Below are 54,969 nucleotides of genomic sequence, written 5' to 3'. Positions count from 1 at the left end.
ATCTCCTACAGAAGAGCGCTCACACAAAATCTCTTACCGCATACCTTCGATTGGCACGATTTGAGCGCTCACGATCAGGCTTAATTTAATCCTATTGTATTCTATCAATCTATAATTTAGTAAGAGCGCGTTCAAAACAAAATTGAAATAATATCTGTCTTCTCAACTAGAAACATAACTGAATTTATATAAAATAAGTTATTTTATCCATATCGGCCATCCATGGTCGGCATTAAGTAGATCTCGTATCAGTTGAACACGATTACAGATCTATGTCGAGAGATTCCTCATCGTGATCTCCTCATCGTCCATTCAATCACTTCTCGATTGTCCATGTGTAGTGATTACTTATCTAGGTATCCTTCTATGTGGCATCCACATGCGACGCGGCTACAGCACACTGCTCGCCGTGGTATCTTTCGGAGTCGTATTGCTGTTTATCGTCTCCACCGGCGCAGTCGTTCTCGACGGCCCCACCGATCCCATCACCGACGACGTCGCCCTCCAACCCGGCGACAACCCCTACGCCTACCTCGACGAGGACGGCGAGCTCGCGATCGACATCAGCGAGGACAACCCCCGGACCGACGCCGAGGGGGTCAACCTGGACGCGTTCGCCACCCAGGACGCGCTCTTCTACATCACCTACGACGGGAACGCGTCCGCCGAGGCGTGGATCGAACACGAGGGGGTGGGCGTCACCTTCGTCGTCGACGGCGAGTCGGTCGAGAGCCCCGACGACGCCGCGCGGCTCGCGCCCGAGGACGACGCCGTCCCGGTCGGCGTCGAGATCGACACCCGCGTCGCCGAGATCGCGCCGGGCGACCGACTCATCGACGAGATTTCGGTCCACGCGCGGCCTGTCGAGCCGGAGGAGCCGGACGCTGTCGACGACGCTCCCAGCGCCACGGGCGGCCCCGTCGTGTCGATGGAGCGCCCGACTCCGGCCGTCCGCGAGATCGAGGTGCGGTCGATCGTCGGGGGCGCCGACACCGACCTCGACCTCGACGGCCTCCACGTCGGCGACCTCGGAGTCCGGCTCGACACGCTGACGTTCGTCCGGGCCGCGCCCGGCGACGCGAGCCTCGTGGTGCGCGGAACGACCGAAGCACCGACCGGATCCGCAGACACCGAATCACTCCGGTCGCTCCCGCCCGGCGTCGACCCGCTCGGCTACTACACGGTCACGTTCGCGGAGGGCGACCAACCGATCGAGGAGGCCACCGCGACGCTCGCGGTCGATCGCGAGCGCCTGGCGGCCGCGGGCGTCGCCCTGGGACGGCTCGCCGTCTACCGGGAGACCGACACCGGCTGGGAGCGGGCTGAGACGAGCGTCGTCGACGCGAGCGGGGACGCGGTGCGGATCGAGGCCGTTTCCGCGGGGTCATCCGCGTTCGCTGTCGCGGCGGAGCGCCCGGCGCTCGTCCCCGCGGAGATCGCACTCTCGACCGAGACCGTCGCGCCCGGCGAGGCGGCGACGCTCGATCTGACGCTGTCGAACGACGGACCCGCCTCCGCCGAGAACGCCGAGATCCGGATCGAGACCGCAGGCGACGCGCGAACCGTTTCCGAGGGGCCGGTCGTGATCGACGCGGCTCCGGGCGCGGAGGGGACGGCGACGGTCACCGTGCGGTTCGACGATCCGGGCACCTACGACCTCGTGCTCGCGGGCGACGCGCTCGCCGAGCCCGCGGCTGCGGGCACGATCACCGTGACGGAGCCGGAGAGATCCGGTGCGGTCGGTTCTGAGGGAGGCGCGGGCCGCGGCGACGGCTCGAGCTCCGGCGGCACGGCGGGCGGGGGGGAGCCACCGGGTGACGAAGCGGGCGACGGGACCAGTGAGACCGCGCCGACGGAGCCCGCTGAACTCGACCTCGCTGACCTCGCCGGACNNGTCCGGCGCGCACCGCGCTGACCGCTGGAACGACGAGCGAACGGGTACCGACGGACCGATCGCTGGGCGGACGAGCGAATGAGAGAGGAAGTAAACCGAAGAGAGATCCGTGGCGGCCGCCGAACAGCCGGGCCCTACGCCCCGCCGTCGGTGTACGCCCAGTCGTCGAGGACGCGCTCGGCGGTCGCATTCGCCTCGGCGGGGCTGGGGCAGTCCCCGCCGACGACCTCGTCGGCGAGGTCGCAGGCGAGCGCGTAGACGGCCGAGCCGTCGGCGCGCTCGGCGACGCGCTCGAACGTCGGGCGGTAGCCGGCGGCCGCGCGCTGTCCGGTCTCGTCGAGGGAGGCGTCGATGGCGTACTCGAGCTGGCGGACCGCTTCCTCTGGTTCCATACGCGTTCCTCTACTCCGGACCTACTTAAACATACTCGGATTCGGAATTGAGTTAATTATTCATCGCCTGCGCCGCTCGCGGAACCGTCGCCGGCGCCGGATCCGCGAGATCGACGTGTATACGCGTTTGGCGGTCGGAGCGTGCCCATGACCGACACAGACGACCGCGCCGCCGTCGCCGAGCGCGCGGCTCGAGCGGGCGCGCGGGTCGCGAACGACCGGTTCCGGAGCGACATCGCGGTCGAGACCAAAGGCGAGGACGACGTGGTGACGGAGGCGGACCGGGCGGCCCAGCGCACCGTGATCGAGGCGATCCGCGAGACGTACCCCGACGACGCGATCGTCGGCGAGGAGGAGGACGAGCGCAAGACGGTCCCCGACGAGGGCGCCGCGTGGGTGATCGACCCGATCGACGGCACCAACAACTACGTCCGGGACATCCAGGTGTGGGGGACCGCCGTCGCGGCCGTCGTCGACGGCGAGCCGGTCGCGGCGGCGACCGTCGCACCCGCGTTGGGCGACGTGTACACCGCCGACGCGGACGGCGCGTACCGCAACGGGACGCGGATGCGCGTCAGCGACGTGTCCGACCCGCGGCGGGGCGCGGTCGACCCGACGCTGTGGTGGGCGTTCGACTCCCGCGACGCGTACGCCGCCGCCTGCGAGGCGATCGTCCGCCGGTTCGGCGACCTCCGCCGCCTCGGCGCCGCGCAGGTCGTCCTCCCGACCGTCGCCGCGGGCGGGCTGGAGGGGACCATCTCGAACCTGCGGGCGAACCCGTGGGACTCCGTCGCGGGCGTGTTCATGGTCAGGCAGGTGGGCGGGAGAGCGACGGACCTCGAGGGGAACCGCTGGCGACACGACTCGACGGGGCTCGTCGTCTCGAACGGGGCGCTCCACGACGAGGTGCTCGACGCGGCGCGCGCGATCGAGGGCCTCGGCCCCGCGGGTCGCGGTCGCGAGTGAGCGCGACCGCTTCCTACCGACTCGCGTCGTCGTCGTGGTACCGGTCCGGGAGGTACGGCAACAGGGTCGCCGGGGCGTAGGGGGTGATCCGGGCCGCGAGTTCGGCGAGGTACCGCCGCGTGACCGTGTACACGGCCGCGACGAGGAGGGTGCCGAGCACGACCCGCCGAAGCGGCGTGTCGAGCAGGTAGAGGAGCGGGAGCGCCAACCCCACCGACAGCGCGAGGTCCTCGACCGCGCCGTCGTACCGCACGAGTCGCCGCGGGGGGATCCACGCCCCGTGATAGTGGTTGTACACGGCGCGGTCGGAGTTCCCCTCCCACGGGCGCAGCTCTAACCCCCCGCCGTACATGTCGGCGACGCTGTGCAGGGCCGCCCCGAGGAGGAAGAGGGCGGCGGCGACGGTCGCCGCCGACGGCACGGCCAGAGCCGCGACGAGGGCGATCGCCGCGAGCAGGCTGTAGTACACGGGGAAGTGGAGCGTTTTCCGGTGGCCGACGTACATGTCGAGGTCCGGAAAGAGCCCCCCGAGGAACCCGGCGACGAACCCGATCGGCGCCAGTTCCGGGGCCACACGCACCAACGGCGCGGCGAGCAACATCCCGCCGAGCACGTGGGTCGGAAGCATCATCGTCGTAACTGAAGCGACAGAAACGTATTAACGTATCGGCGAACGGAAACGCCCGCTTATCCGGTGATATCACACGTCTCGGCGCTCGAACAGGGCTTGTGAGAGCAGAAGCAGGCCGACGACGGCGACGAGGAGGATGGCCGAGTCGATCGGCTCGAACGACCCGTCGATCAGGATCGGCGTCGGGTCGTAGTACTGCGTCGGGCTCAGATACTGTATCCAGTCGTACCCCTCGGCCCCGCCGACGACGGACTCGACGAGATACAAGGCGAAGACGGTGCCGACGGCCCCCCGCTCGGCGATCGCCGCACGGTCGGCGGCGACCGAGAACGCGAGGCCGATCCCCGCACAGACGAGGAGGAACGGGACCGATAACAGATGCGTGAGGAGCAGGTGATCGAGGGGGATCGTCTCCCCGGCGGCGACGACGAACAGGTAGATGATCGGGCCGCCGAGGGCGTTGACGGCGACCATCGGAACGAGCAGCGCGGCGAACTTCTCGACCAGCAGCCGGGAGCGCGTGACGGGAAGCGACAACAGGAGGTCCATCCGCTCCGTCTCGACGTCTCGCGCGACGACGCCGCCGCCGACGTACGCGAAGTACAACCCCAGTCCGAGCAGCCAGACGAAGTTGAACACCTGCGCGCCGAGGAACCCCTCGATGGTCGACAGGCTCTCGATGCCGAACGCCTCCAACATCGCCGGCGGCAGCTCTTCGAAGATGTCCTCGTAGTCGACTTCCTCGAGCACGGTGAAGTACCAGACGATGAACCCGGTGTACGCCCCGATCCCCGCCGTGAGGATCGCAGCGCCGCGGATCCGTCGCTTCCCCTCGTACCGCGCGGTCTCAAACATCCGCCCGCCCCGTCGCCCGCGCCTTCGCGCTCCCCGTCCGCCGTCCCTTCGCTCCCGTAGTAGTGCGCGAACACGTCTTCGAGCGGGGGTTCGCCGATCTCCACGTCGCGGATGTCGTGCGCCGCGAGTTCGCGGAGCAGCGCGTTGACGTCGCCGGCGTAGATGAACTGGACGCCCTCTGCGAACCGCTCGGGGTCGATGACGCCGTCGAGGCCGGCTATCGTCTCGACCGCCGCGTCGTCGGCGTGAGCGCGCACGTGCTTCCCGCCGCGGTGGAGCAGGGCCTCGACGTCCTCGAGTTCGACGAGCGCCCCGGCGCGGAGGATGCCGACGCGGTCGCAGACCCGTCGCACCTCGCTCAGCACGTGCGAGGAGAAGAACACGGTCGTGCCGCGCTCGCGCTCGTCCCGGACGAACTCGTTGAACGCCTCCTGTTTGAGCGGGTCGAGCCCGGCGGTGGGCTCGTCCATGATCACGAGGTCGGGATCGTGCATGAACGCCTGCACCAGCCCCAGCATCCGTCTGTTCCCGGTCGAGTAGTCGCGGACCGGTCGCTCGATCGGCGGGGTGAACAGCTCCAACAGCTCCGCGCGGCGACTGCCGCCCTTCATCGCGGCGTGGTAGTCGAGCACGGCCTCGCCGGTCACGCCCTCGTCGAATGCGAGATTCGCCGGGAGGTACCCGATCCGACGCTTGGCCGCGGTCAGCGCGGCCTCGTCGCGGATGTCGGCACCGAGCACCCTCGCCGTCCCCGAAGTGGGCTTCAACAGCCCGAGCAGCAGCCGTATCGTCGTCGACTTCCCCGCGCCGTTGGGGCCGAGGAAGCCGAACACCTCACCCTCGCTCACGCTGAACGACACGTCGTCGTTCGCGACCACGCTCCCGAACGCCTTCGTCAGCCCCTCGACGACGAGGGGACGGTCGGTCTCACCGGACATAGAACCACCACGCGCCGGCGGCGACGAGGAGCAGGAGGACGACCAACACCACGGCCTCGATGGGGACCTCGCCGCCCGACGACGCGACGACCGAGGCGGCGACCGTCGCGGTGTCGCCGGTCACGCGGACCCCGTCGGGGTCGGTGTAGGCGATGTCGACGGTCGCCGGGTACCGGCTCTCCGGCGCGTCGCCGTCGACCGCGAGGTCGAACGCGGCCTCTCCCGTCTCTCCGGGGGCCAGCGACGGGATCACGGTCGTTCGGAACTCGCTGTCCAGCGGCGCGTCGACGGCGAGCCGCAGCTCGACATCCCGGAGTTCGACGTCGCGCCGGTTCGTCACGGTGAGCCGCAACACGCCGTCCTCGCCGGCGACGAACTGCGGGTCGACCGGGGAGACCGCCACCGCGTCCCGCCGCTCGGCGACGGGGACGCGGACCGCCTCGCGGGTCGTCCGCTCGGTGTCGGCGGCGCTCCGGTAGCTCGTCGCGAAGCTCACCTGCTGGGGGACCGAGTCGGCGCTCGCCGGGACCGCACCGCGGAACCGGAAGGCGGCGCTCTCGCCGGCGGCGAGGTCCCCGACGGCGTACCGCTGACTGCGGGGGACGAACGGCCCGTCGCCGACGGCGACGACGACCGCCCGAGCGTCGACCGGCCCGTCGTTGCGGATCGTCCCGCTCACGCTCCCGTTCTCGCCGACGCGAAGCGCGGAGTCGTCGACGGCGATCGAGAACGACTGCTCGGCGAGCGGTCGGACCCCGACCGGGAGTCCGTCCTGGGCGCCGCGGATCCCCTCGTCGTCGGTGTACCGCACGGTCCCGGTGAGGTCGAACGACTCCGCGGCGGCGTCCGCGCTGACGCTCGCCGGGAACCGGACCGTCGCGTTCTCCCCGGGGGCGAGTCGGTCGACGCGCGCGGTGTTCCGTTCCGTCTCGCCGAGGGTGAGATCGGGACCGTTCGCGGCGAGTTCGACCGACAGGTCGCGGGCGAGTTCGCCGCCGACGTTGGTGACGTTCGCCGCGATCGTTCCGGAGTCGCCGACCTGCACGTCGGCGTCGACGGTGCGCATCGCGAACCGGGGGCCGTCGTCGACCGTCACCGACACCGACTCGGTCCGCGTTCGCGATCGGTCCTGCACGACGCCGCTCCGCGGCGCCGAGAGGTGCGTGTACGAGTACTCGAGCCGCACGTCGAGCGTGTACGTCCCCGGCTCCGCGTCCGCCGGGACCCTGACCGAGACGGGCACCTCGCGGACCGCGCCGTCACCGATCGACCCGACGGCGAACCGGCCCGTTTCGACGACGAGCGGCGAGCCGTCGGTCCGCACGTCGACGACGACGCTCCGTGCGGTCGTGACGGTGTCCCGCCGGAGGTCGGACCCCGCGTCCACGTCGCCGTCGTTCGCGATCTGCACCGCGAGATCGGTCGCCTTCCCCGGCGACACGGTCGACTCCGGGAGGTACACGTCCAACTCGGGCTCGCCGCGCACGAACGGCGGTTCCTCCTGCGCGCCGGCGAGACCGGCGAACGCGCCGACGAGAAGGATCGCCGCCGCGAAGAGGGCGAGCGACCGTCGAGCCACTCACGCCTCCCGCCCCTCGGTCGGTTAGCACCCACCGGGGAAACTGGCCGACTGTGGCAGGTAGCGGCCTGTTCGTGTCATACATCGAACTCCATTCGCCGGCTTATATACTTACCCGTGGGCCGGGTGAGAGGCGGGCGCCGCCTTCGTCGCTGGCTTCGACGACGGCACCGACACCGGAGTCGGGCGGCGCGCTTATGCGGATGGAACGCCGTGACGGCGTATGCTCATGACCCCGGGACCCACCGCGGTCCCCGCTCCCGTCCGCGACGCGATGAGCCGCGAGCTGATCAACCCCGACGTGGACCCCGAGTTCCACCGGATCTACGACCGGCTGACCGACCGGCTGGCGACGGTGTACGGCGTCGATACTGACGGACCGGCCGGCGAGTCGACCCGCGACGTGGTCGTTCCCGGCGGCGAGGGGATCCTCGGGCTGGAGGCCGCGATCGCCTCGCTGGTCGAGCCGGGGACCGAGGTGCTCTGCCTCTCGAACGGGCTCTACGGCGACGGCTTCGCCGACTTCGTCGCGGACTACGGCGGCGAGGCGACGCTGGTTTCGACCGATTACGACGACTCCCTCCCGCTCGCGGAGCTGGAGTCGGTCCTCGACGACCACTCGTTCGACGTCGCGACGATGGTCCACTGCGAGACGCCGACCGGTACGCTCAACGACCTCGAGCCGGCGCTCGACCTGTTGGCGGAAGCCGACGGGGAGATCCTCACCGTCGTCGACGCCGTCTCGTCGCTCGGGGGCGTCCGGGTGCCGACCGAGCGGATCGACGTGTGTCTCGGCGCCTCCCAGAAGTGTTTCAGCGCGCCGCCGGGGCTCACCACCGCCGCGATCAGCGACCGCGCGTGGGCGGCGATGGAGGAGCGAGAGCCGCACTCGCTGTACACGAACTTCCTCCCGTGGCGGGACACCGACGAGGGGTTCCCGTACACCCACCTCACGACCGAGGTCGTCGCGCTCGACGCGGCGCTCGGACTGTGGCTCGACGAGGGGCTCGACGCGGTCCGCGAGCGACACCGCGCCGCCGCGGCCCGGTGTCGCGAGCGCGGCGCGGAGCTGGGGCTGGCGCCGTATTCCGACCCGGAGCGCAGCTCGCCGACCGTGACGGCCTTCGCGGTGCCCGGGCGGGCACAGGAGCTGCAGACGCGCCTCCGCGAGGAACACGACGTGCTCCTCGCGACGGGGCTCGCGTATCTGGCCGACGATATCCTGCGGATCGGGCACATGGGGCACAACGCGCGGGTCGAGCGGGTGGACGAGGTCATGGACGCGCTCGAAGACGTGTTGTAAGTAGTGGGGGATCGGTCGCGGATGCGTCCGGGTTTGGCGCATCCGTTCGTTTATAAGTGGTTGCTGACGGGAGATCGGCAGTGAACACCGCCAAAACCCCAGCCGGCGAGGCGGGCGCACGCTCGCTGCGCGCTTCGGTCGCTCGCGTTGCTCGCTCCTTCCAGTGCTTACGTCGCCTGCGACCGCCTCACCGGCTGCCCCTTCGAGTCCCGCCCCGCACAGCACCGCCCGCACCTCGGGCCTCCCCAGCCTCGTCAGTCGCCTGCGGCAACTGACTCCAGCGAGAATGACAGATTCTCCGGCAGCCGGCGCGTAGCGCCGGCGACCTCGCGCGGTGCTGTTCGCGCCCTCCGGGCGCTCACAGGCGCACGCCACCGCAGTTGTTTATAAGCGATCGGCGTGCTCGTTTCCGCGTGCTCTCACTCGCTCCCACGCGAGGTGCGCGACGATCCCGAGCAGGAACGCGACGCCGAGGTTCGTCGCGAGGGCGACGAGGCCGATGGCGACCGAGAGCGCGACGTTCTCGGAGTCGACGGCGTTGCGAGCGAGCGAGACGGCGACGATCGCGAGCAGCGCGCCCAGCATCGCCACCGGAAACGCGTCGAGGAGGGCGGGCGTCGCGAAGGGGACGGCGACGAGGTAGCCGACGCCGAGCACGACGTTCGCGCCGCCGGTCCGGGCGCCGAACGCGTGCTTGCCCGCGACGCCGTCGCAGCCGTGGCACATCGGGACCCCGCCGAGCGGCACCGCGACGAGGTTCGTCACGCCCATGCTCGCCGACAGCTCGTCGGGCGTGACGTCGGCGTCGAACAGGTCGGCGAACAGCAGGGAGGTCGCCAGCGCGGCGTTCCCGATCGTCATCGCGAGCTGCGCGGCGATCCCGTCGGCCGTGTTCCGGGTGATCGCCCCGGCGAGCACCTGCAGCGAGAGGCCCGGCGGCGCCCCGGGCCACTGCGGCGCCGGGAGCCCGGCGGTGACGAGCGCGAACGCGATCCCCACGACCGCGACCGCGAGGGCGCTGGCCTTCCCGTGCCCGGCCAGCGCGGCCGCCGCGGCTATCGCGACCCCCGCCGCGGCGAGGACCGGGTCGCTGAGCGCGAGGTCGACCCCGGTTTCGAGCAGGACCAGACCGACCGCGAACTGCACCCCGCGGATCACCGGCTCGCCGATCCAGCGCTCGACTCGCGCGAGCGCCCCCGTGACCCCGATCGCGAGGAGGAGCGCGCCGAGGACGAGCCCGGCGAGCGCGAGCTCCGCGTACGTCAGCGCGCCGGCGATCGCCAGCGCCGCGAGCGCCTTCATCGGCTCGACCGACACCGGGAGCCCGTACCGGACCCCCCAGACGATCTGGAAGATCCCGAACCCAACGAGCGCGTGCGGGAGCGACACGTCCGTCAGTAGCGCGAGCGCGACGACCAGCGGGATCACCGTAATCGAATCCCCTATCGCGCCGGTGAGCGATCCTGACCCGAAGGTGACGCCCTTCTCGCCCGGTTGTCGAACTGTTCCCACGAACGGAACGCTCTCGGAACCCGACTCCCTTGAGCGTGTCCAGAAACCGTCTTCGATCCCGCGACCGCGATACGTGCCTGATTCCGGTTACTCTCCTCGGCTCGCGTCGAACGTCGGATCGTCCTCGTCGACCATCGGGCAGTTCCGGACCCGGAACTCGTCGAACCCGACGGCCTCCAGAATCGTCGTTCCCTCGTGGTCGCAGGCGACCGTTGGCGGCGCCGAGAAGTGCGGGCACTGCTGGCAGTACGTCCGCTTCGAAATCACGCGCTCCACGTCGGCGTCGACGAACCCCTCTCTGAGGCCGGCGCCCGCCGCGTCCTCGTCGAGCGACTCCCAGACGTCCTCGTCCCCGACGCTACCGACGTCCATCTGCTCGAACATGTCGTCGAGGTCTGCGTCGGTCTCGCCGGTCGCCGGGCCGAGTTCGTCGAAGGGGTCGTCGGTCTCCCCTCGACCCGCGTCCGCGGCAGACCGTCCCCCGACCGCGCCGCGGTCGCCGTCGGCGTCCGCGTCGGGTTCGCGAGCGTCCGTTTTCGCTTCGCCGAAGAGCGGTCTCCCGGCGTCGGCGCTCTCCGGTTCGGCGCTCTCCGGGCCGGCCTCTGCCGGATCGGGGCCCTCCGCGTCGACGTCGATTTCGGAGGCGTTCTCCCCCGAGATGTCGTCGTCCAACTCGGCGAACGGGTCGTCCACCTCGCCGGCGTCCTCGATCGACTCGTCGCCGAACAGTTCGTCCGCGCTCTCGCTCTCGCCTTCGTCCGCGTCAGCGAACGGATCCGCTTCGTCGTCGGTCACGGCTCGTCGCCCCCGTCGGTCTGGCGAGTGCTCACGTTGCCGCCGGAGCCGGAGGCCGCTCGGCGGTCGCTATCGTCCGCGCCGCCGCCGGCGTCCCCGCCCACCTCGCCGTCGAGCGCCGGCTGGTCGCCGACGACCAGTCGCGAAGTGCCGAGGAAGCCCGGGCTCGGTTCCACCTCCTCGAACCGGCGGCCGCAGTGGGGACACTCGGGCGCCGTCAACAGGCCGATGTCGACGGTGTTCCCGCAGTTCGTGCATTTGGCCTTCCGGACCCCCGCGCGGTTCGCGGCGGCGGTGACGGCGTCGAGCCGCTCGCGGTCGGCCCGGTCGCGCTCGGCCGCCTCGAGCCGCCGGCGGACCCTCACGACCGCGCTCGCGACGCGCGAGAGCTTCTCCTCGATCTCGTCGAGGTCGTCGACGCGGTCGTCGAGCCCCTCCAGATCGGCTACTCGGGCTTCGAGGTCGTCGATCCCCTCGGTCCGGTCTCGCAGCTCGTCGAGGTCGTCGAGGTCGTCGAGCCGGGACTCGACGCTGGCGAGCCGGTCGTCGAGGGCGTCGATCGTCTCCTCGACCGCCTCGCCGACGGTCGCCGTCGCGGCCGCCTCGGCCTCGACTTCGTCGACGCGGTCGGCGACCGAATCGAGGTCGGCCGCGATCGCGTCCAACCGGTCGCCCATCTCCTCGTGGGTGTGGTCGGCGGGGGCCTTCGCCTCCAGATCGTGGTACAGATCCACGAACCGCTCCCGGAGGTCCCCGATCTTCTCGTCGACCTCGGCGTCGAGGTCGTCGAGCCGCGTCCGGATCGCCGCCACCTCCTCCGCGTCCGGAACGTCGACGCCCTCCGAATCTGCGAGCGCGACGATGGCGCGCTTCAGCAGCTCCTCGCGGCCGACGTCGGTCTCGTCGGCGGCGCTCTCGATCGCGGCGTCGACCGTCTCGTCGGTCGGATCGAGATCGCTCATCGCGGATCCTCCGTCATCTACGCTCCGTTTAGCGGGGAGACTTAAGTAATCTGTCGCGCCGTTCTCCGGATCGATACTCGGGGACGGACTCCGGGCGTCGCTGGCACGGGTTAGGGGTCACCGGATCTTGCGCACGTCGCTGATGTCGAAGCCGCCGTCGTGGATCTCGGTCTCGAACCGGACGATGTTCTCCGACTCCAGCCGGGAGAGCACCCCGCGGAACTCGTGGACGAACATCGTTCTGGCGCGCTGCGAGCCGCCGCTCTCCCAGGTGAACTGGAGGGTCCCGCCCGCGGCGTCCATCAGCGCGCCGAACTCGCGGTCGGAGATCGAGTCGGTGTTCACCAGCACGAGGATGAGCCCGCCCCACTCGTAGGCGGCCTTCTTGAGCCCCTTCATCACCATCGCCACGTCGCTCCACTCGAGGTCGTCGTCCACCATCGAGATGAGGTCCGTCACGGAGTCGATACAGACGAGGCTGCCGTCGGCGTGCGCCGACAGGTAATCGCCGAACGCGGTGAGCACGTCCTCGTACTCGCCGCGCTCGCCCAGCTCCGTGATCGAGGTGGTCTCGTCTTCGTACCAGTCACGCGGGATCGGGCTGAGCTGGAAGTACTCGGGCGAGAGGTCCCGGAAGTTGATCCCGTCGATCGCGGCGTCGACGATCTCGTCGGCCATCGTGTACCCCATCTCCCGGGTGATCGCGTCGGTGTCGGCGGTGAAGGAGAGGTAGTGCACCTCGTCGGGGAGCGCCGCGCTGGCGTGGAGATCGCCGTAGTAGAGGTCGAACAGCTCCGCGTCGGCTCGCCCGAGGGCGTTCATCGCGGCGCTGGTGTACAGGAACTCGCGCGCGCCGGCGCCGGACTCGCCCGCGAGCAACACGACGTTCCCCGGCGGCGCCCCGCCATCGAGGATCGAGTCGAGCCGGGCGACGCCGAACGGAAGACTCGGCATGTTCCGTATGGGGAGGGCGCTCCGCTTAGTGTTGTTGCTCGTTCGCCGACCGCGCTCGCCTCACTCCCGCTCTGTCACCCGCGCCCCGTCGGCGGCCGCCGCCGCGACGGAGACCGTCCCGTCGACGCCCGCCTCGGCGAGCGCCCGCTCGCCGGCGGTCGCGGCCGCGCTCGCGTTCGCGGCGTCCGTGACCCCGTACACGGTCGGCCCCCACGACGACTGCCCGGCGCCGAACACGGCCGCGGCGTCCGACAGCGACGCCACCACGTCGCCGACCGGCGGGCGGTAGACGCCCCCCTGCTCGTCGGCGTACCACGCGCCGTTCAGGCGACCGATCTCCGCGACCGCGGCGCCGAAGCGCTCCGCGTTCCCCTCCGCGATCGCCGGGAGCGCGCGCCGGGTGACGACCCCGCCGATCCGGTCGGCGAGCCCGGGCTCCGCCCGCTCGACCGCGGTCCGCATCGCGTCGTCCTCGGCGTCGCCGTTCCGACCGGGCGCGGCGTTCGGGCGCACGAGCAGGAACCGCCACTCGTCCGGGACGGCGTGGCGGGCGGCCACCGGCGGCACGGTCCACTCGCCGTCGGCCGGCCGGTCGGTGGTGAACCGCGCGGTGGGGTGGCCGGCGTCGAGCACGAACCCGCCGGCCTCGAACGTCGCGACGCCGACGCCAGAGCGCCCGCCGCGACCGAGCGCCGGCGCGCGCTCCCGGACTCGGGGGTCCCGTCCGTGGGCGGCCGCGACCCCTGCGAGCGTCGCCGCGGCCAGTTGCGTGCCGCTCCCGAGGCCGGCGTGGCGCGGAAGGGTCCGGCGGACCGCGATTCGAGCGCCGCCGACACCGAGGAGGTCGGCGGCGAGAGCGGCGTACTCGCGCACCTCGTCGCGGACGGCCGGATCGGCGCCCGAGGCCTCGACGTCGACGGTCACCGCTTCCGCCCGCTCCGCGTCGACGACGACCCGCGGCTCAGCGAGCCCGAGCCCGAGGGCGCCGTACAGCCGCTCGTGCGAGAGGCTGAGGTTACAGAAGCCGAAGTGAAGCCGCGCCCCGGCGCTCACCCGTGGCATGGATGCCCCCCGCTTCGGGACGGACTGATAAAGGGTGCGTGACAGTGGCGGGCGTTGCCTCGGTACGTGGACCGTGGATAGACGCGTCGCGATTGACGCGGCCGCGTATACGCGGTTGCTGGCGGATCGTCGATGAACTCCTCCAAAGCCCCAGCCGCGAGGACTCGATGGGCTCGCTGCGCGCTTCGGTCGCTCACGTTGTTCGCTCCCTGCAGTGCTTGCGTCGCCCGTCTTCGCCCTCGCGGCTGCCCCTTTGAGTCCCACCCGCACAGCGACCGCACCTCACGCCTCCCCAGCCTCGCGGTTCGCGCTCTCCGAGCGCTCACCGCTCCCTCGCGCGTGCGATTCGCAGCCTGACGGCTGCTCACCGGCACGCGCCACCGCAAGATCTGCCACCGCCGGCCCGGACGATTACTCCTGCCAGTCCGGGTTCGTCCGCGGCGGCGAGAAGATGTCGTAGCCGACGACCGGCTCGTCGCCGTCGTTGCGCGCCGCGTGCGGCTCGCCGCCCGGGATCACGTACGTGTCGTCCGCCTCGACGACGCGCTCCTCGCCGTCGACGACGAAGGTGATCGTCCCCTCGGTGATCACGCCGACCTGCTCGTGCGGGTGGTCGTGCTCGGGGACCTCGGCGCCGGGATCGATGGCGAACCGCTGGATGCTCGTCTCCTCGCCGGCGGCGCCCTGCGTGAGAAACACGCCGTCGACCGCCTCGACAGCCTCCACGTCCGCGTCCGGAAGTACGTCCATGCGCGAGTGAGCGGCCGGGAGCGGCTTAAACCGGCGGGATGTGGCAAGCGGAAACGGCGAGGAGCGCCCGGCCCCCCGACGGGTCACGGGAACGGGTGGTACTCCTTCTCGAGATCGGGCTCGAACCCCATCGACCGCGGCACGTCGCCGGCGCGGTCGCCGAAGAACGGGTCGCCCGTGAACAGCGGCTGCGCGCCGGGGACGAGCACGCGGACCGCCTCGAAGCCGAGCGCGGCGAGGTCTCGGGTCGTCGTCCGCGCGACGTACGGCTCCAGCCCGACCGTCTCCACGCGCTCGACGACGGCGGCCAACTCGTTGGCGCCCGAGCGGTCGGGCTCGCCGAGCGACGCGGCGGGCACGGTCGCCTCCGGATCGAAGAACGCCCGCGTCTCCGTCGGGAAGTCGGCGTGGCGACCGATCGCCGCGCCCTGCTCGGCGGCCGCGTCGGCCCCCATCGACCGGAGTTCGACCCAGTTCTGCAGCGCCTCCGCGAGCGCGCTCCGGGCCGCGGCGGTGGGATCGAGGTCGGCGCCGGAGCCCGCCGCGAAGCGGGGCCAGTCGCCCTCGCGGTGGACGCCGACCGCGACGACGGGCACGTCGATGTCGGTCGTGACGAGGAGGGGGGTCACCGACAGCGACTCGGCGCGGGCGCGCTTCTCGAGCTCCGCGAACCCCTCGTCGTCGACCTCGATCCCGAGCGGGTCGGCCGTCGAGTACCAGCTGGTCATCGTCGCGTCGCGCTCGATGACCTCGTAGAGCCCCGACAGCGCCGCGTGCGGCCCGGAGTTGCCGAGGCCGAGCCCGGTCGTGATCGCGGGTCGATACCGGTTCTCCGGCGGCGGGAAGCCGACGAACTCCGCGGGTAGGCTCGCGGCTTCGCCCGTGCCGAGGTGTTCGCCGGTCACCCACGGGAGCCGGTCCTCGCGGGCGTACGACTCCGCGCTCTCGGGGCGGACGAACGCGTCGGGAGTGACTGGGTTCGGGACGTTCGCCGCCGGCGCGCGCGTGAACGACGCCTCCCGGTACACTCCGGCGGCGTACCGCTCCAACCCCTCGCCGAGCGCCTTCATGAACGCGGCGTCCCAGCCGGCGTCGACGCCGCCGCCGAACTCGGCCGCCCGCGCGTCCGAGAACGGCGTCGTGTCGGCGACGCGCGCGACGTAGTAGGGCACGGGGAACGACTCCTGCTCGCCGACCTCCGAGAGCGGGCCGACTCGGGGGTCGACCGCCCGCTCCGCGCGGTCGACCGCGTCAGACAGCGACCGCTCTTCGCCCTCGCGGGGCAGCGCTTCGCCCGGATCGTCCCCGCAGCCGCACCCCGGGACCGGGAGGAGGGTCCGCTCGGCGCCCGGCACCTCCGCGACCGTGTCGCCGACCGGGTCGCCGGCGAGCAGCCGGATGACGCGGCGTCCGGCCACCGCGCCGGCGTAGCGCACGGCCGATCGCCGGCCGGTCGGCGCGTCGGCCGCCTCGGCCCCGCCGCTCGCGACGCGTCGGCGGAGGCAGTCGTAGCAGGTCTCGTCGAAGGCGGTCACCGCGGCGTCGACCGCCGAGACGGCGACGCCGCCGAGCCCGCCGACCTCGATCGCGACCCAGCGGTCGAGGTGCTCGTCGGCGGTCGCGAACGTCTCCGAGCCGGCGGTGTCGATCACGACCGCGAGGTCGAACCCGTCGAGCAGCCCCGCCTCGACGGGCATCACGTTCACGTCGACGTCGCCGAGCGCGGCCGAGACGGCCTCGGCCGCGGGGCCGTCGCCGACAAGTCCGATGTCCATGTCCCTGCCGAGGCGAAGGAGCGAAAAAAAGCCGCGGGTGACGGTGTCGCGACGGGCGGTGCCCGCCCCTCGATCGTCGGTCGGCTACGCCAGCATCTCCGCGACTTCGTCGGCGAGCGCGGCGGCGTCGAGGCCCTGGAGGCGCTCGTCGCCGACCTTGAGCCGGAGACGGGGACGACCGACGTCGATCGGGACCTTCTCCGTGTCGATGATCCCGAGGTCCTCGAGTCGGGTCTTCGTCCGGGAGAACGTCGCCTTCGAAGCGATCCCGACGTCCTCGCCCCACTTCGAGATGTCGTACAAGAGCACGTCGTTCTTCGCGGCGACGAGCAGGGAGACGGTCACCTCGTCCAGCCCGCCGTCGTCGCCTCGGGCGGAGTTTATCGAGGCGAGCACGGCGTCGAAGTCCTCGCGGGTCGCCTCGCCGATCTCGGCCGCCATCGTCTCCCGGACCCGGCTGATCGCGGGGGTGCGGAGGCCGTACGTCTCGGCGTCGTCGAAGGCGTCGCTGTGGGTCTCGAACACCTCGTCGACGAACTCCTCGTCGTTCGAGGCGAGCGCGGCCACGTGGTCGTCGGTGCTCACGAGCACGACGACCCGCGACGGGGAGACGAACAGCGCGTTGTCGACGGCGTCGTCGAGGACGCGGAGGTGGAGCGCGCCGTCGGCGACGAGGTCTGCCGCCTTCGACGCCACGAGGAAGTCCTCCATGACGCTCTTCAGCGTCCGTTCGTCGACGAGCATCGACATCTCCGGCAGGTCGTCACGACCGATCGCCGCCTCGACCAGCGATACGATCGTCTCCGGAGAGGGGTCGACGACGAACAGCTCCTCGTCGTCCCCCTCGAACGCCGCGTCGAGGACGTTCTCGACGTCCGCCTCCAGTAAATTTGACACCATCTATCTCTCCGGATAAAAGCCAGTTGCGTATTTAATATTAACGGGGTTAGGAGGGTGAACAACGGGTTATCAGCCGCCGAAACCCTCGAAAATGGGGAATACGATGTTTTCACCGATCGCCCCCGTTCCGCCCGGGTGAGACCGTGTCGGGCGGCTCGGCCGGGGGCGTCGCGCGACCACCGACGTGACGCAAGGATTAATGCGTGATCGAACGGGGGTTTCTACATGGACCACGAGCACGTCCGGGAGGTCGATCCCGCGGTCGCCGACGCGCTGGACGGCGAGCGCGACAGGCAGGAGCAGACGCTTGCGATGATCGCCAGCGAGAACCACGTCAGCGAGGCGGTACTGGAGGCGCAGGGGAGCGTCCTCACCAACAAGTACGCCGAGGGCTACCCGGGCGGGCGGTACTACGCCGGCTGCGAGTACGCCGATGAGGTCGAGGAGCTCGCGATCGAGCGCGCGAAGGAGCTGTGGGGCGCAGAGCACGTCAACGTCCAGCCGCACTCCGGGACGCAGGCGAACCAGGCCGTCTACTACGCCGTCTTGGACCCCGGCGACAAGATCCTCTCGCTGGATCTGAACCACGGCGGGCACCTCTCGCACGGGCACCCCGCGAACTTCACCGGGCAGATCTACGAGGTCGAGCAGTACGAGGTCGACGCCGACACCGGCTACATCGACTACGAGGGGCTCCGCGAGGCCGCCGAGGAGTTCGAGCCGGACATCATCGTCTCCGGCTACTCCGCGTACCCGCGCACGGTCGACTGGGAGGAGATTCAGGCGGCCGCCGACGCCGTCGACGCCTACCACCTCGCCGACATCGCTCACATCACCGGGCTCGTCGCCGCGGGCGTCCACCCCTCGCCCGTCGGCGTCGCCGACTTCGTCACCGGCTCGACGCACAAGACGATCCGCGCCGGCCGTGGCGGGATCGTGCTGTGCGACGAGCAGTTCGCCGACGACATCGACAAGGCCGTGTTCCCCGGCGGGCAGGGCGGCCCGCTGATGCACAACGTCGCCGGCAAGGCGGTCGGGTTCAAGGAGGCGCTCGACCCCTCGTTCGACGAGTACGCGCAGAACGTGGTCGACAACGCCGACGTGCTCGCCGAGACGCTTCAGGACCACGGCTTCACCCTCGTCTCCGGCGGCACCGACAACCACCTCGTGCTGGTCGACCTCCGCGACTCGCACCCGGACCTGCCGGGCGGCGACGCCGCCGACGCGCTCGCGGCCGCGAACATCGTCCTCAACGGGAACACGGTCCCCAGCGAGACGCGCTCGCCGTTCAACCCGTCGGGGATCCGCGCTGGCACCGCCGGGCTCACGACCCGCGGCTTCGACGCCGCGGCGATCGAGGAGGTCGGCGACCTCATCCACCGCGTCGTCGACAACGTCGACAGCGACGACGTGATCTACGAGGTCGGCGAGCGCGTCGTCGAACTCTGCGAAGAGCACCCGCTGTACGAGTAGCGCCGCGCCGGCCGGCGGCGCCCCGACTGCCCGACCGAATCCGTACGTACAAAGTAGGGGGGGCTCCGACGGGTCGACATGGACGACTCGTCGTTCCTCGCAACACGACTCGACCGCGACGCCGCACCCCTCGCGGTCGGTGACCTGATCGCGCTGATCGTCTTATTGACGGTCGGCGCGCTCAACCACAGCACCGTCGAGTTCCTGTCTTCGAACCCCCTGTACCTGCTGGAGGTGTTCGCGCCGTTCCTGATCGGCTGGGCCATCGTCGCACCCCTGATCGGCGCGTACTCGGCCGGGGCGGTCGAGACCGCGAAGTCGTCGATCCCGCTCGTGATCCGGTCGTGGATCCCGGCCGCGGTCGTCGGCTTGGCCCTTCGCCACTTCGTCTTCCGCGGGAGCGCCGCGCCCGCGTTCGCGGTGGTCATGCTCGTTCTCGGATCGGTCGCGCTCGGCGGCTGGCGCGCGCTGTACTTCAAGCTCCGATAGGAGGTCACGTTTTTTCGAGCGGCGGTCGCGGTTACGCTTTGAGGGCCGAGCCGACACGCCGTTATTCCTCGCCTGCACCGACCTCGCTCGCATAAGTTATAGAAACGTTTGACGTGGCCTCCTTGAGAGCCACACAGAACCCCGAACAAGATTTAATAGCGATTTTGCCGTACTGTCGTATGGAGCATGACTGGGTACTACGACTACGTTCTCGGGCTCATTCCGGCGGCGTTGATCGGCGTGACAGCCGCTCTGAACCTGGTCGGACTGTCGTTGACGGCCGCGCTCCTCGGGGGCGCACTCGCCGCGGGAGCCGTCATGGCCCACGCGGTGTTCGTCAAGGCCCCAGTCACGGGCGACCCCCGCGTCCGGACCGATCGCCCCGCGGAGCGCTCTGGCGGTCGATCACGAATCGGGGGATTGCGGACCGGCCGATCACGGACTGATAGATCGCGGACTGATAGATCGCGGACTGATAGATCGCGGACCGGCGGCGCCGACTGACGGCGGCCGGTCGTCGAGACGGACCGACTGACGACGGCCGCCCGCGAGTTCCGGTTCCCTATGGGATTTAGTTCCTCGCGCCCGACCGGCCCGATATGACCGACGCCCTGTTCCTGACGAGCGCCGAGGTCGACGACCTCGCCGAGCCGGCCGACTACGTCGCGGTCGTCCGCGACGCCTACCGCCAGATCGGCGAGGGCGCGCCCGCGGAGCCCCGGACGAAGCTGTTCAACCGCGATCCGCCCGGGATGTTCACCACCTACGCCGCGCTGCTGCCCGAGACCGGCGCGATGGGGGGGTACACCTACTCCGCCGGCTTCGGCGCGGGCGACGCCTGGTTCATGACGCCGCTGTTCGACGCCGAGTCTGGCGAGCCGCTGGCGCTCCTCGACGGCGCCTCGATGAACCCCTTCAAGACCGGCGCCGCGGGGGCGGTCGCGGTGGACGCGCTCGCCCGCGCCGACGCGACCGAGATTGCCGTGATCGGGAGCGGCGCGCAGGCCCGCGGTCAGCTCGCCACGACCGCGACCGTCCGCGAGTTCGAGGCGGTGCGCGTCTTCTCTCCGACCGCGGAGCACCGCGAGGCGTTCGCCGAGTCGTTCGACGACCGACTCGACGCCGACGTGTCGGCGGTCGGGAGCGCGAGCGAGGCCCTCGCCGGCGCCGACGTGGTCATCACCGCGACCACCGCGAGCGAGCCCGTGATCGACGACGGCGACGTCGAGCCCGGCACCCACGTCACCGCGATGGGGCAGTACCACCCAAAGAAGAACGAGCTCCCGCCCGAGCTCGTCGCGCGGGCGACGTACGTCCCCGACCTCCGGGCGCGGGCGGCGCAGGACGCCGGCTCGTTCCTCGCGGCGGTCGAGGCGGGGCTGATCGACGAGGATCACGTCGCCGCCGACCTCGGGGAGGTCGTCGCCGGCGATCACCCCGGTCGAACGAGCGACGACGAGGTGACCGTCTTCGACTCGGGCGGGAGCGGCGTCGAGACGGTCGCTGCCGCGCACATGCTCTACGAGCGAGCGAGCGAGGCGGGCCGGGGACAGACGATCGCCTTCGCGCCCGCGAGCGAGGCGTTGACCGGCGAGTAGCACCGCCTTCTCGCCCGATCCGCGATCTGACGGGGGTGTGGACCCCTCACCGCCGCGTCAGCGTTCCCGACGAATCGATGTCGAACGACAGCGTGTCGCTCTCGTTCCCGTCGTCCGGGTAGTAGTGGACGTGGTCCTGATCCGTCAGATCGCTGTTCTCCTCGTAGAGGCCGTACTCGACGAGGTACGGCCGTCGCTCGGCGACCGCGTCACGGACCGCTTGGCCGCCCGGGTCGACGTCGATCGCGCCCGAGAACGCTCTGGCATCGCTTCTGGAGTCGGATCCGTCCGCCCGCAACAGCGTCACCTCGACCGTGTACGGGACCTCGGAGTGGTTGAACACCGTCAGGGAGAGCATCGACGAATCGGAGCCCGACCCCGAACAGCCGGCAAGCCCCACGCAGAGGGGGACCGCTCCTTGGAGGAGGGTACGCCGTCGCATGGGTGGTGTGCCGCCGCGACCGGTAAGTGTTTTCCGGCGCAACGGGACGCGGCCCGGTCGCCGCCAGCGTCCCTCACTGCAGTCGGTAGCGCAGGATCGCGGCGATCCCGCCGAGGTTGGAGAGCTGCTGGCCGGGGTCGAACTCCGAGGAGAAGACGACCACGTCGCCGCCCTGCTGTTCGACCGACTCGATCACCTCGTTGACGTCGATCTCCCAGTCGCCCTCGTTCTGCCGCTCCTGCCGGAGCCGGTCGTCGACCACGAGGAGGGTCTCGATCGCGCCGAACTCGGCGGCTTCGGCCACGTCTTCGGGGCCGTAGGTCGCCTTCGCGCCCTGCGCGATCTCGGCGGTGAGGTCGTCGATGAGCGTCGCCTCCCTGGCGATCCGGGTCTCCTTCTGGACCTCGTCGACCGCGCCGCGCTTGAGCACCTCGTGGACTCCGCGGTCGCCGGCGGCCGAGGTGTCGACCGTGGTGATCCGGTCGGCCAGGTCGCGGTACTCCTCTGTGATGTAGTCGAGCGCGTCCTGCTTCGTGAACCCCGGTCCCGCGAGGATCACGGCGTCGGCGTCGAGGTGCGCGAGGGCCTCGCCCAGCTCGGCGAACAGCTCCTCGCGCGGCCGCGAGTAGTCGCCCTTCCCGGTCGGCTTCGTGAACGAGGCGTACTCCTCGGTGCCGTACTGCTGGACGGTGTGGACGTAGGCGGCGCCCTCCTCCACGGTCGCGATGGCCACGTCGGGGTTCTCGGCGGCCTCGGTCGCCTCCTCCAGCCGCTCGGTCTGGTCCGGCTTGAAGTGTTTCTCCACCGTGATCTCGTCGTGTTCCTCGACGTTGATCGTGTGATGGGCGTTGAGCTGGTCCTCGCGCGAGCAGCCGACGATCACGCCCGACACGCGGAGCCGGTTGGCGAACCGGGCGAACTCCACGTCGTCGACTTCGAGCGTGACGAACAGGTGTTCGCGCTGGCCGCCGGTGTCCCGCATCTGATCGTCGTTCCGCTGTATCCGACGGGTGGTGTCGCCCTCGACGAGGTCGCCCGGTTCGAGGACGTGCGCGAGGTGCCAGAGGTCGTCGACGTTCTCGGGGACGAGCGTGAGCCGCTCTCGGCCCTCCTCGCCGTACCCCCGTTCGGAGATGCGCATACCCGACCGTCGCCCCGGCCGCGTATCAACTCTTGTCTTCTGGCTCGGCGACCTCGACGCTCCACTCGAACGCCTCGTCGGTGGCGGGCGCGTTGTCGTCGCCGGGCGCCTCGTCGGCGGCGGGCGTGTCGGCGGCGACCGCGCCGCGGGCTCGATCCCCGTCGTCGGCCGCCCCGTCGCTGGCGCGCTCGTTCGACTCTCCCCCCGCCGCATACCAGTCGAACCCGCCGTCGGCCCCGAGGGCGCCACCGGAGCCGTCTGGCACGGTGCCGCCTGATACGGCGCCGTCTGGCACAGAACCGTCGACGCCGGCCCTGCCGGCTTGCCGCTCACCGATCGAGACCGACCGCCCGATCTGGACCGGCGGCGGCACTTCTGGCGTCGAATGACGCCCCCGATCGAGCGACCGATCGGCCGCTTCCGTCCGGGTCGACTCGCTCGTCTCGCTCGCCTCGCCTTCGGCTCCCGGGTCGGCGACCGACAGCGTCGCCCCCGCGCCCCGACCGTACAGTCCGTACGCGACGACGCGGACGACGAAGACGAGCCCGAGGCCGACCACGAGCGGGACGAACGGCCCCGCCAGCGCGTAGCCCGCCCCCAGCGTCGCGGCCGCGACGACCCACGCGGTGGCGTACGATCCCGACCCGGCGACGCCGGCGACCCGACTCGGACGGAAGCCGTCGCGAAGGCGCCCGGAGGCGGCGAACGCCGCGAGCGCCGCCGGCCTGACGTACGCGAACGCGAGGAGGTACGCCATCGCGACCGTCCCGACGAGTCCGCCGGCCACACCGCCGACGGCGGCTACTCCGCCCTCACCGAGGGCACCTCGGACCGCGGTGACGGCGGGAGCGGGGTCGACGGCGCCGCTCCCGAGGACCCCGGCGGCGAGCGCCGCGAGCGCGAGTCCCAGCGCCAGCGGCGCGAGCAGGACGGCGCTCACGAGCGCGGATTTGATGCCGTCCCGGTAGAGGACGTTCCACGCGACGACGGGCGGTGCGCCGTCGGCGTTCCCGCTCTCGATGGCGGCCGCGAGGACGCGGACGAAGTAGCCGCGGGCGACGAACGCGGGCGCGAGCGCCAGCGGCGCGAGCAGGACGAGGGGCGGGAAAAACAGCGTGCCGGCGATCCACGCCGGAGTGAGGACCCACGTCAGCAGCGTCAGCACCCCGCCGACGACGAAGACGCCGCTCGTGTCCGTCGAGCGCGTCAGCGCGGTCACCGTCCCCCGAAGCATATCAGATCCTGTGACGCGACACTGATAAAGAGTAGCCGAAATCGGAGAGTCGACCGCGGACCGGAGGTCGGTTTTGGCCCGACCGATCACCGATTTCGGCCCCTCCCGAGAGTTTATATAATATCGTGGAATACTACCGAGTGGCCGCGCGGGACAATCGTGTGCCTCTGACAAAACCGATCCTGGCCGTCTCCCACGACGGCTTTCCCCCCGTCCGCGGCTCTTCGAACGAATCGTTTCTCACGCGTTGAGCGACTGCGCCGCTCGGACGCCGGTACCGATTTATCTCGCCCGGACGTGGGTCGCGTATGACCGGCGACGAGCGGACGACCGAGGTGGAGCCGACGCTCCGCAGCTACGGGATCAGCGTCGAGGCCGTCGAGGGGGGCGATCCGCTGGATCTCACGTACATGACGGCCTTTCCCGGCCGCGAGGTGCACCACGGCGAGATCGGGCGCGCGCTCAACGCGCTCCTCGACCGCGCCGAGGCCGACGCGTGGGACCCCGTCCGCGTCGAGGCGACCGTGGTCCGCTCGCCGGGCGACGTGCTCGGGACGTGGCACGCGAAGGCGACGTGGTTCGAGGCGCTCCTCTCCTACGAGATCAGCGAGACCGAGTTCTCGACGCGCGTGTTGGAGACGCTGACCCACGCGGACGAGCCCGCCGACGGCTCGGTCGGGGACAGATCGGTCGCGGACGGCGAGCCCGCCGACGCCGGGGACGAAGCGTGACCCGTCGGGACCCGGTGAACCGGGCGCAGCGACGGCTCAGCCGACCGCCGCGCGAGCGGTTCGCCACCCGCGAGCTCGCGTTCGACGCCGACGGCGACACCTGCCGCGGCACGCTGTACCTGCCGGGCGGCGACGGCGAGGACCCGCCGGTCGTCGTGATGGCGCCGGGGCTCGGCGCGGAGCGGAGCTTCGGCTACCCGGCGGTCGCGGAGCGGTTCGCGGACGCCGGCTACGCGGCGTTCCTCTTCGACTACCGCGGGTTCGGCGCGTCGGACGGGGACTCGCAGCTCGTCGATCCCGAGGGGCAGCGCGCGGACTACGCCGCCGCGATCGACCGCGTTCGTCGGGTCGACGCGGTCGGGCGCGGGCTGGTGCTGTGGGGCGCGTCGCTGTCGGCCGCGCACGTCCTCACGCTCGCGGCGGAGCGGCGCGACCCCGACGCCGTGATCGGCGCGGTCCCGATGCTCGACGGGCGAGCGATCGCCCGGCGGCGCGGCGGGCGCTACCTCGCGCGCTCCGGGGCGGCGGGCGTCCGCGACCTGCTCGGTCACCGATTCGGTCGCGGTCGAACGGTCCCGATCGTCGGCACCGCCGAGGAGCTCGCCGCGATCACGGAGCCGGGGACGAAGCGGAAGTACCTCGATCTGGTCGACCGCGAGTCGGCGTGGCGCAACGAGACGCCCGCGCGGTCGCTGCTGGGGCTCGTCGGCTACCGCCCGGTGACGCAGCTCGACGAGATCCGAGCGCCGACGCTGCTCCTGGCCGGCACCGACGACGCGATCGTCGACAGCGAGGCCGTCGTCGACGCGGGCGAGGCGTTATCGCGCGGGACCGTCGTTACCATGCCCGCGGACCACTTCTCCCCGTTCGGCGACGACTTCGAGCCGGCGATCGGCCATCAGCTCTCGTTCCTCCGGGACGCGCTCGACTGAGGGAGCCGCCGGGGCGACTCCCGCCGCGTCGCGGTCCGATTTTAAGTGCTCCCGGCGCGGACGATCGGGCATGACCGTCATCGCGCTGTTGAGCGTCGCGCCGGTGATCGAGGAGAGCATGGCCGGCGAGGTCGCGAAGGCCGTCGCCGCGCTCGACGAGTTCGACGTGAGCTACGAGACGAACCCGATGGGAACCGTGATCGAGGCCGACGACGCCGAGACACTGTTCGCGGCGGCCGCAGCCGCCCACGACGCCATCGACGGCGACCGCGTTTCGACGGTGTTGAAGGTCGACGACAAGCGGACGAGCGACGGGACCGCCGCGGAGAAGGTGACTGCGGTCGAGGAGCGTCTCGGTCGGGAAGCGAAGCGGGAGCGCTGACCGGCCGCTCCAACCGATCTACCCCTTGATGTTGCACACCGGGAACGTCCGCGCGACCTTGTCGCCGATGCCGAGGTCGTCGCTGACGCGGATCACCTCGTCGATGTCCTTGTAGACGCCGGGCGCCTCCTCGGCGATGGTGGCACCGGACTGCGCCTTCACGTAGATCTGTTGGCCGGCTTCGAGGTCGTCCTGCACGTCGCCGCCCCAGAACTCCTGTTTCGCCTGCGTCCGGCTCATCAGCCGCCCGGCGCCGTGGGCGGTGGAGCCGAACGAGACCGACATCGACTCGTCGCCGCCGCGGAGCACGTACGAGCCGGCGCCCATGCTTCCGGGAATGATGACGGGCTGGCCGGCGTCGCGATACACCTCGGGCACGTCGTCGTGGCCCGCGGGGAACGCGCGGGTCGCGCCCTTGCGGTGGACGTACAGCTCCCGTTCCGTCCGGTCGACCGCCTCGTCGCCCACCGCGGGGCGGCCGTCGGCGTCGACGCCGACCTCGTGGGTCTCCTTCTTGGCGATGTTGTGCGCCACGTCGTACAGCAGTTCCATCCCGAGATCGTCGATGGGATCGGCGTCGAACACCTCGCCGAACGTCTCGCGGGCCTGGTGGGTGATCAGCTGGCGGTTCACCCACGCGAAGTTGATGCACGCGCCCATCGCGCCGTAGTACTCCTCGGCCAGCTCGGAGCCGGCGGGCGCGGCCGCGAGTTCCTTGTCGGGCAGGTCGGCGAGCAGGTCGCCGTGCTCCTTCTCGATCCGCCGGAGGTAGTCGTTGCAGGTCTGGTGGCCCAGCCCGCGGCTCCCGCAGTGGATCAGGACGACGATGCCGTCCTCGCGGAGGCCGTACTCCTCGGCGACCCCCTCGCGGAACACGTCGGTGACGCGCTGGACCTCAAGGAAGTGGTTCCCGGAGCCGAGCGACCCCATCTGGTTGCGTCCGCGGTCCATCGCCTTCTGCGAGACGTACTCCGGCCGCGCGTCGGGCCGTCGCCCCTCGTCCTCGCAGCGCGCGAGGTCGCTCTCGATCCCGTACCCCGCCTCGACCGCCCACTCGACGCCGCGTTCGAGGGCGCCCTCGATCGCGTCGGCGTCGCCGCCGATGACGCCGCCACCGCCGAGTCCGGACGGGACCGCCTCGAAGAGCGCGTCGACGAGCTCGGACTCGCGGCCGCGCACGTCGTCGTAGGTGAGGTTCGTCCGGACCATCCTGACGCCGCAGTTGATGTCGTAGCCGACCGCGCCGGGCGAGATACAGCCGGTCCGGGCGTCGATCGCGCCGACGCCGCCGACGGGGAAGCCGTACCCCTGATGGCCGTCGGGCATACACAGGGCTGGCTCGGCCATCCCGGGCAGGTGCGTGGCGTTTTTCAGCTGTTGGAGCGAGTCGTCCTCACCGATCTCCTCCAGCAGGCTCTCGCTGGCGAGCACCCGCGCGGGGACGTTCATGTCGCCCTCGCGGGGGATCTCCCAGACGTGCTCGCGCACTTTCTCCAGCCGGATCCCGTCGAACTCGCGCGTGGTCATACCCCGGCGTTTGGCGCGGGGGGAGAAGGGCGTTGCGTCAGCGGGCGCGAGTCGGCCGGTCCCCCGCCGTCACCCGGTTCGCTCGCCGGCGGCCGTCACACGTCGAACACGACGTACGCGTACCACTCGTCGCCGCGGCGTTCGAGGGTCATCTCGGAGTACGTGACCGCCTTGATCTCTCGGGCCGCGACGGCGTCGAGGGGGACGCCGCGAGCCGTCGCCTCGGCGGTCCACGCCGCGCTGTCACCTCCCGCAGCGTCGCCCGACCGCGACACCGTACACCGGTGGTCGTCGGGGAGGACGAGCCGCACGTCGCGCTCGTAGATCAGCTGATCGAGGTAGTCGAACAGCAGCGCCTCGCGGCTCTCGGCGGTCACGGTGAACTCGAAGCGGTCTCCCTGCTCGGGGACCGCCTCGCAGCTCGCGGCGGTGAGCCCGTCGGCGACGGCCTCGAACAGCGCCGGGAGTGTCGGCGCGATCGCCTCGACCGCCACGTCGGCCGTGTGTTCTCGGAGCGTGTGACTCATGACTCGTTCCCCCCGTCTCGGCTCGAGTGTTCGGCCTCGGTTCCGGTATCCGTCTCGGTCTCAGTTTCGGTGTCCGTCCCGGTGTCGGTCCTGGTCTCGGTCCCGGTCTGCGTGTCGTACTCGGACCGGAACTCCGAGCCGATCCGATTCTGCGCGCCGATCCGCTTGAGCTCCTCGGGCGAGAGCCCGCCCGCGTCTGCGTCCGCTCCCTCGCCGCTGAGCGCGACGCCGCTCGTCACGATCGCCCGGATCCCCTCGTCGACCGTGAGGTCCACGTCGACGATCCGGTGTTCGGGGACGAACACGACGTGGCCGCCCATCACCGGATTCGGCGCCATGGGCATGAACAGCGACCGCATCTCGCCCCCGTCAGCCCGGTCGGCGATCGACGCCGGCGTCTCGCTCGTGACGAACGCGAGCGTGTAGCTCCCCCCGGTGGGGAACTCGACGAGGACGACGTCCCGGAAGTTGCCGGTGTCCGATTCCAGCATGGCGTCGCTCATCTGTCTGAACCCCTGGTACACCGACCCGACGCCCGGGATCTGCTCGATACCGTAGTGGGCGTACTCGACCGCGAGCTCCCCGTACCGCGTCGATTCGACGAGGATCCCGAGCACGAGGATCGACGCGACGAACACGATCGGCGTCGCGATCTCGATGGCCACCTCCCTGCTGATCGGGAGCGTCGCCGGAGGCAACACCGGCACGATCGTCGACGAGAACGCGTCCAGATAGTTGTAGATCGCGTTGAACACCACGCTGAGCACCACCAGCGTGATGACGGAGGGGACGATGACGGCGACGCCGGTGAGGAACGCGCGGCGGAGTCGCTTCCGGCCCGCCGGTGACGGGTCGATCATTACCGCATCGACGGCCGAGCGCGACAAAACGTTTCCGTCGCCGTGCGGACGGGCGCGATCGGAACGGTCACGGGAGTTGCGTCCCGGCCACGCGGGCCGCGTCCGACTGCAACCGTGCCCGGTGGCGGTGGAGTTATATCCTGTTGGCGTGTTAGCCTTCTGCAGTGAGCGTCAACGTGGAAAAGCGGACGGAACCGCCCGGCGAGGCCGACCACGCCACAGAGGCGTGGGAGCTCAAAGAGCGGATCCGGTCCGAAGAGGGCGTCCTCCGACAGCGGCGGGGGTTCTTCGTCGACGCCTACCGCCGCTCCACGACACACCTGCTCGTCGAGAACGACGCGGTCGTCGCGTTCGCCTCCGTGCGGCGCGACGGCTACGTCCTCTTTCTCGCGGTCCACCCCGATCACCGCGGACGCGGCCACGCCGAACGCCTCATCGCCGACGTGGCCGAGGAGAACCGGTCGGTCACCTGCCACGCCCGCACGACCAACACCGGAGCGCTCGGCTTCTACGAACACCTCGGCTTCGAGGTCGTCCGCCGGATCGACAACTACTACGAGGACGGGGGCGACGCCTACTACCTCAAACTCGGCGGCGAGTCGCTCCGCGATCGGCTCTCCGGGTTCGTCGGCCGGTAGGTCGCGTCGGTTTCATCGGTCTCGCCGGTCTCGTTGGCCGCGTCGCTCTTGTCGCTCTCGTCAGTAGGGTCGCTCCCGCCGATCGCCTGCTCTGCCACACACGCCGGTCGTGCCGAGTCGCAGACCCCCTCTAGCGCCGCCGGAACCGATAGCCATTAGCACGCGCCGGGAGGACTCCCGGTCATGACCGAACCAACTCCCGCGTCGCTCGCCGACCGCGTTCGCGAGGGCGACGTGCGCTTCCACGAGCTCGAAGAGCACGCCGACGCCGACACCGCCGCGGCGGCCCGACGCCGTCTCGTCGGCGAGACGGCCGACGCGGACGTCGACGCCCTCGGGGAGTACGCGTTCGACGCCGCCGACGCCCACGGGTCGAACATCGAGAACATGGTCGGCGCCGTGCAGGTGCCGATGGGCGTCGCGGGCCCGGTCGCGGTCGACGGCGGCGCGCTCTCGGGCGAGCGCTACCTCCCGATGGCGACCACGGAGGGCGCGCTGGTCGCCTCGATCAACCGGGGGTGCTCGGTCGTCAACGACGCCGGCGGGGCGACCGCGCGCGTGACGAAGAGCGGGATGACCCGCGCGCCGGTCTTCCGGGTCGCCGACGTGGCCGAGGCGGAAGCGCTCGTCTCGTGGGTCCGGGACAACGAGGCGACGCTGCGCGAGGCCGCCGAGTCGACGACGAGCCACGGCGAGCTGCTCGACGTGACGCCGTACGTCGTCGGCAACAACGTCTTCCTGCGGTTCCGCTACGACACCAAGGACGCGATGGGGATGAACATGGTCACCATCGCGACCCGCGAGGCCTGCGACGCGATCGAAGCGGAGACGGACGCCTCGCTCGTCGCGCTCTCCGGGAACCTCTGTTCGGACAAGAAGCCGGCCGCGATCAACGCCGTCGAGGGGCGCGGGCGCTCCGTGAGCGCCGACGTGGAGATCCCCCGCGAGGTCGTCGAGGAGCGGCTCCACACCACGCCGGAGTCGGTCGCCGAGATCAACACGCGGAAGAACCTCGTCGGCTCCGCGAAGGCGGGCGGGCTCGGCTTCAACGCCCACGTCGCCAACGCGGTCGCGGCGATGTTCCTCGCCACCGGACAGGACGAGGCGCAGGTCGTCGAGGGCGCGAACGCGATCACGACCGCGGAGACGACGCCCGACGGCGATCTGTACCTCTCCGTGTCGCTCGCGAGCCTCGAAGTGGGGACCGTCGGCGGCGGGACGAAGCTCCCGACGCAGGCGGCGGGACTCGACGTCCTCGGCGTCCGCGGCGGCGGCGACCCCGCCGGCAGCAACGGCGACGCGCTCGCGGAGGCGATCGCCGTGGGCGCGCTCGCCGGCGAGCTCTCCCTCCTCGCGGCGCTCGGCTCCAGACACCTCTCCTCCGCGCACGCGGATCTCGGGCGGTAGCCCGGCGAAATCCGGTCGGCTCCCGTCAGTCCGACCACGCCGCGCAGTCCTCGCGCAGCGCGTCGCGGCCGGCGTCGGTGACCCGGAAGACCTCCTCGCCTGTCACCTGCTCGACGAGGCCCGACGCGTCGAGCGCGTCCAGCCGCGACTCGACGTGGTCGACGTACAGCCCCGTGTTGCTCGCGACGAACGCCGGGTAGTCGGTGCCGGCGTCGTCGAGATACGCGAGCACCCGCTCGTCGGTGCGGGTGAGCGCGGCGCTCCGGCGCTCTGACCCGCCGTCAACCTCCTCGGACTGCGCGTCGCTTTCCGATCCGGGAGCCGGTGCGTCTGACGAGGGCATTCTATGATTGTTAACGTGTACCAATGGTAAGAGTATTCCGGTGGTTCCCGTTCGCTGGGAGCCGTACCGGTCGCCGACCCGCCGGCCGGGTCAGTCGTCGGCGCTCGCGGAGTCGCCGTCGGGGGCCGGCCCTTCGTTCGACCGATCCGAGAGCATCGGCGTGCCGTCGGCGCGGGGACCGAGCCGCGGTCCGTGGGGGCCGTCGTCGGGATCGATCCGGCGACGGCTGCGGTAGTCGGTGGAGCGCTCGACCGGGACGCGGCCGATCGCCGTGATCATCTCGACGTAGTCGTCGAACGAGCGGTATTCGCCGTACTCGCCGCCGGCGCGTTTCGTGATCTCCTCCGAGAGGATGGTGCCCATGAAGTCGTCGGCGCCGCAGTTAAGCAGTTTCAACCCGTGGGCGTCGCCCGACTTCACCCACGACGCCTGCACGTGGTCGACGTTGTCGAGGAAGAGGCGCGCGACCGCGACGACCAGTTCGTCCTCGTCGCGGGACGGCCCCGACTCGACGACGCCGTGGCGGTAGAGTGGTGTGTTCTGGTGGATGAAGGAGAGCGGAACGAACTCCGTAATCTGCCCGGTGCGGTCCTGGAGGTCGCGGATCACCCCCAGATGCTCCGCGCGGTGGGCGACCGTCTCGACGTGACCGTACATCATCGTCGCGGTGGTGTCGAGGCCGGCGGCCATCGCGCCCTCCATGGCGTCGACCCAGTCGCCGGTGCGGATCTTCCCCGGGCAGATCACGTCGCGGACCTCGTCGACGAGGATCTCCGCGGCGGTGCCGGGCGCGGAGTCGAGGCCGGCGTCGGCCAGCTCGCGGTAGACGGTCTCGTACTCCCAGTCGGTGCCGCGGGCGGCGTGATACGCCTCTTCCGGGGTCATCGAGTGGACGTGGATCCCGCCGACCGACATCGCCTCGATCTGCTCGAGGTAGGTGCCCGGATCCGTGGCGTACCGGGCGGGCGGCTTGTAGTTCACCGCGCTCTCGGGGTCGTCGTACGACCGGAGGATCTCGTGGTGCTCCTCGTTCAGCGCGAGCGCGGGGTGGAGCCCCGACACCGAGCACACCTCGTAGACGCCCATGTCGAGGGCGTCCTCGACGATCGCTCGGGATTCGGCGGGCGTCTTGGTGAACCCCGCGTGGTCGGCGTCGCTGTCGGCCTCGAAGGCGTGCGCGGAGTCTTTGAAGTTACAGAACAGACAGCCCGTGTTGCAGGCGGTCGTGACGTTGTTGTTGAGGTTGGCGACGAAGGTGACCTCGTCGCCGACCGTCTCTCGGCGCCGCCGATCGGCGAGTTCGAGGACCTGCTCTTTGCGGATCGGATCGATCCCGTCCGCGTCCGTCCCCGTGGCGAGCAGTTCGATCGCGTCGTCGACCGAGAGGCGGCTCCCGTCGCGGGCCTTCGCCAGCGCGTTCTCGAACGACTGATCGGTCGACGGCTCGGCGAAGCCGAAGTCGCCGTCGAGGTCGGCGGCGTCGCGGTCTGTCGCGTCGGAGTCCCGCGCCGGAGTCATCGCGTGTGTCTCCCCGTCCCACGGATAAAAACGGGGCGGTCACGACACCCGACGGAGCGGTGGATGCGATCGCGCGGACGGGCGCGCCCCTCCCCGACCGATCGGCGCCGGCAGTCGCTCACGCCAAGTCCCGGTCCTCGCCGGCGTGCGCTCGGACCCAGAGCTCGCCGATCCGAGAGAGCGTGGTCCGGTAGGACTTCCCGCGCTCCTCGCGCTCGATGTACCCCTTGCCGCCGGGGCCGAGCCGGTCGACGTTGTAGATCACCTTCGAGCGGAAGGAGTCGGTGTACTCCTCGTTGAGGTCGTCGGCGAGCGTCTCGGCCAGCTCCGACACCGACTCGAACTCGCCGTGCTCGCCGAGGGTGAACAGCACGAGCTCCTCGAACGGCTTGACGTTCTGGAAGGAGGCGACCGGGAGTTCGATCACGTGGCTGTCGCCGATGCGCTTCGCGCCGATGGTGGTGCCGCGCTCGTCGAACTCCGCGAGCAGGTCGGTGGTGCTCGCGAGGCGGTCGGCGACGCGGTCGTCGTCCACCGCGTCGTCCTCGACCAGCTCCTGCAGGAGGTCGCGGTTCGCCCGCAGCTCCTCGGCGAGTTCGGTCTCGAGGTACTTCTCCGGGGCGGTGTAGTAGGTGTGGATCCGGTCGCGGTCGTCCTGTCGCTCGACCATGATCGAGTGGGCCGCAGTCGCGAACGCGAAGGAGACGGGACGCGGCATCGAACAGAGGTTCACCCACACCTCGCGTTCGTCGGAGTCGCCGACCCCCTCGTCCCGGTCGAGCTCCGCGTTGATCAGGTCGTATGCGCGCTCGAAGGCGGCGTCGTAGTCGTACACGTCGTCCAACTGCTCGCGGACCGTCTTGGCGCCGAGCAGGTTCCGGAAGTCCTGTTCGAGCTTCCGGGCGATGTTGCGCGAGTACTCGACGTTGGCCTCGCTGCCGACCGTCCCCTCCAGGAGGATCACCCGGTCGACGTCGAACTGGTCCCGGATGAGCGGGGCGATCATGCGGTCGTAGTCGAAGCCGACCGGCACGACGTGGGTCTGCATACGGACGGGAGTACGCGGGAGAGCGGTAAAAAGGGCTCCTCACCGCCCCGACAGATCCCGACCCGGGTTCGGCGGGGCGGCGGCCGTGCTGATGCGCCCGCCCGCAAACGTGCGGGCGAGTACCAAAATTAAAGTCCCTGTCTTCACATTGACCTGTCAACATACCGATGGAGGGGAGGTGTACGTACCGATTCGATCCAGACGAGTACGACGCGACGGGGATGGCCGACACCGGAATCGACGAGGTGTGGCACTGTCCTCACGACGCTCACGCCGGCGCGGACCGCTGCGTGTTCCACCTGTCGAGCGACGCCCGCGACGAACTCGGCGTCGACGACGACGCGGTCGCCGACCGGCTCAGGGAGGTTGCGGGCGAGCGCGGGAAGACCGCGAAACAGCTCCTCGGGGCCCGGTTCGGCGACGTCTCGCTCCGCCACGAGATCCTCGCCGCCGCCGACAAACACCCCCTCGACCTCAGAGGCGCGACGGTGGCCGGCACCCTCGATCTCACCGCGTCGGAGTTCGAACAGCGAATCGACCTCACGGGCGCAGAGATCGGGGCGATCGACTGGACGGAGTCCGCGTTCGACGCGCCGGTCGACCTCTCCGGCGCCGTCGTTCGCGGCGAGGCGACGCTCACGGCCGCCGTCTTCGAGGGCGATGTCGACCTCGTCGGCACGACGTTCGAGGGCCCAGTCGACGCCCGAGAGGTCCGGTTCAACGGTGACACGTCCCTCCGCGAGACCCGATTTCACGACGCGGCGACGTTCGACGGGGCCGAGTTCCGCGGCGACGCGAACCTCTTAGACGACGACGCCTGCTTCGAGAACGCCCGCTTCGACGCGCCCGTCTCGTTCGCGAAGGCCGCCTTTCGGTACGCGGACTTCGTCGGCTGCGAGTTCGGCGCCGACGCGACGTTCGACCGAACGGCGTTCGGCGGCGACGCGGAGTTCGCGGACGCGACGTTCGAGGCGACGGCGACGTTCGCGTCCGCCGCGTTCGACCGCGACGCCGCGTTCGACCGGGCGGCGTTCGGTGGCCGCGCCGACTTCGCCGAGGCCCGCTTCGACGGCGACACCGCGTTCGCGGGGGCGACGTTCGCGGGGCCGGCGACGTTCGCGGGCGCGGAGTTCCGCGGGCGGGACAACCTCGAAGACGACGACCTCTCGTTCGCGGACGCGACGTTCGAGGCGGCGACGACGTTCCGACGGGCGGTCGTCGGCTTCGCCGACTTCGCGGGGCTGACGGCCGCGGACGAGCTCGTCTTCGACGAGGGGCGCTTCGTAGAGGAGGTCAGCTTCGCGGACGCGACGCTGGCGTCGCTGTCCTGTGACGAGGCCCGATTCCGGAACGACGCGAGCTTCGAGGCGGTCACGGTTTCGGGGCCCGCGACGTTCCGGGGCGCCGAGTTCCAGGGCGGCGACAACGTCGACGACGACGACCTCTCCGTCGCCGACGCCGCCTTCGGCGACGACGTCGACTTCCTCGGCGCCCAGTTCGGCTACAGCGACTTCTCGGGCGTCTCCTTCGGCGGCGACGCCGTCTTCGACGAGTCGCGCTTCGACGACGACCTCTCGTTCGCGGACGCGACGTTCGAGGCGGCGGCGAGCTTCGACGAGTGTCGCTTCGACGACGACGCCGCCTTCGACGGCGCGGCCTTCACCGGTCGGGCCAGCTTCCGCGGCGCGGAGTTCGACGGCGGGGACAACGTCCGCGACGACGACGTGACGTTCGCCGACGCCGCCTTCGGCGGCGACGCCGACTTCTACCGCGCGGAGTTCGAGTACGCGAACTTCGAGGCGGCGGTCTTCGAGCGCCCCGCGAACTTCGAGGCGACGCGCTTCGCCGGCGAGGGCGGGTTCCGGGACGCCGCCTTCCGAGGCGAGACGACGTTCGCCGAGGCGCGGTTCGACGACGACGCCATCTTCGAGGACGCGGCGTTCAGCGCCCCCGTCTCCTTCCTCGGCGTCGAGTTCGTCGGCGACTACCACGAGGACGACGACGCCGCGTTCTCCGGGGCCCGCTTCGACGACGAAGCGGACTTCCGGGAGATCGAGTTCGGCCAGACCGGCTTCGACGACGCCCGGTTCCGGGGGGCCGTGTCGTTCCGGGAGTCGCTGTTCGGCCGCGCCCGCTTCGAGGACGCGCTGTGTGAGGAGTCGGTCGACCTGTCGTTCACGCGATTCACCGAGCCGGTCTCCTTCGACGGCATCGCGTTCGAGTCCGGCGTCACCGTCGACGAGGCCCGGTTCGAGAGCGACGCGAGCTTCGTCGAGTCGACGTTCGAGGAGGGAGCGACCTTCCGCGGCGTCGAGTTTCAGGGCGGCGCGCACACGGTCACCGACGCGGACTTCGAGGCGGCGACGTTCGGCGACAGCGCCGACTTCAAGCTCGCCGAGTTCCGCGTCGCCGACTTCTCCGGGGTGGAGTTCGAGGGGACGGCGCTGTTCGAGCGCACCGTCTTCGAGGACGACGGGACCTTCCGAAACGCGTGGTTCGGTGCGTCGGCGATCTTCTCTCGGTCTCGGTTCCTCGAGGAGTCCGACTTCTCCAGCTGTCGCTTCGAGGGCGAGGCACACTTCGACGAGCTTCGCTTCGAGAAGGACAGCACCTTCGCGGACGCGGAGTTCGACGACGACGCGACGTTCCGGTCGGCGGAGTTCGAGGGGAGCGCGAACATGCACAACGACGACGCCAGCTTCGAGGCGGCGACGTTCCGGCAGACGGCCGACTTCGACAAGGCGTCGTTCCTCTACGCGAACTTCAGGCACGCGACGTTCGCCCGAGACGCCACGTTCACCGACGCGGAGTTCGCACACTCCGTCGTCTTCCGACCCCGCCCCGACGAGTCGGAGACGCTCGTCGATCTGAGCAACGCGGCCGTGCGCGGCGGGACGCTCGGTCAGCCCGAAGACGGGGACGCCTTCTACGACTGTACGCACGCGGAGGTCTGCGACATCACGCTGGACGACACCGACTGCACCCACGGCCTGTTCAACCACTTCCGATTCTGTAACACCGACTTCCGCGGCTTCGATTTCACGGCCCACAAGACGTACCTCGCGCGGAACAACTGGGAGATCCACACCTTCGCCGCCTCGGAGGCGGCTCACCGATCGAAGAACCGAGGCCAGTTCACGCCGGCCACGCTGGAGAACACGTATCTGAAGGCGAAGAACTGCGCGAGCGACTTCGGCGACCGCAAGGCCGCCGCGGAGTTCTTCATCAAGGAGATGGTGTACCGCCGGCGGAAGAACTGGCGCGCCACGTTCACCCGCGAGGAGGACGTGTCGGCCGTCAACCGCACCAGGGCGCTCGGCAAGTGGATCGGGAATAAGGTGCTTCACCAGACGTGCGGGTACGGCGAGCGGCTCTGGCGCGTGGTCTACGTCTCCGCCGTGACCGTGTTCATCTGGGGAGTGTTGTACACCACGACGACCGAGGGAACGACGGGCAGCAGCGGGCTCACGACGCAGGGGATAAACGGCTTCCCGAACCTCCTCACGCCGGAGGGAGCGGTCGTCCTCGGGAAGAACATGTACTTCAGCATGGTGACGTTCACCACACTTGGCTACGGGGACATCCAGCCCGTGGGGTCGACCGCGCGTGCGCTCGCCGGCCTCGAAGCGTTCCTCGGTGCGCTCCTCGTCGCGCTCGTCGTCTTCGTGTTGGGGCGCCGGGTCGCCTGGTAACCGGCGCGCGCCCTCCATCCTCACGCCTCTCTCTCGAGTCGAACGGCCCCTCGACGCCCGTCCGCGAGCAGTAGCGTTATTGGCGAGACGCCCGCACTACACCATGGTATGTCACAACAAGGCGTTCAAGAGGAGCTGTACGTCGACCAGTACACGCTCGGACTCGTCGGCCCCGATCAGGAGTGGGCCGGAACGGTCGCGGACGGCGGGACGGTGGAGACGTACACGCCGCCGGGGTGTTGGGGCCCGATGGTCACGCCCTCGTTCCGCGGCGGCCACGAGGTGACCCGCCCGATCCGGGTCGAGGGCGCGGAGGTCGGCGACGCGATCGCGATTCACATCCGCGACGTCGAGGTGACGAGCATGGCGACGAGCACCGGGTCGATGGCGGAACGCGAGGGGGCGTTCGGCGACGACCCCTTCGTCGACCACCGCTGTCCGGAGTGCGGGACGACGTGGCCCGACTCCGTCGTCGAGGGGACCGGCGAGGACGCGATCCGCTGCGCCGAGTGCGGCGCCAACGCCTCCTCGTTCGGCTTCGAGTACGGCTACACGGTCGCCTTCGACCACGAGAACGCGGTCGGCATCACCCTCGACAAGGAGGGCGCCCACGCGCTCGCGACCGACGCCGAACGCGTGATGGACATCCCCGAGAACGCCCGGCAACACCCAATCCTGCTGTACGAGCCGGACGGGATGCCCGGCACGCTCGGTCGCCTCCGCCCCTTCATCGGGAACATCGGCACGACGCCCCCAGTGACGATGCCGGACTCGCACAACGCGGGGGACTTCGGTCAGAACCTCATCGGCGCCGACCACGACTACGGCGTCGAGACCGAGACCGACCTCGAGAAGCGCACCGACGGCCACATGGACATCCCGGAGGTCCGCGCCGGCGCCACGCTGATCTGTCCCGTGGCGATCGACGGCGGCGGGGTGTACGTCGGCGATCTCCACGCGAACCAGGGCGACGGCGAGCTCTCCCTCCACACGACCGACGTGAGCGGCACCGTCACCATGGACGTGGAGGTGATCGAGGGCCTCGACCTCGACGGCCCCGTGCTCCTGCCGAACGAGGAGGACCTCCCCTTTATCAGTCGGCCGTACACCGACGCGGAGCGCGAGGCCGGCCGCGACCTCGGCGCGGACCACGGCGTCGACGTCGAGGACGACATGGCCCCGATCCAGGTCGTCGGCTCCGGCGCCACCGTCAACGACGCCACGCAGAACGCCTTCGACCGCGCGGGACGGCTGCTCGACATGAGCGAGGGCGAGATCCGCGCCCGGTGCACGTTCACCGGCGGCGTCCAGATCGGCCGGCTCCCGGGCGTCGTCCAACTCGATCTGCTGGCGCCGCTCGATCTGCTCGACGAGCGCGGCCTCGGCGACGCGGCACGGGAGCAGTACGGGCTGTAGCCGCTCTCGCGCGGCGGGCACCGAACCCGGAAGGAAAGCCGTAATTCCCCGGCCGCGAAACACCGTGCATGGACGCACGCATTCGCGAACACGCGGAGATCATCGCCGACCACTCGACCGACATCCAGTCGGGCGACGACGTGGTCATCCAGCTGCCGAAGGAGGCCGAGGACCTCGCGGTCGCACTCCACGAGGTCTGTGGCGACCGCGGCGCCAACCCCGTCTACCTCAACTACTCGAAGCGCGCGCAGCGCGCCTTCAAGCGCTCCGCAGACGAGTTCACCGAGCCGAGCCACCGGCGCGCGCTCTACGAGGAGGCCGACGTGTTCATCATCGCGCGCGGCGGCGCGAACGCCACCGAGGACGCCGACGTCGACCCGGAGACCAACGCGGCGTACAACCGCGCGATGGAGGAGGTGAAGCGGACGCGGCTCTCGAAGACGTGGTGTCTCACGCAGTACCCGACCGCGAGCCACGCCCAGCTCGCCGGGATGAGCACCGAGGCGTACGAGAACTTCGTGTGGGACGCCGTCTCGCTCGACTGGGACGAACAGCGCGAGTTCCAGGCGGAGATGGTCGAGATCCTCGACGCCGCCGACGAGGTCCGGATCAAGTCGGGCGAGGAGACGGACCTCACGCTCGACGTGTCGGGCAACTCCACGCTCAACGACGACGGCGAGGCGAACCTCCCCGGCGGCGAGGTCTTCACCGCGCCGGTCCGCGACGGCGTCGACGGCGAGGTCCACTTCGATCTCCCCCTCTACCGCTACGGGCGCGAGATCGAGGGGGTCCGACTCCGGTTCGATGACGGCGAGGTCGTCTCGCACTCCGCCGAGCGCAACGAGGACCTGCTCTCCGGCATCCTCGACACCGACGAGGGCTCCCGCCGTCTCGGCGAGCTCGGCATCGGGATGAACCGCCAGATCGACCGGTTCACCTACAACATGCTGTTCGACGAGAAGATGGGCGACACGGTCCACATGGCGGTCGGCTCCGCGTACCCGGAGACGGTGGGCGAGGAGAACGCGGTCAACGAGTCGGCCGAGCACGTCGACATGATCGTCGACATGAGCGAGGACTCCGTCATCGAGGTCGACGGCGAGGTCGTCCAGCGCGACGGGACGTTCGCCTTCGAAGACGGGTTCTGAGCGCGGCCGGGCAAGCGCTTCGGGCGGGCGGGCGTTGTGAGCGACGGGCACTGCGAGCGGCGGACGCTGTGAGCGGCGGGATCGCACCGCCCGACGATCGACGTCCGCATTTATCACTCCGGGGCGCGTTCCTCGACGTATGCCCGAGGAAGTTCTCTTCAAATCCGAGAGCGCACAGAGCCGAGCGGACATCGCCGCCTACCTGCGGACCGTCGCGGACTCCCTGGAGGCCGGCGACCCGATCACGCTGAAGCGGGGCGGGGAGTCGGTGACGATGGAGCCCCCGGCGCAGCCGACGTTCGAGGTGAAGGCGGAACGCGAGGGACCGGCCGACGCCCTCGGCGAGCTGAGCGTCGAGTTCGAGTTGGAGTGGGATGAGGGCGGCGACGGCAGCGAGGCGAGCGGCGACCTGGAAATCGAGTAGTCGAGAGACGGCAGGGCTACGGGACGTTACCGGGTACTTCGACGAACGCGTCGCGGGCGGAGAGGTGGTCGAGCGTGCTGTCGACGCGCTCGCGGACGCGCTCCATCTCCTCTAAGATCTCTTCGTACTCGTCGGTGTGCGTCGTGTCGGCGGCCTCCAGCGCGGCCTTCTTCGACGCCAGCGCGAAGAACTTCTGACTGTGCTCGTCGAACTGCGCGCGGTGGAGCAGCACCTCCACGAGCCCGAGAAGGTCCTCCTTCGTGACGGGCTTCGTCTTGTAGTCGTCGAACGGCATCTCGACGATGTCCACGTCGGGTTCGACCGCGGTCAGCATCGCGACCCGCGCGTCGTACCCCTCGCCGCGGATCGCCTCCAGCACCTCGTGGCCCGACATGTCGGGCATCCGCCGGTCCAAGAGGACCACCTCGACCGAGTCGTCCATCATCGAGAGGGCCTCCTCGCCGCCGGTGGCGATCCGCACCTCGTAGGCCGTGTCGAGGTACACCCGGTACAGCTCGGCGAGATCGGGCTCGTCGTCGACCGCGAGAACCGTGTGCTTCGTTTCGGTGTCGCTCATGCTCGGAGGACTGCGGTCCGCTGATCGCCCGCTGAGGTTCCCGAGATGGCGCGGTCGACTGCTGTTCGTACGCTCATGACGCAGTCTACTCGGGAGATTGGTTAAAACCTTGACCCATGGATATCAAGATCGATACTTTCGGTCGGACCGGGAGACCGCCGTGACCCAAAGGCACATTTACGCGCGCTTCGTAACCGGGGACAACGAATGTCTCATAGCCCCTCACTGCCCGACCGTCCCCGTCTGGAGCTCGATCCGGAGATGAGCGAGACGGAACGGCTCGAGGCGATCCGCCAGCACTACCGGCGGATACTGCAGGTCAACGACGAGCTCGAGGACCGGCTCGACGACGCACAGGACCGACGCGGCGAGCTGAAGGCGGACGTCGACGAGCTGAAGCGGGAGAACGAGGTGTTGAAGACCTCCTCGCTGTACATCGCCTCGGTCGAGGAGATTACCGATGACGGCGTCGTCATCAAGCAGCACGGCAACAACCAGGAGGTGCTGACGCAGGCGTCAACGACGCTCGAGTCCGACCTTCGGCCGGGCGACCGCGTCGCCATCAACGACTCCTTCGCGGTACAGCAGGTGCTCGACGACGAGACCGACTCCCGGGCGCAGGCGATGGAGGTCACGGAGTCGCCGGACGTCACCTACGCGGACATCGGCGGCATCGACGAGCAGATCCGCGAGGTCCGCGAGGCGGTCGAGGACCCGCTCGAGGACCCCGAGCAGTTCGAAGCTGTCGGCGTCGACCCGCCGAGCGGCGTCCTCCTGCACGGCCCGCCGGGCACGGGGAAGACGATGCTCGCGAAGGCGGTCGCCAACGAGTCCGACGCCACCTTCATCAAGATGGCCGGCTCCGAGCTCGTCCGGAAGTTCATCGGCGAGGGCGCCCGGCTCGTCCGGGACCTGTTCGAGCTCGCCGCGGAGCGCGAGCCCGCCGTCATCTTCATCGACGAGATCGACGCCGTCGCCGCCAAGCGGACGGACTCGAAGACGTCGGGCGACGCCGAGGTCCAGCGCACGATGATGCAGCTGCTCTCGGAGATGGACGGCTTCGACGACCGCGGCGAGGTCCGGATCATGGCCGCCACCAACCGCTTCGACATGCTCGACGAGGCGATCCTGCGTCCCGGTCGCTTCGACCGCCTCATCGAGGTGCCCGAGCCCGGCCCCGAGGGCCGCGAGCGCATCCTCGAGATCCACACGCAGGAGATGAACGTCGCCGAGGGGACGGACGTGGGCGCGGTCGCTCGCGATCTGGAGGGGTACAGCGGCGCCGACATCGCGTCGCTGGCGACCGAGGCCGGGATGTTCGCGATCCGCGACGGCCGCACCGAGGTCACGCAGGCCGACTTCGAGCAGGCGCGCGAAAAGCTGCAGGACGCCGAGCAGACCGAAGAACAGGTCATCAACTACCAGTACTGACCGGCGTCCCGCCGGCTCGTCGTGCTCGGTTCTTACCGTCCTGCCGCCCGCTTCGTAACCCCTTACCTCCCGCGCCGCCGACCTCCCGCCGATGAACACCATCCACGTCGCCGGCGGCGTCGGCGTCGCCGACACGGCGATGGCCTCCTACGACGCCGCGCTCGCGGACGCGAACCTCCACAACTACAACCTCGTCGCGGTCTCCTCGGTCGTCCCCGCCGAGGCGACCGTCGAGTCGGTGGCCGCGGCCCCGGACCTCGGCCCCACCGGGAACCGGCTCACGGTCGTCGAGGCGCGCCGGACCGTCGGGCCGGGCGACGCGGTCGACTTCCGCGAGGGCGGGCGCGCCGGCGCGGAGGACGCCGCCTCGAAGCGAGCGCCGCGTCGCCATCCGGACGTGGTCGCCGGGCTCGGCTGGGCGACCGGCCCGGGCCCCGGCCTCTTCTACGAGGTGACCGGCGAGGACACCGCCGACGTGCGCGATCGGATCCACGCGGGGCTCGACGCGGGCGGCGACCTCCGCGACTGGGAGCTCCCCGACCGCGAACTGCGCGTCGAGGCCGCGGCCGCCGAGCCCGACCGCTTCACGACCGCCGTCGTCATCGCCGCGTACGGCGAATCGGAGCCGATCCTGTAGCCGGATCGACGGCGAGCCAGCGCGGATCGCCCTCGCCGACGCCTTTTTGAGTGGGCTCCGCGTATCAGACGTGTCTTCGATGAACGGCAATAACCCGTACGCCGGGGCACCGGGTGTGACGAACGCGGGAGAGCCCGCGGCCGTCGACCTCTCTCCGGACCAGAAACGGCGTCTCCGGCGCGCGGTCGCCGGAATCGTCTCGCGAACCGAGTCGTATCTCCCGGACAGCTACGCCGTCGGCTCCGAGCTGTCGGTCGGCGCGAACGGACCGCAGGCGACCGTCGCCGTCAACCCGCCCGCGGGGCACCCGGTCTCGGCGGGATTCACGCCGGACCCGGACGAGCTGGAAGCCGGTATCGCCGACGCCGACACCGACGAGGTCGCGCGCGGGCTGGCCGCGAGCGCCGCGATGCAGGTGATGGACGCGGTCGGCGACGTGACGCCGACCGCGAAGTGAGCCCGGGCTACTCCGTCTCCGCTTCGTCGACCCGTTCGCCTCCGGCGGCCGTTTGGTCCGCCGACGCCGGCGGCTCCAGCGTTCCCATCACCCGCCCGTAGATCCCGAATATCTCCTCGTACCCCTCCTCGCTCGCGAGGATCGGGACCACGCCCTCCTCCTCGACGCGGTGCGTGTACACGTCGTCTTCGGCGAACACCGCGCCGACGGGAATCTCCTCGAAGTTCGCGAAGTGGACCGTGGGCTCGCCGCTCCCCTTCGGCACCTCCTTGTCGCCCGCGACGACCGTCGTCTCGCTGAACGTCGGCGGCTCGTCGTCGACGGCGCCGTGCGCTCGGAGGAACGCCAGACACGCCTCGTAGCCGAACTCGACCGCCGTTTCGCTCCCCTGTCGACCGACCTCGATCGAGACGGTGTTCGGGACGGTGGAGTCCAGCGTCGTCCCGCGGAGCCCGCCCGCGTCGACGACGTAGTCGACGGGCATCGCCGTCACGCTCCGGCGCACCGACGGCGTGAGGTCGCTGTAGATCGCGAAGGGCGGCGGCGCGCTGTGGGAGGTGTGAAGCGCGAGCACCGCGTCCATCCCCTCCAGTTCGGCGGCGAGCCGCGGCGCGAGCGCGCGTTCGTACTCGTCGCTGTCGGCGTCGCCCGGGAACGCGCGGTTCAGGTCGGTGTCGGTGTACCGCGTCTCGGCCGCCAGCGCCGGCTCGTTGGCGACGATCAGTCGAACGATCCCGTCACCGGCGCCGTCCTCCGGCGCGTCGAGCGCGTCGGCGAGTCGCCTGACGATCCGCTCGCCGGCGGGCTCGTCACCGTGGATCCCGCCGACGATCGCGACGCGGGCCGACCCGGCTGACCCGCGGTCGATCGTTTCCATATCTCCACTACGCGTCGCCCCGGATAAAGTGTCGCCGTTCCGGGTAGCCGACGCCGAGACGCGTCTCGGCCGACGCCCGGCGGAACCGCGTCAGCGCGCTACCGACCGAGCCGATCCGCGAGGGCGGCGCGGTACCGCCCCGCCAGCTCGCGCGCGACGAGCCGGTCGCGGGGGTCGACGCCGAGGGCGCGGAGCGCGCCGACGTAGACCGCGACTCCGGCCACGGACCCGACGACGACGGCGGTTCCGCCGGGGACGACCTCCCGGATCGCCCGCATCGCGAGGAGGGCCACGCCGCCGGCCGCGAGCGGCGTGAGGTAGGTGCGGTCGAACGGCCACAGTCCCTCGAAGCGACGCAGCAGGACGACCTGAATCCCGTTCTGCACCGCGATCGCCAGCGAGGTGCCGAGCGCGGCCCCGACGAGCCCGTACCGGACGACGAACGCGTAGGTGAGAGCGACGTTGAGGACGGCGAGCAGCCAGTCGAGCGCCATCCGGGCGTACTGGTGGTCGGTCATCATCAGGAGCCAGCCGGTCGCGCCCACCGCGCTGCCGACGAACACCCCGCCGAGGTAGACGACGAGCGGGACGTAGCCGGCCACGTACGGGTCGCCGAACAGCCCGAGCAGCTCCCGTCCGAACACGACGAGCACGGCGAGGACCGGGATCACCGTCGCGACGATCTGTCGCGTCACGGAGGTGTACACCGCGTTGAGCGTCTCCGTCTCCCCCTCCGCGTACAGCTCGGAGGCGACCGGCGGCAGCAGCTGGTTGAACGAGAGCAGCGGAATCCACGCGATCGCGATCAACACGAGGACGACGTTGTACACCCCCGCGGCGGTCGCCGTCAGCAGCGCTCCGACGAGCAGCACGTCGACGCGGTTCTGGAACACCTTCCCGAGGCTGCTCATCGCGACCGGCGCCGCGTGGTCGTAGAACCGTCGCGCCTCCCGGCTGACGCCCCGAAGCGACGGGACGACTCCGGTCACCCGCGCGGAGAGCGGCGCGGCGACGGCGGCGAGCAGCGCGGTCGCGGCGACGATGCCGCCTGCGACGCCGACGACCGAGTAGCCGAGCGCCAGCGCCCCCACCGCTCCGACGAGTCGGACGCCGGGCCGGAGCAGCTTGTTGAAGGCGATCTCGCCGCGGGCAGAGCCGACGGCGCGGAATATCGCGGACGCGATCATCACGACCCCGAGCAGCCCGACGAGGAGGCCGAACGCGCGCATCGTCGCCGGGAACGCGGCGTCTGAGACGGTGCGCGCGTTGATCCACGGGGCGGCCAGCCAGATCCCGCCGGCGATCGCGGCCCCGAACCCGAGCGTCGTGGCGTACGCGAGCCCGGCGACGACCCCTTGTCGGTCGGGAGCGCCCGCGTACTCGGGGAGATATCGCTGGAGCGCCGGCACGCTGCCGAACGTGACGAGCCGCGAGAGCAACTGGGCGATCCGCCACGCCAGCGCGTACACGCCGTACGCGGCCGGACCGAGGCTGCGCGCGAGTACGAACTCCGTCGCGGCCGTGAGCGCGCGCTGGCCCGAGACGCCGCCCGCGGTGACCACCGCTCCGCCCGCGATCGTCAGCAGCGCCTCGCGCTCGTCGTCGGGGACGGCGTCGTCGGGGTTCCCGCTCGACGCCGCCTCGCGTTCGCGGTCGCTTCCGGCTCCGGCTCCGTCGTTCACGGGTCACCTCGACGTGACCCGGCTCCGGACAAAAGCGACTCGTTCCGCCGGCTGTCGGCTCCGCTACCAGCGCTGGTGGACGTGGTCGCGGACGAACTCGTCGTACACGTCCGAAACGACCTCGCGTTCGTCCTCACCGAGCGGTGCGAGGTCGCTGGCGGCGGCGTTCGCCCGGATGTGGTCCGGCGTCGTCGAGCCGGGGATGACCGTGGAGACGGCGTCGTGGTCGAGGATCCAGCGCAGCGAGAGCTGCGGGAGCGAGAGGTCGTCGCCGGTCGCGTCGGTCGGGTCGTCGGCGACGGCGTCGACCCGCTCTGCGAGCGCGTCGGCGGCGTCGAGGCCGACCTCGTAAGGGACGCCGGCGAACGTCTCGCCCACGTCGAACGCGTCGCCCTCGCGGTTGTAGTTGCGGTGGTCGTCCTCGGCGAACTCGGTGTCCCGCGAGAGCGCGCCGGTGAGCAGCCCGGAGGCGAGCGGCACCCGGCAGATCACGCCCACGTCGCGGGCGGCGGCCTCGTCGAGGAACAGCTCGGCGGGCCGCTGGCGGAAGGGGTTGAAGATGATCTGGACCGACTCGACGCCGGGGTACTCGATCGCCTTCAGCCCCTCCTCGACGCGCTCGACGCTGACGCCGTAGTTCGCGATCTTCCCCTCGGCCGCGAGTGTGTCGAGGGCGTCGAACGTCTCCGGCTGATAGTACGCGTCCGTCGGCGGGCAGTGGAGCTGGACCAGGTCCAGCGTCTCGGTCCCGAGATTCTCCCGGGACCGGTTCACGAACCGGCGGAGGTTCGCCTCGGTGTACCGCTCCGCGACGTGGGGATCGAGCCGGCGGCCCGCCTTCGTCGCGACCGTCACGTCGCCGGTCGCGATCTCGTCGTCGAGCACGTCGCCGAGGATCTGCTCCGAGCGCCCGTCGCCGTACACGTCCGCGGTGTCGAAGAAGTCGATTCCGGCCTCGCGGGCGGCCTCGACCGCGTCGACCGCCTCGGACTCGCTCACGTCGCCCCAGTCGCTCCCGATCTCCCACGCGCCGTAGCCGACCTCGCTGACCGCGCCGACGTCGCCGAGCGTTCGGTGGTTCATGTTCACTCTCACCTGATCGGGGCGAACGCAAGGGCGTTCCGGAGGCGGAACCGGGGCGCGGTCTCGGACCGCAGCCACGGGAGCTAAACGGCTCGACGCCGTAGCACGCCGCATATGCAGTTCTGTGACGACTGCGGCTCGATGATGGTCTCTCGCGACGGAGAGATGGTGTGTCAGAACGACGACTGCGGCGCCACCACCGAGCGCGACGAGGCGCTCGCCGCCGAGTTCGAGTCGACGACCGAACAGACCGGCGACGAGGTGATCGAGACGGAGGAGGGCGCGAACTTCGAGGGGAAGCCGACCGCCAACGACATCGTCTGCGACGAGTGCGGCCACGGCGAGGCGTGGTACACGATCAAACAGACCGGCGCCGCCGACGAGCCCCCGACGCGCTTCTTTAAATGCAAGGAGTGCGGGCACCGGTGGAGAGGGTATAACTAATCCCAACCTGACGCTGCCGATTTGGGCAGATTGGGGCTCTGGCCCTATTGTGAGAAAACCGCGGGCGTCGCGGGCGGTTAGGTCGGCAGTTCTTACCCTCGGAGGCGAAGTGTCGGCATGGACGAACGGGCGATCTCTCCCGTCATCGGCGTCGCCCTCGTGGTCGTCATCACCCTCCTCCTGGCGACGATGTTCGCCGCGGGCGCGATCCATCTGGCCGACTTCGGCAGCGAGCGCGAGGACGTGCACGACCTCACCGACGGACCGGTCGACGGGGACGCGGACGCGACGGCGGGCGACGAGTCACACGCGGGCGAGCTCGTCCGGGCCGTCGACGACGGCGCGGGCGCGACGACGACACACGTCGTGAACTACACCGTCGCCGCCGACTCCGACACCGCGGGCAACTCGCTCAACTCCGTCACGGTCGAGTACGAGAGCGGATCGGTCGACGTGAGTGGCGTCGACGAGCGAGCAGCCGTCACGCTCGTGGGTATCGACGGCGACCGGGACGGGACCGTCGAGACGGACGCGACCGGCGACGTGGAGTGCTGTCCCCCCGGCGACGGCGTCATCGTCTCCGACGGGGGGAACACCCTCCGAATCGAGTTTTCGGGGAGCTACAGCCTGGAGGCGGGCGACGCCCTCGCCGTCAGATACGAATCGGTGACGAACCCGAGCGCGGGTGAGTACGGCGTCAGCGTCACCGTCAACGGCGAGGTGAACGACGGGGGCGGGAGCGTTCAGATACGCTGATCCCCTGCGAAGGCGACCGATATGAGCCGCTCGGCTGCTGCCTCTGTGTCGGCGTCGCTGAACGGGTTGAGAAGCAGATCGACGAGGAGCGCGGGCACCGCTGGCGCGGGTACAACTGACCCCCGTCAGTCGTCCCGCAGCCGCGACCCGAGAAACGTCGCCGCCGCGTCGCCCACGTCGCCGGCGCGCCCGACGAAGAAGTGGTCGGACGCGAACGCGACCGTCTCGATCCCCAGCTCCTCGGCCCGCTCCACCACGGGCTCCCAGTCGGCCGTCGAGTCGCGCGTCGCGTAGAGGACTCGCGCTTCCACGTCGAGCGCGACGAGATCGTCGAGGGCCGCGACCGCGTCGACATCGGGGTTCAGGCGGGCGGTCGGCGCGAGCGCGCAGACGCCGGCGAGTTCGGGACGGGAGGCCGCCGCGACGAGCGCCACCGTGCCGCCGAACGAGAATCCGAACAGCGCCACCCGGTCGTAGCGCTCGGTCGCCCAGCCGACCGCGTTGTCGGCGTCGGTGCTCTCGCCGTACCCCTCGTCCCAGTCGCCGTAGTCGAACCGGAGGCAGTCGATCCCCTGATCGGTGAGCGCGTCGCTGACGGCGGTCAGCCGCTCGTCGCCGCGGTGGCCGCGCTGCTGGGGGTGCGGCGGGCAGGCGACGACGACCGCGTCGGCGCGCGAGTTCTCGGCGGCGGCGTCGCCACCGCCGTCGCTCGCGGCGGTGTCGAGGGTGGCGCGCACGTCCCGGCCGCCCGGGACGAGAACGGTGTCGCTCACGGGAGTTCGAAGGGAAAACCGCCGCCGTTCAGGGGACCTGGGTCACGCGATCGACGCCGTCGAGGTCGGCGAGGTCGCCCGCGAGCGTCTCCTGATCGACGGTCGCCTCGTAGTAGAAGACGAGGTCGAAGGTGCCGTCGCGGAGGAGCTGCTGGCACTCCCAGACGAACGCCTCGTCGTCGAGGGTGCGCCCCTGGAACTGGTTCGACGAGAAGTTCGTGTCGTCGTTGCCGGCCTCGATGTACGCCTCGCCCTTGCCGGCGTGGTCGGCGATGACCTCGTTGATGGCGACCGTGAGCTCGTGCATCTCGAGGTCCTCCTGCCCGCCGAGCGTCGTGTGGACGATACAGCCCGCGAGTTCGATGTCGCCCGGCTCCAGCAGGGCCTTCGTCCGCGTGTAGAGGTCGGCGTCGACGGTCTCGTTCATAGCGTTCTGTTCCGGCTCCCGTGATAAACGGGTAACGGTTCCCCCGGCGGTGTCTCGGGCCGAAGGGCTAGTCGCCCTCGGCGTTGTCGCCGCCGTCGCCAGGCCCGAGGCGCGATCGCATGAGGTATCCCGCCCCGACGAGCGACGAAACAGCAGTTCCGACGCCGAATCCGGGTATCTCGACGGACGACGTTCCGTCGTCCGAATCGTCCTCCGCGCCCGTCACTTCGAGCGGGTCGGCGCTCTGAGAAGCGCGATCGGCGTCGTCGGTCACGGTCAGCGTCACGTTGAACCCGCCGCTCTCCGTGTAGGTGTGGGTCGCCGTCTGACCCTCTCCCGTCCCCCCGTCGCCGAAGTCCCACCGGTACTCGACGATCTCTCCGTCCGGACTTGACGACTCGGTCGCGTCGAAAGCGACCTGCTGTCCCACCGACGGCGACGTCGGTGCGTGTTCAAACGCCGCGGTCGGCTCTTCGCCTCCCGCCGCGTTGTCACCGCTTCCGTTGTCGTCGGTGCTATCGTCAGAGCCGCCGTCGTCCGCCTCGTCGTCGTTTCCGTCGCTCACTTCTTCGACCCGGACGGACGCACTGGCTTGGTCGCTGCCGGACCGGACGACGATCTCTCCGTCGGTGACGTCAGATTCTGCGGTTTCCCACGTCAGCGTCGCCGTCGCCGTCTCTTCCGGATCGAGAGAGAAGGTCGCCGAGTCGACCACCGACCCGCCGGTCGATTCCAACGTCACGTCGGTGGTCCCGGTCGCGCCGCCGGCGTTCGTGACTTCGACGGAGACCTCGAGTCGCTCGCCGGCCTCGACGGGCGACGTGGTCGACGCGATCGACACGTCGTACGCGGGATCGCCGCCCTCTGATTCGGTCCGTATCTGATCGATCTCGCCCGCCGAGAGCTCGGCGCGGTAGATACGGAGGTCGGACAGCTTGCCCACGAGGAGGCCGTACCAGTCGGGATTTCCGGTTCCGTACCAGCTTCCGATCGTCTGGTGAGACCAGTAGTTCGTGTTCCGTGGGCTGTAACCGTCCATCTCGTCGTCCGAAAAGCGGACCTCCCCGTCGACGTGGATCCGGATGGCGTTCGCCGGGTCGAACACGACGGCGACGTGGTGCCACTCGCCCACGGAGACGTCCAGCTCGGCGTCGACGTGATCCTCGGTCGAGTACACGACGCCTCCTCCGAGATCGCCTGTGCGGAAGGACAGCCGGACGGTCTCCGCATCGCCCGTGTCGGGTCGTCCCGCAAACACGTACTCCGCGTCGTTTCGCAAGAGGTGGTGGTTCGCCTCCTCGCCGTTCGGTTTCCCGCCCTCGCTCCGATCGAAGTAGACCCAGCCGACGACGGTCGCCGGACCGTTGTCACGCCGAGCGATACTCAGCTGTGGATTATCCGACCCGGAGCCGACTTGCATCCCGTCGTCGCCATCGAACTGAACCCCCGACCGCCCGCCGAACGTTCCGACTGAGGGGTTGCCGTACTCTGCGGCGCCGTCGGCGTTCCCGACGGTGTCTCCGAACCCCTCCGCGAACGGCCAGCGAGCGACGAGGTCGTCCGCCCTGACGAGATGCCCGTCGGCGGCGACGGACGGCATTCCGACCGCACCGAGCACCGAGCCTGCGGCGATCGCCCCCAACACGGTCCGCCGCCCGACCCGCGAACCGCGCGTCTCCCCGCTGTCACTGGAGGGGAGACTCGCCGACACGCCCCGCTCGTCACTACTGTGCGAAGTTCGCACGTTTTCACCAGCCATGACTACCGACACGAAATCCAATATTAAAGAATTTGTCATGTATGCAAACGGTGGCGGGGCGAAACCCTGTCTGACCCTTACGACCGGAGTCGAACCGCGATTCCACCGCCTTCCTCTTCCACTGCTACGAGCCCGTCGTCCGCGAGGTCCGCGATCAGCCCGCGGAGCCACTCTCGACCGTACTCGCCGCCGGGCGAATAGTCGACGCGGACACGGGGGCCGAGCTCGTCGAGCGCCAGCTCGTCGTATTCGCCGAGGACCCGAATCACGCGCCCGCGGAACTGCCGGCGGCTTCCTTCGAAGCTCGGCTGTTCGGGCACGTCGGGCGCGGTGAAGTCGCCGGTCTCGTAGGCGTGACACCACCCGCGCCACGGGCACCCGGCCTCGTCGCAGCGCGGCGTCGTCCCGCAGGCGACGCCGCCGAGCTCCATGATCGCGTTGTTCCAGACGCGGGAGCCGCCGTCGGGCAGCACGTGCGAGGCCACCCGCGCGAACGCGTCGTCGTCGTCCGGCACCGCGAAGGCGCGGTGGAGCACCCGCTTCACGTTGGTGTCGACGACGGCGTCCCCGTTGTTGAACGCGAACGACGCCACCGCGTTCGCGGTGTACGGACCGACGCCCATCAGCTCCTGGAGCGCTTCCGGGGTCTCCGGGAACGTCCCGTCGTACTCGCCCTCGATCTGCCCGGCGGCCTCGTGGAGATACTTCGCGCGGTTGTTGTAGCCGAGCGAGTGGTCCGACCAGAACGCGACCACGTCGCCGCGGTCGGCGGCGGCCAGGGCCGCGGTCGTCGGCCACTCCTCGATGAAATCCTCCCACGCGGGAACGACCCGATCGAGCTGCGTCTGCTGGCTCATCACCTCGCTGACGAGGATCTCGTAGGGGTCCTCGGTGCGCCGCCACGGGAACTCGCGGTGGTCCGCCTCGTACCAGTCGATGAGCGCCTCGCGGACCGCGCCGAGGTCGGTCGGCAGCGCGGGGGCGTCGCCGTCGTCGACGGCGACGGTCGCGGCGGTCGCGTCCGAGTCGGTCATTACCGTCGGTCGGGTCGGCGGCGGTTTATCCGTGCTGGTCCGCGTCGGACCGTTCGTCGGTGTCGTGGCGCTCGTCCGCGTTTGTCCGGACCGGCTCCATCGTTCGCGGGTCGCGGTCGGGGCCCGGATACTCGCCGCCGACGGCCTCCGGGTACAGCCGCGCCGGCGAGAAGACGGTCGCGAACGCCCGCGGCTCGCGAACGCTCACCGCCATTCGGTCCCGAAGCCCGGCGGCGGCCCGCGCTCCCGTCAGCGACGGATCGAGGCTCACGACCTGCATCGCGCCGCCGCGGTACGCCGACGCCAGCGCCGGGTGGTCGCCGGGGGGTTGCGTCACCGGCTCGCGCCACGCCTCGATCGCGTCTCGCCAGGCGTCCGCCAGCCCGTCGCCCGCCAGCGCGCCGATCACCGCCTCGGCGTCGTCGAGGAGCGGGTCGCTGGCGACGAGCGTCGTCCACGCGTGCGAGCGCAGCGCATCGAGCGCCTCGCGGGCCGGCCCGCCGACGAGGAGGTCGGCCGCGAGCACGTCGGCGTCGGCGACGACGCGGGCGGAGCTCGGATCGCGGTCGACGGGCGGAAGGTCGTCACTTCCGGCGGTGTCGCGATCCCCGGCGTTGGCCCGTCGCTCGGCGAGCGCCGTGCTCACCGTCTCGGCGCTCACGTCAGCCCCGGCGGCTCGGTCGAAGAGGTCGGCGAAGGTCGCGGTCATACGGGACCCGTCGGCGGCGACGGGTATCGGGTTTGCGGACGACGATCGGACGGGTCGTCGGCAGCGGGGCTATCCGATCGAGGGACTGCGAGAAGAGCCTAGGCCGAGATTTGAACTCGGGGTCTCGTCCTTACCAAGGACGCGCTTTACCGCTAAGCTACCCAGGCGCAATCAGTCGTTGACGGGAGTCGACTTTAGGGGTTTCGATTCGGGGCCGTTCCGTCACGAAGACACACACCGGTCCGTCGCCGTCGGGCGACCTCACCGGTCCGTCGCGCTCACGGCGCGGTCGGAGATGTCGGCGATGCGGTCGGCCGTCGTCTCGGGGAGCGCGCGGCCCGGCGGCGGGAACTCGCCGTCGTAGTCCGCCGCCAGATCGCGGGCGTACGTCAACAGCTCCTCGGGCGGGTCGCCGCCGACGGCGGTGGTGCCGGCGACGACGGCGAGTTCGAGCGCGTCGATCTCCAAGTTCCGGTCGAGCGCGGTCGCCGCGGCGGGATCGGTCCCCTCGCGGTCCCGGAGCGTCTGGTCGCGGCCGAACGCGCGCACGACCTCGACCGCGGCCGCGGCGGCGTCGGTGCACGCGAGCAGGGCGAACCCGCGCGAGACGAGCACGTCGGCGGTGAGCACGTCCATGTCGGCGTCGATGTCCGTCTCCCGCGTGGCCGCGGTCGCCCACGGCTCCTCGTGGGCCACCGACCGGGTGAGCCGGAGCCCCTCGTAGATGAGCTGTACGCCGGCCGCCCGGTCGACCACCGCGTCGGGGTCGACCTCGGGGTCGACCGCGCGGGCGGTGACCAGCGCCAGCACTCCGGGCGTTACGGCGGCGTTCGCGATCCGGTCTTCGAGGGCCTCACGCAGCTGATCGGGCTCGACGTCGGCGAGCGCCTCACACGCGGCGTCACGCGCTCGCGCGGCATCGTCCATTACGTAACGGTAGTCGATCGAGGGGCAAAGACCTTTGGAAACGAACGGGATACCACGGTGTGATCCGCACCCGAGACGACGACGGGGTCCGCGTGGTGACTATCGACCGACCGGCGCGCCGGAACGCCCTCCGACCCGATGACCTGAGCGCGCTCCGCACCGCCGTCGCCGACGCCGACGCGCCGGTGACGTACCTCCGCGGCGCCGGCGAGGCGTTCTGCGCCGGCGCCGACCTCGACGTGGTCGCCGCCCTCGACGACCCGGCGTCGTTCGCCCGCGCCGGCCAGCGCACGGCTCGGGCGATCGCGGACGCGGAGACGGTCGTCGTCTGCGGGATCGACGGCGCGGCCCGCGGCGGCGGCGTCGAGATCGCGCTCGCGGCCGATCTCCGGGTGGCGACGCCGGCGGCGACGTTCGCGGAGCCCGGCGTCGCGTTCGGGCTGTTCGGCGCGTGGGGCGGAACGGTTCGGCTCCCGCGGGTGATGCGCGAGGGCGACGCGCTCGACTTCGCGCTGTCGGGGCGGGTGCTCGACGCCGACGAGGCGCTCCGCACGGGGCTCGTCTCCCGCGTGGTCGACGACCCGCGATCGGTGGCGGACGCGATAGCGAGCGGCGAGCGGGACGCCCTCCGCGCGATCAAACGGCGGGTGCGCGACCGCCGCGACGACGGGACGCAGGAGCGCGCGGAGGCGTCCGCGTTCGCCGACCTCGTGCACGCCCACGCGGACGATATCGCAGCGATGCGCGGGGAGTGACCCCGAACTGCACCCGGCGTCTCGCCCGCTCCCCGTCACGTCATCTGCTCGCCGTCAGTCGGATGTGACAGGTTTAAGTGATCCTCCAACCAACCACCGAGTGCGAAGCACGCACCGGTAGTGTAGTGGTATCACGCAACCTTGCCATGGTTGCAACCCGAGTTCAAATCTCGGCCGGTGCACTCCCTTTGGTCGTGCACCGCCCTGACTCCCCGCTCGCTGCGCTCGCGTGGAGTCTCGGCCGGTGCTTTCTCTAATCGGTCTAGTTGGATAGTCACGAGTTTCCTAATCAGGGTTAGGCGCGCGCCTCCGAGTGGCCGCGCCCGGCGGCCACGAGGAGCGCGTGCGAGGGAGTCGACCGGCGCTTATAAGCGCCGGTCGACGAGGCTGGGGAGGCGTGAGG

The 54,969-nt window shown here is 70.4% G+C and carries 52 protein-coding genes, 2 tRNA genes and 1 pseudogene; 22 read left to right on the top strand and 33 right to left on the bottom strand.

Annotated elements, in window-relative coordinates:
- Window positions 1-2,028 precede the first annotated feature (2,028 nt).
- Window positions 2,029-2,286: a hypothetical protein gene (locus tag DJ69_RS14530; protein ID WP_099256260.1), complete on the bottom strand. Its 258-nt coding sequence runs from the start codon at window positions 2,284-2,286 to the stop codon at window positions 2,029-2,031.
- Window positions 2,287-2,433: 147 nt separating this feature from the next.
- Here DJ69_RS14530 and DJ69_RS14525 point away from each other — a divergent pair, with 147 nt between their 5' ends.
- Window positions 2,434-3,252: an inositol monophosphatase family protein gene (locus DJ69_RS14525; protein ID WP_099256259.1), complete on the top strand. Its 819-nt coding sequence runs from the start codon at window positions 2,434-2,436 to the stop codon at window positions 3,250-3,252.
- Window positions 3,253-3,265: 13 nt separating this feature from the next.
- Here DJ69_RS14525 and DJ69_RS14520 read toward each other — a convergent pair whose 3' ends face one another.
- The 4 genes and pseudogenes from DJ69_RS14520 to DJ69_RS14505 all read right to left on the bottom strand — a co-directional run bounded on the left by DJ69_RS14520 (window position 3,266) and on the right by DJ69_RS14505 (window position 7,255).
- The gene (locus DJ69_RS14520) at window positions 3,266-3,883 is read right to left on the bottom strand and encodes a hypothetical protein (protein WP_099256258.1); all 618 of its coding nucleotides are present in this window, start codon (window positions 3,881-3,883) and stop codon (window positions 3,266-3,268) included.
- 69 nt (window positions 3,884-3,952) lie between these two features.
- Entirely contained in the window at window positions 3,953-4,738 is a 786-nt protein-coding gene (locus DJ69_RS14515; protein ID WP_099256257.1) for an ABC transporter permease, read from the bottom strand.
- A gap of 32 nt (window positions 4,739-4,770) precedes the next feature.
- Window positions 4,771-5,676: pseudogene (locus tag DJ69_RS19235) on the bottom strand (ABC transporter ATP-binding protein); the annotation flags it as partial.
- Window positions 5,666-7,255 carry a COG1361 S-layer family protein gene (locus DJ69_RS14505; protein ID WP_099256256.1) on the bottom strand — a complete coding sequence of 530 codons (1,590 nt, stop codon included), beginning with the start codon at window positions 7,253-7,255 and terminating at the stop codon, window positions 5,666-5,668. The pseudogene DJ69_RS19235 and the gene DJ69_RS14505, both read right to left, overlap by 11 nt.
- A 223-nt stretch (window positions 7,256-7,478) precedes the next feature.
- Between DJ69_RS14505 and DJ69_RS14500 the strand changes: the two genes are divergently transcribed.
- The gene (locus tag DJ69_RS14500; protein WP_099256255.1) at window positions 7,479-8,558 is read left to right on the top strand and encodes a pyridoxal-phosphate-dependent aminotransferase family protein; all 1,080 of its coding nucleotides are present in this window, start codon (window positions 7,479-7,481) and stop codon (window positions 8,556-8,558) included.
- Between the two features lie 384 nt (window positions 8,559-8,942).
- Here the strand turns inward: DJ69_RS14500 and DJ69_RS14495 are convergent, their stop codons facing one another.
- The 8 genes from DJ69_RS14495 to tbsP form a co-directional block, all read right to left on the bottom strand.
- Window positions 8,943-10,070, bottom strand: coding sequence for a putative sulfate/molybdate transporter (locus DJ69_RS14495; protein ID WP_099256254.1), 1,128 nt, complete (start codon window positions 10,068-10,070; stop codon window positions 8,943-8,945).
- An 87-nt stretch (window positions 10,071-10,157) separates the two neighbouring features.
- Window positions 10,158-10,865, bottom strand: a complete 708-nt coding sequence (locus tag DJ69_RS14490) for a hypothetical protein (RefSeq protein ID WP_099256253.1) — start codon at window positions 10,863-10,865, stop codon at window positions 10,158-10,160.
- Window positions 10,862-11,827 carry a hypothetical protein gene (locus tag DJ69_RS14485; RefSeq protein WP_245851713.1) on the bottom strand — a complete coding sequence of 322 codons (966 nt, stop codon included), beginning with the start codon at window positions 11,825-11,827 and terminating at the stop codon, window positions 10,862-10,864. Before DJ69_RS14485 ends, DJ69_RS14490 begins: the two co-directional genes overlap by 4 nt.
- 117 nt (window positions 11,828-11,944) lie before the next feature.
- Window positions 11,945-12,781, bottom strand: a complete 837-nt coding sequence (locus DJ69_RS14480; protein WP_099256252.1) for an RAD55 family ATPase — start codon at window positions 12,779-12,781, stop codon at window positions 11,945-11,947.
- A gap of 60 nt (window positions 12,782-12,841) precedes the next feature.
- On the bottom strand, window positions 12,842-13,843 hold the full coding sequence (locus tag DJ69_RS14475; RefSeq protein WP_099256251.1) for a beta-ribofuranosylaminobenzene 5'-phosphate synthase family protein: 1,002 nt from the start codon (window positions 13,841-13,843) through the stop codon (window positions 12,842-12,844).
- Window positions 13,844-14,254: 411 nt separating this feature from the next.
- Complete coding sequence (locus DJ69_RS14470) at window positions 14,255-14,593, bottom strand: cupin domain-containing protein (RefSeq protein ID WP_099256250.1); 339 nt, start codon at window positions 14,591-14,593, stop codon at window positions 14,255-14,257.
- Between the two features lie 83 nt (window positions 14,594-14,676).
- The gene (locus DJ69_RS14465) at window positions 14,677-16,368 is read right to left on the bottom strand and encodes a YcaO-like family protein (RefSeq protein WP_099256249.1); all 1,692 of its coding nucleotides are present in this window, start codon (window positions 16,366-16,368) and stop codon (window positions 14,677-14,679) included.
- Between the two features lie 84 nt (window positions 16,369-16,452).
- Complete coding sequence (gene tbsP / locus DJ69_RS14460) at window positions 16,453-17,268, bottom strand: transcriptional regulator TbsP (RefSeq protein ID WP_099256248.1); 816 nt, start codon at window positions 17,266-17,268, stop codon at window positions 16,453-16,455.
- 225 nt (window positions 17,269-17,493) lie between these two features.
- On the opposite strand from tbsP, the gene glyA reads away from it, so the two are divergent.
- The 4 genes from glyA to DJ69_RS14440 all read left to right on the top strand — a co-directional run bounded on the left by glyA (window position 17,494) and on the right by DJ69_RS14440 (window position 20,828).
- Window positions 17,494-18,741, top strand: a complete 1,248-nt coding sequence (glyA, locus tag DJ69_RS14455; protein WP_099256247.1) for a serine hydroxymethyltransferase — start codon at window positions 17,494-17,496, stop codon at window positions 18,739-18,741.
- Between the two features lie 78 nt (window positions 18,742-18,819).
- The gene (locus tag DJ69_RS14450) at window positions 18,820-19,230 is read left to right on the top strand and encodes a DUF3054 domain-containing protein (protein WP_099256246.1); all 411 of its coding nucleotides are present in this window, start codon (window positions 18,820-18,822) and stop codon (window positions 19,228-19,230) included.
- A gap of 186 nt (window positions 19,231-19,416) precedes the next feature.
- Window positions 19,417-19,734 (top strand): hypothetical protein, encoded by a 318-nt coding sequence (locus tag DJ69_RS14445; RefSeq protein ID WP_099256245.1) that lies wholly within the window; start codon window positions 19,417-19,419, stop codon window positions 19,732-19,734.
- Window positions 19,735-19,829: 95 nt separating this feature from the next.
- Window positions 19,830-20,828, top strand: coding sequence for an ornithine cyclodeaminase family protein (locus tag DJ69_RS14440; protein ID WP_099256244.1), 999 nt, complete (start codon window positions 19,830-19,832; stop codon window positions 20,826-20,828).
- 46 nt (window positions 20,829-20,874) lie between these two features.
- On the opposite strand, the gene DJ69_RS14435 is transcribed toward DJ69_RS14440, so the two are convergent.
- The 3 genes from DJ69_RS14435 to DJ69_RS14425 form a co-directional block, all read right to left on the bottom strand.
- Complete coding sequence (locus tag DJ69_RS14435) at window positions 20,875-21,270, bottom strand: hypothetical protein (RefSeq protein WP_245851711.1); 396 nt, start codon at window positions 21,268-21,270, stop codon at window positions 20,875-20,877.
- A gap of 73 nt (window positions 21,271-21,343) precedes the next feature.
- Entirely contained in the window at window positions 21,344-22,411 is a 1,068-nt protein-coding gene (locus DJ69_RS14430) for an mRNA surveillance protein pelota (RefSeq protein ID WP_099256243.1), read from the bottom strand.
- Window positions 22,412-22,436: 25 nt separating this feature from the next.
- Entirely contained in the window at window positions 22,437-23,645 is a 1,209-nt protein-coding gene (locus tag DJ69_RS14425) for a DUF4013 domain-containing protein (RefSeq protein WP_099256242.1), read from the bottom strand.
- A gap of 308 nt (window positions 23,646-23,953) precedes the next feature.
- Between DJ69_RS14425 and DJ69_RS14420 the strand changes: the two genes are divergently transcribed.
- From DJ69_RS14420 to DJ69_RS14410, 3 genes are all read left to right on the top strand, one after another.
- Window positions 23,954-24,376: a hypothetical protein gene (locus DJ69_RS14420; RefSeq protein ID WP_099256241.1), complete on the top strand. Its 423-nt coding sequence runs from the start codon at window positions 23,954-23,956 to the stop codon at window positions 24,374-24,376.
- Window positions 24,373-25,308: an alpha/beta hydrolase gene (locus DJ69_RS14415; protein ID WP_099256240.1), complete on the top strand. Its 936-nt coding sequence runs from the start codon at window positions 24,373-24,375 to the stop codon at window positions 25,306-25,308. The genes DJ69_RS14420 and DJ69_RS14415 overlap by 4 nt, the downstream gene beginning before the upstream one ends.
- Before the next feature lie 70 nt (window positions 25,309-25,378).
- Complete coding sequence (locus DJ69_RS14410) at window positions 25,379-25,690, top strand: thiamine-binding protein (protein WP_099256239.1); 312 nt, start codon at window positions 25,379-25,381, stop codon at window positions 25,688-25,690.
- 18 nt (window positions 25,691-25,708) lie between these two features.
- On the opposite strand, the gene DJ69_RS14405 is transcribed toward DJ69_RS14410, so the two are convergent.
- The 3 genes from DJ69_RS14405 to DJ69_RS14395 all read right to left on the bottom strand — a co-directional run bounded on the left by DJ69_RS14405 (window position 25,709) and on the right by DJ69_RS14395 (window position 28,604).
- Window positions 25,709-27,217, bottom strand: a complete 1,509-nt coding sequence (locus DJ69_RS14405) for an RtcB family protein (RefSeq protein WP_099256238.1) — start codon at window positions 27,215-27,217, stop codon at window positions 25,709-25,711.
- A gap of 95 nt (window positions 27,218-27,312) precedes the next feature.
- Window positions 27,313-27,744 carry an archease gene (locus DJ69_RS14400; RefSeq protein ID WP_099256237.1) on the bottom strand — a complete coding sequence of 144 codons (432 nt, stop codon included), beginning with the start codon at window positions 27,742-27,744 and terminating at the stop codon, window positions 27,313-27,315.
- A complete protein-coding gene (locus DJ69_RS14395; protein ID WP_099256236.1) occupies window positions 27,741-28,604 on the bottom strand; it encodes a DUF502 domain-containing protein in 864 nt (287 codons plus the stop codon). The genes DJ69_RS14400 and DJ69_RS14395 overlap by 4 nt, the downstream gene beginning before the upstream one ends.
- A gap of 164 nt (window positions 28,605-28,768) precedes the next feature.
- Between DJ69_RS14395 and DJ69_RS14390 the strand changes: the two genes are divergently transcribed.
- Both DJ69_RS14390 and hmgA read left to right on the top strand, forming a co-directional pair.
- The gene (locus DJ69_RS14390; RefSeq protein ID WP_099256235.1) at window positions 28,769-29,242 is read left to right on the top strand and encodes a GNAT family N-acetyltransferase; all 474 of its coding nucleotides are present in this window, start codon (window positions 28,769-28,771) and stop codon (window positions 29,240-29,242) included.
- 183 nt (window positions 29,243-29,425) lie between these two features.
- Entirely contained in the window at window positions 29,426-30,649 is a 1,224-nt protein-coding gene (gene hmgA, locus DJ69_RS14385) for a hydroxymethylglutaryl-CoA reductase (NADPH) (RefSeq protein ID WP_099256234.1), read from the top strand.
- Between the two features lie 25 nt (window positions 30,650-30,674).
- Here the strand turns inward: hmgA and DJ69_RS14380 are convergent, their stop codons facing one another.
- From DJ69_RS14380 to DJ69_RS14370, 3 genes are all read right to left on the bottom strand, one after another.
- Entirely contained in the window at window positions 30,675-30,992 is a 318-nt protein-coding gene (locus tag DJ69_RS14380; protein ID WP_099256233.1) for a DUF2250 domain-containing protein, read from the bottom strand.
- 90 nt (window positions 30,993-31,082) lie between these two features.
- The gene (gene cofH, locus DJ69_RS14375) at window positions 31,083-32,510 is read right to left on the bottom strand and encodes a 7,8-didemethyl-8-hydroxy-5-deazariboflavin synthase subunit CofH (RefSeq protein WP_099256232.1); all 1,428 of its coding nucleotides are present in this window, start codon (window positions 32,508-32,510) and stop codon (window positions 31,083-31,085) included.
- A gap of 118 nt (window positions 32,511-32,628) precedes the next feature.
- Window positions 32,629-33,558: an HFX_2341 family transcriptional regulator gene (locus DJ69_RS14370; RefSeq protein ID WP_099256231.1), complete on the bottom strand. Its 930-nt coding sequence runs from the start codon at window positions 33,556-33,558 to the stop codon at window positions 32,629-32,631.
- 167 nt (window positions 33,559-33,725) lie between these two features.
- On the opposite strand from DJ69_RS14370, the gene DJ69_RS14365 reads away from it, so the two are divergent.
- The 4 genes from DJ69_RS14365 to DJ69_RS14350 all read left to right on the top strand — a co-directional run bounded on the left by DJ69_RS14365 (window position 33,726) and on the right by DJ69_RS14350 (window position 40,238).
- Complete coding sequence (locus DJ69_RS14365) at window positions 33,726-37,250, top strand: pentapeptide repeat-containing protein (protein WP_099256230.1); 3,525 nt, start codon at window positions 33,726-33,728, stop codon at window positions 37,248-37,250.
- A gap of 108 nt (window positions 37,251-37,358) precedes the next feature.
- Window positions 37,359-38,666 (top strand): acetamidase/formamidase family protein, encoded by a 1,308-nt coding sequence (locus tag DJ69_RS14360; protein WP_099256229.1) that lies wholly within the window; start codon window positions 37,359-37,361, stop codon window positions 38,664-38,666.
- Window positions 38,667-38,734: 68 nt separating this feature from the next.
- The gene (locus tag DJ69_RS14355; RefSeq protein WP_099256228.1) at window positions 38,735-39,814 is read left to right on the top strand and encodes an aminopeptidase; all 1,080 of its coding nucleotides are present in this window, start codon (window positions 38,735-38,737) and stop codon (window positions 39,812-39,814) included.
- A 139-nt stretch (window positions 39,815-39,953) separates the two neighbouring features.
- Window positions 39,954-40,238, top strand: a complete 285-nt coding sequence (locus DJ69_RS14350) for an amphi-Trp domain-containing protein (RefSeq protein ID WP_099256227.1) — start codon at window positions 39,954-39,956, stop codon at window positions 40,236-40,238.
- 16 nt (window positions 40,239-40,254) lie between these two features.
- Here DJ69_RS14350 and DJ69_RS14345 read toward each other — a convergent pair whose 3' ends face one another.
- On the bottom strand, window positions 40,255-40,815 hold the full coding sequence (locus DJ69_RS14345) for a response regulator (RefSeq protein ID WP_099256226.1): 561 nt from the start codon (window positions 40,813-40,815) through the stop codon (window positions 40,255-40,257).
- Between the two features lie 207 nt (window positions 40,816-41,022).
- On the opposite strand from DJ69_RS14345, the gene pan2 reads away from it, so the two are divergent.
- The 3 genes from pan2 to DJ69_RS14330 all read left to right on the top strand — a co-directional run bounded on the left by pan2 (window position 41,023) and on the right by DJ69_RS14330 (window position 43,340).
- Complete coding sequence (gene pan2, locus DJ69_RS14340) at window positions 41,023-42,246, top strand: proteasome-activating nucleotidase Pan2 (protein WP_099256225.1); 1,224 nt, start codon at window positions 41,023-41,025, stop codon at window positions 42,244-42,246.
- Between the two features lie 91 nt (window positions 42,247-42,337).
- Window positions 42,338-42,883 carry a pyruvoyl-dependent arginine decarboxylase gene (locus DJ69_RS14335; protein WP_099256224.1) on the top strand — a complete coding sequence of 182 codons (546 nt, stop codon included), beginning with the start codon at window positions 42,338-42,340 and terminating at the stop codon, window positions 42,881-42,883.
- Between the two features lie 79 nt (window positions 42,884-42,962).
- Complete coding sequence (locus tag DJ69_RS14330) at window positions 42,963-43,340, top strand: DUF5811 family protein (protein ID WP_095637418.1); 378 nt, start codon at window positions 42,963-42,965, stop codon at window positions 43,338-43,340.
- A gap of 7 nt (window positions 43,341-43,347) precedes the next feature.
- Here DJ69_RS14330 and DJ69_RS14325 read toward each other — a convergent pair whose 3' ends face one another.
- The 3 genes from DJ69_RS14325 to DJ69_RS14315 all read right to left on the bottom strand — a co-directional run bounded on the left by DJ69_RS14325 (window position 43,348) and on the right by DJ69_RS14315 (window position 46,982).
- A complete protein-coding gene (locus DJ69_RS14325; RefSeq protein ID WP_099256223.1) occupies window positions 43,348-44,217 on the bottom strand; it encodes a M14 family metallopeptidase in 870 nt (289 codons plus the stop codon).
- 98 nt (window positions 44,218-44,315) lie between these two features.
- Window positions 44,316-45,899, bottom strand: a complete 1,584-nt coding sequence (locus DJ69_RS14320; protein ID WP_099256222.1) for a lipopolysaccharide biosynthesis protein — start codon at window positions 45,897-45,899, stop codon at window positions 44,316-44,318.
- 63 nt (window positions 45,900-45,962) lie between these two features.
- Entirely contained in the window at window positions 45,963-46,982 is a 1,020-nt protein-coding gene (locus DJ69_RS14315) for an aldo/keto reductase (protein WP_099256221.1), read from the bottom strand.
- A gap of 114 nt (window positions 46,983-47,096) precedes the next feature.
- Here DJ69_RS14315 and DJ69_RS14310 point away from each other — a divergent pair, with 114 nt between their 5' ends.
- Both DJ69_RS14310 and DJ69_RS18540 read left to right on the top strand, forming a co-directional pair.
- Window positions 47,097-47,426 carry a transcription factor S gene (locus tag DJ69_RS14310; protein ID WP_099256220.1) on the top strand — a complete coding sequence of 110 codons (330 nt, stop codon included), beginning with the start codon at window positions 47,097-47,099 and terminating at the stop codon, window positions 47,424-47,426.
- 117 nt (window positions 47,427-47,543) lie between these two features.
- On the top strand, window positions 47,544-48,182 hold the full coding sequence (locus DJ69_RS18540; RefSeq protein ID WP_180271836.1) for a type IV pilin: 639 nt from the start codon (window positions 47,544-47,546) through the stop codon (window positions 48,180-48,182).
- Window positions 48,183-48,307: 125 nt separating this feature from the next.
- On the opposite strand, the gene DJ69_RS14300 is transcribed toward DJ69_RS18540, so the two are convergent.
- The 7 genes from DJ69_RS14300 to DJ69_RS14270 all read right to left on the bottom strand — a co-directional run bounded on the left by DJ69_RS14300 (window position 48,308) and on the right by DJ69_RS14270 (window position 53,811).
- Complete coding sequence (locus tag DJ69_RS14300; protein WP_099256219.1) at window positions 48,308-48,955, bottom strand: CocE/NonD family hydrolase; 648 nt, start codon at window positions 48,953-48,955, stop codon at window positions 48,308-48,310.
- Window positions 48,956-48,983: 28 nt separating this feature from the next.
- The gene (locus DJ69_RS14295) at window positions 48,984-49,382 is read right to left on the bottom strand and encodes a DUF5778 family protein (RefSeq protein WP_099256218.1); all 399 of its coding nucleotides are present in this window, start codon (window positions 49,380-49,382) and stop codon (window positions 48,984-48,986) included.
- 67 nt (window positions 49,383-49,449) lie between these two features.
- Window positions 49,450-51,141: a PKD domain-containing protein gene (locus DJ69_RS14290; RefSeq protein WP_144050458.1), complete on the bottom strand. Its 1,692-nt coding sequence runs from the start codon at window positions 51,139-51,141 to the stop codon at window positions 49,450-49,452.
- A gap of 77 nt (window positions 51,142-51,218) precedes the next feature.
- The gene (locus DJ69_RS14285; RefSeq protein ID WP_099256216.1) at window positions 51,219-52,175 is read right to left on the bottom strand and encodes an HhH-GPD family protein; all 957 of its coding nucleotides are present in this window, start codon (window positions 52,173-52,175) and stop codon (window positions 51,219-51,221) included.
- Between the two features lie 25 nt (window positions 52,176-52,200).
- Window positions 52,201-52,884 (bottom strand): DUF7384 family protein, encoded by a 684-nt coding sequence (locus tag DJ69_RS14280; RefSeq protein ID WP_099256215.1) that lies wholly within the window; start codon window positions 52,882-52,884, stop codon window positions 52,201-52,203.
- Window positions 52,885-52,979: 95 nt separating this feature from the next.
- A tRNA-Thr gene (locus DJ69_RS14275) sits at window positions 52,980-53,051 on the bottom strand.
- Between the two features lie 94 nt (window positions 53,052-53,145).
- Window positions 53,146-53,811, bottom strand: coding sequence for a DUF7114 family protein (locus tag DJ69_RS14270; RefSeq protein ID WP_099256214.1), 666 nt, complete (start codon window positions 53,809-53,811; stop codon window positions 53,146-53,148).
- Between the two features lie 59 nt (window positions 53,812-53,870).
- On the opposite strand from DJ69_RS14270, the gene DJ69_RS14265 reads away from it, so the two are divergent.
- Both DJ69_RS14265 and DJ69_RS14260 read left to right on the top strand, forming a co-directional pair.
- A complete protein-coding gene (locus tag DJ69_RS14265) occupies window positions 53,871-54,566 on the top strand; it encodes an enoyl-CoA hydratase/isomerase family protein (protein WP_099256213.1) in 696 nt (231 codons plus the stop codon).
- Between the two features lie 111 nt (window positions 54,567-54,677).
- Window positions 54,678-54,748: transfer RNA gene (locus DJ69_RS14260), tRNA-Gly, on the top strand.
- Window positions 54,749-54,969: the final 221 nt, after the last annotated feature.

This window comes from Halorubrum persicum, assembly GCF_002727125.1.
Taxonomy (GTDB): Archaea; Halobacteriota; Halobacteria; order Halobacteriales; family Haloferacaceae; genus Halorubrum; species Halorubrum persicum.
Note: the sequence above shows the minus strand (reverse complement) of the source record. Positions and strands in the feature narration are given on the sequence as shown.

Excerpts from the sequence above, each read along its gene's own strand:
- DJ69_RS14465 (WP_099256249.1), bottom strand. The coding sequence starts at position 16,368 with ATGGACATCGGACTTGTCGGCGACGGCCCCGCGGCCGAGGCCGTCTCG.
- DJ69_RS14355 (WP_099256228.1), top strand. The coding sequence starts at position 38,735 with ATGGACGCACGCATTCGCGAACACGCGGAGATCATCGCCGACCACTCG.
- DJ69_RS14285 (WP_099256216.1), bottom strand. The coding sequence starts at position 52,175 with ATGACCGACTCGGACGCGACCGCCGCGACCGTCGCCGTCGACGACGGC.
- DJ69_RS14370 (WP_099256231.1), bottom strand. The coding sequence starts at position 33,558 with ATGCAGACCCACGTCGTGCCGGTCGGCTTCGACTACGACCGCATGATC.
- DJ69_RS14365 (WP_099256230.1), top strand. The coding sequence starts at position 33,726 with ATGGAGGGGAGGTGTACGTACCGATTCGATCCAGACGAGTACGACGCG.
- DJ69_RS14315 (WP_099256221.1), bottom strand. The coding sequence starts at position 46,982 with ATGAACCACCGAACGCTCGGCGACGTCGGCGCGGTCAGCGAGGTCGGC.
- DJ69_RS14475 (WP_099256251.1), bottom strand. The coding sequence starts at position 13,843 with ATGCCACGGGTGAGCGCCGGGGCGCGGCTTCACTTCGGCTTCTGTAAC.
- DJ69_RS14500 (WP_099256255.1), top strand. The coding sequence starts at position 7,479 with ATGCTCATGACCCCGGGACCCACCGCGGTCCCCGCTCCCGTCCGCGAC.
- hmgA (WP_099256234.1), top strand. The coding sequence starts at position 29,426 with ATGACCGAACCAACTCCCGCGTCGCTCGCCGACCGCGTTCGCGAGGGC.
- DJ69_RS14400 (WP_099256237.1), bottom strand. The coding sequence starts at position 27,744 with ATGAGTCACACGCTCCGAGAACACACGGCCGACGTGGCGGTCGAGGCG.
- glyA (WP_099256247.1), top strand. The coding sequence starts at position 17,494 with ATGGACCACGAGCACGTCCGGGAGGTCGATCCCGCGGTCGCCGACGCG.
- DJ69_RS14345 (WP_099256226.1), bottom strand. The coding sequence starts at position 40,815 with ATGAGCGACACCGAAACGAAGCACACGGTTCTCGCGGTCGACGACGAG.
- cofH (WP_099256232.1), bottom strand. The coding sequence starts at position 32,510 with ATGACTCCGGCGCGGGACTCCGACGCGACAGACCGCGACGCCGCCGAC.
- DJ69_RS14525 (WP_099256259.1), top strand. The coding sequence starts at position 2,434 with ATGACCGACACAGACGACCGCGCCGCCGTCGCCGAGCGCGCGGCTCGA.
- DJ69_RS14330 (WP_095637418.1), top strand. The coding sequence starts at position 42,963 with ATGAACGGCAATAACCCGTACGCCGGGGCACCGGGTGTGACGAACGCG.
- DJ69_RS14420 (WP_099256241.1), top strand. The coding sequence starts at position 23,954 with ATGACCGGCGACGAGCGGACGACCGAGGTGGAGCCGACGCTCCGCAGC.
- DJ69_RS14485 (WP_245851713.1), bottom strand. The coding sequence starts at position 11,827 with ATGAGCGATCTCGATCCGACCGACGAGACGGTCGACGCCGCGATCGAG.
- DJ69_RS14450 (WP_099256246.1), top strand. The coding sequence starts at position 18,820 with ATGGACGACTCGTCGTTCCTCGCAACACGACTCGACCGCGACGCCGCA.
- DJ69_RS14520 (WP_099256258.1), bottom strand. The coding sequence starts at position 3,883 with ATGATGCTTCCGACCCACGTGCTCGGCGGGATGTTGCTCGCCGCGCCG.
- DJ69_RS14515 (WP_099256257.1), bottom strand. The coding sequence starts at position 4,738 with ATGTTTGAGACCGCGCGGTACGAGGGGAAGCGACGGATCCGCGGCGCT.
- DJ69_RS14480 (WP_099256252.1), bottom strand. The coding sequence starts at position 12,781 with ATGCCGAGTCTTCCGTTCGGCGTCGCCCGGCTCGACTCGATCCTCGAT.
- DJ69_RS14335 (WP_099256224.1), top strand. The coding sequence starts at position 42,338 with ATGAACACCATCCACGTCGCCGGCGGCGTCGGCGTCGCCGACACGGCG.
- DJ69_RS18540 (WP_180271836.1), top strand. The coding sequence starts at position 47,544 with ATGGACGAACGGGCGATCTCTCCCGTCATCGGCGTCGCCCTCGTGGTC.
- DJ69_RS14360 (WP_099256229.1), top strand. The coding sequence starts at position 37,359 with ATGTCACAACAAGGCGTTCAAGAGGAGCTGTACGTCGACCAGTACACG.
- DJ69_RS14290 (WP_144050458.1), bottom strand. The coding sequence starts at position 51,141 with ATGGCTGGTGAAAACGTGCGAACTTCGCACAGTAGTGACGAGCGGGGC.
- DJ69_RS14430 (WP_099256243.1), bottom strand. The coding sequence starts at position 22,411 with ATGCGCATCTCCGAACGGGGGTACGGCGAGGAGGGCCGAGAGCGGCTC.
- DJ69_RS14310 (WP_099256220.1), top strand. The coding sequence starts at position 47,097 with ATGCAGTTCTGTGACGACTGCGGCTCGATGATGGTCTCTCGCGACGGA.
- DJ69_RS14530 (WP_099256260.1), bottom strand. The coding sequence starts at position 2,286 with ATGGAACCAGAGGAAGCGGTCCGCCAGCTCGAGTACGCCATCGACGCC.
- DJ69_RS14380 (WP_099256233.1), bottom strand. The coding sequence starts at position 30,992 with ATGCCCTCGTCAGACGCACCGGCTCCCGGATCGGAAAGCGACGCGCAG.
- DJ69_RS14395 (WP_099256236.1), bottom strand. The coding sequence starts at position 28,604 with ATGATCGACCCGTCACCGGCGGGCCGGAAGCGACTCCGCCGCGCGTTC.
- DJ69_RS14295 (WP_099256218.1), bottom strand. The coding sequence starts at position 49,382 with ATGAACGAGACCGTCGACGCCGACCTCTACACGCGGACGAAGGCCCTG.
- DJ69_RS14425 (WP_099256242.1), bottom strand. The coding sequence starts at position 23,645 with ATGCTTCGGGGGACGGTGACCGCGCTGACGCGCTCGACGGACACGAGC.
- DJ69_RS14440 (WP_099256244.1), top strand. The coding sequence starts at position 19,830 with ATGACCGACGCCCTGTTCCTGACGAGCGCCGAGGTCGACGACCTCGCC.
- DJ69_RS14280 (WP_099256215.1), bottom strand. The coding sequence starts at position 52,884 with ATGACCGCGACCTTCGCCGACCTCTTCGACCGAGCCGCCGGGGCTGAC.
- DJ69_RS14325 (WP_099256223.1), bottom strand. The coding sequence starts at position 44,217 with ATGGAAACGATCGACCGCGGGTCAGCCGGGTCGGCCCGCGTCGCGATC.
- DJ69_RS14470 (WP_099256250.1), bottom strand. The coding sequence starts at position 14,593 with ATGGACGTACTTCCGGACGCGGACGTGGAGGCTGTCGAGGCGGTCGAC.
- pan2 (WP_099256225.1), top strand. The coding sequence starts at position 41,023 with ATGTCTCATAGCCCCTCACTGCCCGACCGTCCCCGTCTGGAGCTCGAT.
- DJ69_RS14435 (WP_245851711.1), bottom strand. The coding sequence starts at position 21,270 with ATGCGACGGCGTACCCTCCTCCAAGGAGCGGTCCCCCTCTGCGTGGGG.
- DJ69_RS14445 (WP_099256245.1), top strand. The coding sequence starts at position 19,417 with ATGACTGGGTACTACGACTACGTTCTCGGGCTCATTCCGGCGGCGTTG.
- DJ69_RS14350 (WP_099256227.1), top strand. The coding sequence starts at position 39,954 with ATGCCCGAGGAAGTTCTCTTCAAATCCGAGAGCGCACAGAGCCGAGCG.
- DJ69_RS14405 (WP_099256238.1), bottom strand. The coding sequence starts at position 27,217 with ATGACCACGCGCGAGTTCGACGGGATCCGGCTGGAGAAAGTGCGCGAG.
- DJ69_RS14270 (WP_099256214.1), bottom strand. The coding sequence starts at position 53,811 with ATGGACGATGCCGCGCGAGCGCGTGACGCCGCGTGTGAGGCGCTCGCC.
- tbsP (WP_099256248.1), bottom strand. The coding sequence starts at position 17,268 with ATGGTGTCAAATTTACTGGAGGCGGACGTCGAGAACGTCCTCGACGCG.
- DJ69_RS14410 (WP_099256239.1), top strand. The coding sequence starts at position 25,379 with ATGACCGTCATCGCGCTGTTGAGCGTCGCGCCGGTGATCGAGGAGAGC.